Origin of the sequence: Enterococcus sp. AZ156 (assembly GCF_051714165.1) — a bacterium.
Classification (GTDB): Bacteria; Bacillota; Bacilli; order Lactobacillales; family Enterococcaceae; genus Enterococcus_B; species Enterococcus_B pernyi.
Genome location: NZ_JBIORI010000001.1, coordinates 343,298 through 400,968, shown reverse-complemented (window position 1 = coordinate 400,968; position 57,671 = coordinate 343,298). Strand labels below are relative to the sequence as shown.

The 57,671-nt window shown below is 37.3% G+C and carries 56 protein-coding genes, 3 pseudogenes and 1 CRISPR repeat array (2 of these 60 running past the window's edge); of the genes and pseudogenes, 11 read left to right on the top strand and 48 right to left on the bottom strand.

The features are described from left to right. From IGJ95_RS02045 to IGJ95_RS02025, 5 genes and pseudogenes are all read right to left on the bottom strand, one after another. Positions 1-1,184, bottom strand: a pseudogene (locus IGJ95_RS02045) (WxL domain-containing protein); it reaches 3,100 nt to the left of the window's first position. A gap of 243 nt (positions 1,185-1,427) precedes the next feature. Then, positions 1,428-2,489, bottom strand: a complete 1,062-nt coding sequence (locus tag IGJ95_RS02040) for a DUF916 and DUF3324 domain-containing protein (protein ID WP_438761373.1) — start codon at positions 2,487-2,489, stop codon at positions 1,428-1,430. An 81-nt stretch (positions 2,490-2,570) separates the two neighbouring features. Further along, entirely contained in the window at positions 2,571-3,371 is an 801-nt protein-coding gene (locus tag IGJ95_RS02035; protein WP_153829931.1) for a WxL domain-containing protein, read from the bottom strand. Next, entirely contained in the window at positions 3,372-3,728 is a 357-nt protein-coding gene (locus IGJ95_RS02030) for an LPXTG cell wall anchor domain-containing protein (protein WP_153829932.1), read from the bottom strand. A 486-nt stretch (positions 3,729-4,214) separates the two neighbouring features. Beyond that, positions 4,215-5,324, bottom strand: a complete 1,110-nt coding sequence (locus IGJ95_RS02025) for a pectate lyase family protein (protein ID WP_153829933.1) — start codon at positions 5,322-5,324, stop codon at positions 4,215-4,217. A gap of 316 nt (positions 5,325-5,640) precedes the next feature. Between IGJ95_RS02025 and IGJ95_RS02020 the strand changes: the two genes are divergently transcribed. Continuing rightward, positions 5,641-5,856 (top strand): DUF378 domain-containing protein, encoded by a 216-nt coding sequence (locus tag IGJ95_RS02020; RefSeq protein WP_066026593.1) that lies wholly within the window; start codon positions 5,641-5,643, stop codon positions 5,854-5,856. A gap of 244 nt (positions 5,857-6,100) precedes the next feature. Here the strand turns inward: IGJ95_RS02020 and IGJ95_RS02015 are convergent, their stop codons facing one another. The 9 genes from IGJ95_RS02015 to IGJ95_RS01975 form a co-directional block, all read right to left on the bottom strand. After that, entirely contained in the window at positions 6,101-6,379 is a 279-nt protein-coding gene (locus tag IGJ95_RS02015) for a type II toxin-antitoxin system RelE/ParE family toxin (RefSeq protein WP_010736447.1), read from the bottom strand. Continuing rightward, positions 6,366-6,620, bottom strand: coding sequence for a type II toxin-antitoxin system RelB/DinJ family antitoxin (locus IGJ95_RS02010; RefSeq protein ID WP_010736448.1), 255 nt, complete (start codon positions 6,618-6,620; stop codon positions 6,366-6,368). The genes IGJ95_RS02015 and IGJ95_RS02010 overlap by 14 nt, the downstream gene beginning before the upstream one ends. 202 nt (positions 6,621-6,822) lie before the next feature. Further along, positions 6,823-7,080: a hypothetical protein gene (locus IGJ95_RS02005; protein WP_016249990.1), complete on the bottom strand. Its 258-nt coding sequence runs from the start codon at positions 7,078-7,080 to the stop codon at positions 6,823-6,825. Then, positions 7,073-7,237 (bottom strand): hypothetical protein, encoded by a 165-nt coding sequence (locus IGJ95_RS02000; RefSeq protein ID WP_153829934.1) that lies wholly within the window; start codon positions 7,235-7,237, stop codon positions 7,073-7,075. The genes IGJ95_RS02005 and IGJ95_RS02000 overlap by 8 nt, the downstream gene beginning before the upstream one ends. A gap of 140 nt (positions 7,238-7,377) precedes the next feature. Next, a complete protein-coding gene (locus IGJ95_RS01995; protein ID WP_438761369.1) occupies positions 7,378-7,971 on the bottom strand; it encodes a PcfJ domain-containing protein in 594 nt (197 codons plus the stop codon). Continuing rightward, positions 7,955-8,698 carry a hypothetical protein gene (locus IGJ95_RS01990; protein WP_438761367.1) on the bottom strand — a complete coding sequence of 248 codons (744 nt, stop codon included), beginning with the start codon at positions 8,696-8,698 and terminating at the stop codon, positions 7,955-7,957. The genes IGJ95_RS01995 and IGJ95_RS01990 overlap by 17 nt, the downstream gene beginning before the upstream one ends. Then, a complete protein-coding gene (locus IGJ95_RS01985) occupies positions 8,695-9,108 on the bottom strand; it encodes a Cas9 inhibitor AcrIIA9 family protein (protein ID WP_194928322.1) in 414 nt (137 codons plus the stop codon). Before IGJ95_RS01985 ends, IGJ95_RS01990 begins: the two co-directional genes overlap by 4 nt. A 39-nt stretch (positions 9,109-9,147) precedes the next feature. Beyond that, on the bottom strand, positions 9,148-9,597 hold the full coding sequence (locus tag IGJ95_RS01980) for a JAB domain-containing protein (RefSeq protein ID WP_010736452.1): 450 nt from the start codon (positions 9,595-9,597) through the stop codon (positions 9,148-9,150). A gap of 1,196 nt (positions 9,598-10,793) precedes the next feature. Next, positions 10,794-11,387 (bottom strand): hypothetical protein, encoded by a 594-nt coding sequence (locus IGJ95_RS01975; RefSeq protein WP_228760898.1) that lies wholly within the window; start codon positions 11,385-11,387, stop codon positions 10,794-10,796. 410 nt (positions 11,388-11,797) lie between these two features. Here IGJ95_RS01975 and IGJ95_RS01970 point away from each other — a divergent pair, with 410 nt between their 5' ends. Together IGJ95_RS01970 and IGJ95_RS01965 are read left to right on the top strand one after the other, a co-directional pair. Further along, entirely contained in the window at positions 11,798-11,992 is a 195-nt protein-coding gene (locus IGJ95_RS01970) for a GntR family transcriptional regulator (protein WP_010736454.1), read from the top strand. Positions 11,993-12,119: 127 nt separating this feature from the next. Further along, complete coding sequence (locus tag IGJ95_RS01965) at positions 12,120-13,133, top strand: PLP-dependent aminotransferase family protein (RefSeq protein ID WP_438761365.1); 1,014 nt, start codon at positions 12,120-12,122, stop codon at positions 13,131-13,133. A gap of 285 nt (positions 13,134-13,418) precedes the next feature. Here the strand turns inward: IGJ95_RS01965 and IGJ95_RS01960 are convergent. The 11 genes and pseudogenes from IGJ95_RS01960 to IGJ95_RS01910 form a co-directional block, all read right to left on the bottom strand. Beyond that, positions 13,419-13,673 (bottom strand): annotated as a pseudogene (locus IGJ95_RS01960) (DUF7006 family protein); the annotation flags it as partial. A 171-nt stretch (positions 13,674-13,844) separates the two neighbouring features. Continuing rightward, complete coding sequence (locus tag IGJ95_RS01955; protein ID WP_010736456.1) at positions 13,845-14,093, bottom strand: WxL domain-containing protein; 249 nt, start codon at positions 14,091-14,093, stop codon at positions 13,845-13,847. A gap of 301 nt (positions 14,094-14,394) precedes the next feature. Then, on the bottom strand, positions 14,395-15,042 hold the full coding sequence (locus IGJ95_RS01950; RefSeq protein ID WP_244062918.1) for a P-loop NTPase fold protein: 648 nt from the start codon (positions 15,040-15,042) through the stop codon (positions 14,395-14,397). Between the two features lie 427 nt (positions 15,043-15,469). After that, positions 15,470-15,985, bottom strand: coding sequence for a hypothetical protein (locus tag IGJ95_RS01945; protein ID WP_153829938.1), 516 nt, complete (start codon positions 15,983-15,985; stop codon positions 15,470-15,472). Positions 15,986-16,959: 974 nt separating this feature from the next. After that, positions 16,960-18,270, bottom strand: a complete 1,311-nt coding sequence (locus tag IGJ95_RS01940; protein WP_010736459.1) for an NCS2 family permease — start codon at positions 18,268-18,270, stop codon at positions 16,960-16,962. Between the two features lie 226 nt (positions 18,271-18,496). After that, complete coding sequence (locus tag IGJ95_RS01935; RefSeq protein WP_019724093.1) at positions 18,497-18,757, bottom strand: hypothetical protein; 261 nt, start codon at positions 18,755-18,757, stop codon at positions 18,497-18,499. Next, positions 18,738-19,148, bottom strand: coding sequence for a glyoxalase/bleomycin resistance protein/dioxygenase (locus IGJ95_RS01930; RefSeq protein WP_023519027.1), 411 nt, complete (start codon positions 19,146-19,148; stop codon positions 18,738-18,740). Before IGJ95_RS01930 ends, IGJ95_RS01935 begins: the two co-directional genes overlap by 20 nt. A gap of 219 nt (positions 19,149-19,367) precedes the next feature. Further along, positions 19,368-20,078, bottom strand: a complete 711-nt coding sequence (locus IGJ95_RS01925; RefSeq protein WP_010736462.1) for a B3/B4 domain-containing protein — start codon at positions 20,076-20,078, stop codon at positions 19,368-19,370. Between the two features lie 3 nt (positions 20,079-20,081). Further along, positions 20,082-20,609, bottom strand: coding sequence for a GNAT family N-acetyltransferase (locus IGJ95_RS01920; RefSeq protein ID WP_194179659.1), 528 nt, complete (start codon positions 20,607-20,609; stop codon positions 20,082-20,084). Positions 20,610-20,622: 13 nt separating this feature from the next. After that, positions 20,623-21,075: a MarR family winged helix-turn-helix transcriptional regulator gene (locus tag IGJ95_RS01915; RefSeq protein ID WP_153829939.1), complete on the bottom strand. Its 453-nt coding sequence runs from the start codon at positions 21,073-21,075 to the stop codon at positions 20,623-20,625. Between the two features lie 68 nt (positions 21,076-21,143). Continuing rightward, on the bottom strand, positions 21,144-21,743 hold the full coding sequence (locus IGJ95_RS01910; RefSeq protein WP_153829940.1) for an NUDIX hydrolase N-terminal domain-containing protein: 600 nt from the start codon (positions 21,741-21,743) through the stop codon (positions 21,144-21,146). Between the two features lie 116 nt (positions 21,744-21,859). Here IGJ95_RS01910 and IGJ95_RS01905 point away from each other — a divergent pair, with 116 nt between their 5' ends. Next, entirely contained in the window at positions 21,860-23,302 is a 1,443-nt protein-coding gene (locus tag IGJ95_RS01905; protein WP_010736466.1) for a helix-turn-helix domain-containing protein, read from the top strand. 237 nt (positions 23,303-23,539) lie between these two features. Here IGJ95_RS01905 and IGJ95_RS01900 read toward each other — a convergent pair whose 3' ends face one another. The 3 genes from IGJ95_RS01900 to tdc form a co-directional block, all read right to left on the bottom strand. Further along, positions 23,540-26,089: an HAD-IC family P-type ATPase gene (locus tag IGJ95_RS01900; RefSeq protein ID WP_023519024.1), complete on the bottom strand. Its 2,550-nt coding sequence runs from the start codon at positions 26,087-26,089 to the stop codon at positions 23,540-23,542. Between the two features lie 153 nt (positions 26,090-26,242). Then, a complete protein-coding gene (locus tag IGJ95_RS01895; protein ID WP_153829941.1) occupies positions 26,243-27,697 on the bottom strand; it encodes an amino acid permease in 1,455 nt (484 codons plus the stop codon). 27 nt (positions 27,698-27,724) lie between these two features. Further along, positions 27,725-29,560, bottom strand: a complete 1,836-nt coding sequence (gene tdc, locus IGJ95_RS01890; protein WP_023519022.1) for a tyrosine decarboxylase — start codon at positions 29,558-29,560, stop codon at positions 27,725-27,727. Between the two features lie 499 nt (positions 29,561-30,059). On the opposite strand from tdc, the gene IGJ95_RS01885 reads away from it, so the two are divergent. Beyond that, positions 30,060-31,490 carry a hypothetical protein gene (locus IGJ95_RS01885; protein ID WP_023519021.1) on the top strand — a complete coding sequence of 477 codons (1,431 nt, stop codon included), beginning with the start codon at positions 30,060-30,062 and terminating at the stop codon, positions 31,488-31,490. Positions 31,491-31,717: 227 nt separating this feature from the next. Here the strand turns inward: IGJ95_RS01885 and IGJ95_RS01880 are convergent, their stop codons facing one another. From IGJ95_RS01880 to cas9, 6 genes are all read right to left on the bottom strand, one after another. Continuing rightward, entirely contained in the window at positions 31,718-32,074 is a 357-nt protein-coding gene (locus IGJ95_RS01880; RefSeq protein WP_019724648.1) for a DUF1622 domain-containing protein, read from the bottom strand. Continuing rightward, entirely contained in the window at positions 32,074-32,436 is a 363-nt protein-coding gene (locus tag IGJ95_RS01875; RefSeq protein WP_010736474.1) for a DUF1622 domain-containing protein, read from the bottom strand. The genes IGJ95_RS01880 and IGJ95_RS01875 overlap by 1 nt, the downstream gene beginning before the upstream one ends. A 226-nt stretch (positions 32,437-32,662) precedes the next feature. Beyond that, positions 32,663-33,094: direct repeats of the CRISPR family, unit length 36 nt; unit sequence GTTTTGGAAGCATTCAATTCAACATAGCTCTAAAAC. An 86-nt stretch (positions 33,095-33,180) separates the two neighbouring features. Further along, complete coding sequence (gene csn2 / locus IGJ95_RS01870) at positions 33,181-33,846, bottom strand: type II-A CRISPR-associated protein Csn2 (protein ID WP_041684361.1); 666 nt, start codon at positions 33,844-33,846, stop codon at positions 33,181-33,183. Next, positions 33,836-34,180 carry a CRISPR-associated endonuclease Cas2 gene (gene cas2 / locus IGJ95_RS01865; RefSeq protein WP_023519019.1) on the bottom strand — a complete coding sequence of 115 codons (345 nt, stop codon included), beginning with the start codon at positions 34,178-34,180 and terminating at the stop codon, positions 33,836-33,838. Before cas2 ends, csn2 begins: the two co-directional genes overlap by 11 nt. Beyond that, positions 34,177-35,043, bottom strand: a complete 867-nt coding sequence (gene cas1 / locus IGJ95_RS01860; protein ID WP_023519018.1) for a type II CRISPR-associated endonuclease Cas1 — start codon at positions 35,041-35,043, stop codon at positions 34,177-34,179. The genes cas2 and cas1 overlap by 4 nt, the downstream gene beginning before the upstream one ends. Continuing rightward, entirely contained in the window at positions 35,022-39,014 is a 3,993-nt protein-coding gene (gene cas9, locus IGJ95_RS01855) for a type II CRISPR RNA-guided endonuclease Cas9 (protein WP_438761362.1), read from the bottom strand. Before cas9 ends, cas1 begins: the two co-directional genes overlap by 22 nt. A 680-nt stretch (positions 39,015-39,694) precedes the next feature. Here cas9 and IGJ95_RS01850 point away from each other — a divergent pair. Together IGJ95_RS01850 and IGJ95_RS01845 are read left to right on the top strand one after the other, a co-directional pair. Further along, complete coding sequence (locus IGJ95_RS01850; protein WP_010736477.1) at positions 39,695-39,823, top strand: hypothetical protein; 129 nt, start codon at positions 39,695-39,697, stop codon at positions 39,821-39,823. A gap of 46 nt (positions 39,824-39,869) precedes the next feature. After that, positions 39,870-41,564: an oleate hydratase gene (locus IGJ95_RS01845; protein ID WP_062805806.1), complete on the top strand. Its 1,695-nt coding sequence runs from the start codon at positions 39,870-39,872 to the stop codon at positions 41,562-41,564. Positions 41,565-41,658: 94 nt separating this feature from the next. Here the strand turns inward: IGJ95_RS01845 and IGJ95_RS01840 are convergent, their stop codons facing one another. Further along, positions 41,659-42,462, bottom strand: coding sequence for a hypothetical protein (locus IGJ95_RS01840; protein ID WP_153829943.1), 804 nt, complete (start codon positions 42,460-42,462; stop codon positions 41,659-41,661). A 287-nt stretch (positions 42,463-42,749) separates the two neighbouring features. Between IGJ95_RS01840 and IGJ95_RS01835 the strand changes: the two genes are divergently transcribed. Together IGJ95_RS01835 and IGJ95_RS01830 are read left to right on the top strand one after the other, a co-directional pair. After that, positions 42,750-43,883 carry an alcohol dehydrogenase catalytic domain-containing protein gene (locus IGJ95_RS01835; RefSeq protein ID WP_062805808.1) on the top strand — a complete coding sequence of 378 codons (1,134 nt, stop codon included), beginning with the start codon at positions 42,750-42,752 and terminating at the stop codon, positions 43,881-43,883. A 27-nt stretch (positions 43,884-43,910) separates the two neighbouring features. Further along, positions 43,911-44,237 carry a YrhK family protein gene (locus tag IGJ95_RS01830; protein WP_010736481.1) on the top strand — a complete coding sequence of 109 codons (327 nt, stop codon included), beginning with the start codon at positions 43,911-43,913 and terminating at the stop codon, positions 44,235-44,237. 21 nt (positions 44,238-44,258) lie between these two features. On the opposite strand, the gene IGJ95_RS01825 is transcribed toward IGJ95_RS01830, so the two are convergent. Continuing rightward, complete coding sequence (locus tag IGJ95_RS01825; RefSeq protein ID WP_194928325.1) at positions 44,259-44,717, bottom strand: GNAT family N-acetyltransferase; 459 nt, start codon at positions 44,715-44,717, stop codon at positions 44,259-44,261. A gap of 202 nt (positions 44,718-44,919) precedes the next feature. On the opposite strand from IGJ95_RS01825, the gene IGJ95_RS01820 reads away from it, so the two are divergent. Continuing rightward, positions 44,920-45,648 (top strand): class I SAM-dependent methyltransferase, encoded by a 729-nt coding sequence (locus IGJ95_RS01820; RefSeq protein WP_153829945.1) that lies wholly within the window; start codon positions 44,920-44,922, stop codon positions 45,646-45,648. A 126-nt stretch (positions 45,649-45,774) separates the two neighbouring features. Here IGJ95_RS01820 and IGJ95_RS01815 read toward each other — a convergent pair whose 3' ends face one another. From IGJ95_RS01815 to IGJ95_RS01800, 4 genes are all read right to left on the bottom strand, one after another. Then, positions 45,775-46,176: an MmcQ/YjbR family DNA-binding protein gene (locus tag IGJ95_RS01815; protein ID WP_153829946.1), complete on the bottom strand. Its 402-nt coding sequence runs from the start codon at positions 46,174-46,176 to the stop codon at positions 45,775-45,777. Positions 46,177-46,300: 124 nt separating this feature from the next. Then, positions 46,301-47,554 (bottom strand): PTS sugar transporter subunit IIC, encoded by a 1,254-nt coding sequence (locus IGJ95_RS01810; RefSeq protein WP_019723248.1) that lies wholly within the window; start codon positions 47,552-47,554, stop codon positions 46,301-46,303. A 35-nt stretch (positions 47,555-47,589) separates the two neighbouring features. Next, positions 47,590-47,907, bottom strand: coding sequence for a PTS lactose/cellobiose transporter subunit IIA (locus IGJ95_RS01805; protein ID WP_010736486.1), 318 nt, complete (start codon positions 47,905-47,907; stop codon positions 47,590-47,592). A gap of 23 nt (positions 47,908-47,930) precedes the next feature. Further along, the gene (locus IGJ95_RS01800; protein WP_010736487.1) at positions 47,931-48,251 is read right to left on the bottom strand and encodes a PTS sugar transporter subunit IIB; all 321 of its coding nucleotides are present in this window, start codon (positions 48,249-48,251) and stop codon (positions 47,931-47,933) included. A gap of 758 nt (positions 48,252-49,009) precedes the next feature. Between IGJ95_RS01800 and IGJ95_RS01795 the strand changes: the two genes are divergently transcribed. After that, positions 49,010-49,261 (top strand): S26 family signal peptidase, encoded by a 252-nt coding sequence (locus IGJ95_RS01795; RefSeq protein WP_080674302.1) that lies wholly within the window; start codon positions 49,010-49,012, stop codon positions 49,259-49,261. Positions 49,262-49,770: 509 nt separating this feature from the next. Here IGJ95_RS01795 and IGJ95_RS01790 read toward each other — a convergent pair. From IGJ95_RS01790 to IGJ95_RS01755, 8 genes and pseudogenes are all read right to left on the bottom strand, one after another. Next, positions 49,771-50,766 carry an aldo/keto reductase gene (locus tag IGJ95_RS01790; RefSeq protein ID WP_438761359.1) on the bottom strand — a complete coding sequence of 332 codons (996 nt, stop codon included), beginning with the start codon at positions 50,764-50,766 and terminating at the stop codon, positions 49,771-49,773. 209 nt (positions 50,767-50,975) lie between these two features. Then, positions 50,976-51,794 (bottom strand): annotated as a pseudogene (gene msrA / locus IGJ95_RS01785) (peptide-methionine (S)-S-oxide reductase MsrA). A gap of 98 nt (positions 51,795-51,892) precedes the next feature. After that, positions 51,893-52,630, bottom strand: coding sequence for a tRNA pseudouridine(38-40) synthase TruA (gene truA / locus IGJ95_RS01780; protein WP_062805815.1), 738 nt, complete (start codon positions 52,628-52,630; stop codon positions 51,893-51,895). Between the two features lie 137 nt (positions 52,631-52,767). Continuing rightward, entirely contained in the window at positions 52,768-53,820 is a 1,053-nt protein-coding gene (locus IGJ95_RS01775; protein WP_010736492.1) for a PTS transporter subunit IIC, read from the bottom strand. A gap of 13 nt (positions 53,821-53,833) precedes the next feature. Continuing rightward, the gene (locus tag IGJ95_RS01770; RefSeq protein WP_010736493.1) at positions 53,834-54,772 is read right to left on the bottom strand and encodes a 2-dehydropantoate 2-reductase; all 939 of its coding nucleotides are present in this window, start codon (positions 54,770-54,772) and stop codon (positions 53,834-53,836) included. Positions 54,773-55,278: 506 nt separating this feature from the next. After that, a complete protein-coding gene (locus tag IGJ95_RS01765) occupies positions 55,279-56,118 on the bottom strand; it encodes a PRD domain-containing protein (protein ID WP_010736494.1) in 840 nt (279 codons plus the stop codon). A gap of 50 nt (positions 56,119-56,168) precedes the next feature. Beyond that, positions 56,169-57,629: a glycoside hydrolase family 1 protein gene (locus IGJ95_RS01760; protein ID WP_034691653.1), complete on the bottom strand. Its 1,461-nt coding sequence runs from the start codon at positions 57,627-57,629 to the stop codon at positions 56,169-56,171. A gap of 31 nt (positions 57,630-57,660) precedes the next feature. Beyond that, positions 57,661-57,671: the end of a beta-glucoside-specific PTS transporter subunit IIABC gene (locus IGJ95_RS01755; protein ID WP_153829948.1), read on the bottom strand. The gene runs 1,831 nt beyond the window's last position; 11 of the gene's 1,842 nt are visible here — the last part of the coding sequence; its start codon lies off the right edge, out of view; its stop codon occupies positions 57,661-57,663.

The window sequence follows — 57,671 nt, the reverse complement described above, 5'->3', positions numbered from 1 at the left end:
GAAAGGACGATCGTATTATTAGTTGTATTTGTTGGTGTAGTTGCAGTAGCTGGCCCTATTGTACCTACTGACAAATGTCCATTTTGAACGGCTATTTCTGGATTTTCTCCTCTTAGATCAATCGTATTGGCATTCCCAGCAGTAGTTGTGATCGTAACTGTGGCACCTTGTTCTACCGTCATCTTTGGATCCGCTACTGCAGCAGAAGAAAACAAGACCGTCGCATTCCCTCGACTAATAGTTACCTCTGCTTGATTTGTTGCTAAGACTTCTTTTGCTACGATGAAAGTTTGTGCAGAAGTTGTGCGTGTGAAGTTTGATACGCCACCTGTAAAATGAATATTTCCTTCAGGAAGAGAAGCTAATCGCATGGTATTCGCATTCATCTCGGTAATATTTTCTAATTCAACAGTCCAATTTTTACTGCTTTCTACCGTTGCGTTGATCAATGGTGTTATTCCAACTTTTGTAAGTCTTGTATTTTCAATTCGAAAAGCACTTGGTTCCACTACTTCTGCTAGTTGAAAATAAAAGCCATTTATGCCAAATGTTAAGGTATAGCCGTTTCCTTGGATAAGTAACGGACGATCCACAGTTAGTACATTTGCTGTAGCTTCCGTCAGATTGGCTTGAACGGAAATGATCCCAATATCAGGATTGGCAACGGCTGCTCTGAATTGTGCCATCGTAGTGACTTCTTCCGTCTTTCCATCAAAGACTGTCGGTTCAATCACCTCTGACTCCGCATCTATTTGTTGCTCCTGCGGGGCTTCTACCACAGGCTCACGAACTTCTTCTGTCGGTTGTTCATTAACTTGCCCTCCTTCTATTCCATTTTCTTCTTTCAGCTCCTCTTGTCCTACAAAATTCTCATCGGACGGTTCTGTTTCTTCGACCGGGACTTCCCCACTCGTCTCTTCTTGTTCTTGCACCTCAATAGTCGCGGCCACATTTTCCACCGCGACTTCATAGTTTCCTATTGAGTCAAATACTACTGGAAGGACAAAGGTATTTCGTACACGCCCGGTCTGGATTATCCATTCATGAGAGTGCGCTCCTTGTTTTGCAGTAAGCCCCGCTGGCAACTGCTCTTTTAGTAGTTTCGCTTCGTTAGGTAAGGTGACTCGCGCTTCTGACACTTCTTGGTCAGAAAAGAAAGTCACTTTGATTGGTTCTTCTATCATTCCTTGCATACGCGATTGTGTAAAGAAAAAGCGAGGTTCCCTTATTTCTCCCTCTTCTAAAAAATTTTTTATTCTCGGAAGTTCCAATGGTTCAAGATCTTCTTCTGTCTCATGTGTAGGTGCCTCAACCGTTTCTGCATAAATCATGCTTACCGGCAAGAAGAGTACGTGCAGAACTACTAAAGTCACACTTAGAAGCACCTTCGTTTTTCTCCAGGTCATCGTCATCAAACGCACTCCTTTCTACTTCTCTGATTCATTTTCACGCACCTTCTTCTTCTGAACCATCAGATAAATAACTAAGGCTAGTAAAAGCAGAATTAGAATCATCGTCCCAATCATCCACCAGTTGATGCTCGTATCAATCGTGACGTCTTCTCGGTTAAATCTGCGGGCTTCATCGGCTTCAATCGTAAACTCCCGTTCCCACGACCATTCTTCTTCTCCTGAAGTGGCTTTTAGTTTTAACACATAGTCACCGGCTTGGAAACGATCCCCTTCTAACGAGATTGGAAAATTAAAATTTGAGTTTGGTGCCATCTGCATCATTTCTTCATTCGCTGTGTAGAGAATCTCGTCTTCTCCTGCACGTTGAACCGTCGCTTCGACAGCCAGTTGATTCACAAAAGCAGGTGTAAAGTTTTGTAGGTTCACACTGATCACATTACGATAGTTCAATTGATCCGCAAACACATCATGCAATTCTAAATCCGGCTGAACCGAATTGCGCGTATTACTGACCACGAGGCCCACGACGTAAGCAAACTCATTTTGGATCGCCACACCCTCTTCTTCACTTGTGGCTGTTTCTTGTTCATCTTTGACTTCTGCGATGCGTAGACCGCCGGCTAGAAATCCCTCAAGAGAATCCGCCGGCATACGTAATGCCACCTCAACTGTTTTAGTCTCATTGCCTGCTAAGTCAATCACTTCAGAAGTCTCAATCAACGCATCCACTGAGTAAGATAACGTTGGATCAGGTTCCTCTGCATCTTTGCCATATTCAACCACCCCATGGACATTCGTATAGGCTGTGTGGGGAGTAATCTGAACTTGTATGGGTTCGCTACTGGCGTTTTGTAGTTTTAATGACAACCTTTCGGTTTCCCCAGCAGCCAGATTCAAGTCAAAATAACTACTCGATCCCTCGACCTGGCTCTCTGGAAATTCTGGCGTCACATAAAAATTTAATGTACCTTCTTCGGCATGGCCGATCACGGGAACGAAAAGTATGACTAGTGCCAAGAGCATCAATAGCCAGCCAATCCCGTTGTTCAATAGCTTCAATCGTACTTGTTTATTCATCGCATGCTTCCTTCCTTTTAAAAAAACAGCGCTACAAATAGCTGCAACGCTGTTGAGAGTCAATTCATCTAGTTAGAAGGCTTATACACCTACTGGTGGATTTTCTGGAGTAATAGTCAATTCCCATGTCAGAGTTGACTTATAGGTTGTCGCATCTTTGGCAGTTGAGCCTGGGATCGATAAGCGAATCGCGTTGTTTTCGACTACCTCTTTTGTAGGATCCAAAAATTGAGCATTCAATTCCGCTTGATTTCCCCAAACAACGGAAGAAGCACCCGCACCTTTGCCTTTTTCTGCGGTCATCACAGATTGCGCCGCATCGTTAGGGATCAGTTTCAATCCGGCCGCATGTGCCACTGGAGCATTGACAGCATTTGACCCTTCGTATTGAATACGTGAACCTACCAATTCGATTTCTGCTCCCGTCAATGTTTTATTTTGGGTGCCGGATTCAAATGCACTTAAACTTAGTTTTAGATCCCAGCCATCATTGTTTCCTCGTAAGTCTTGGACCTGTGCGAAGCTGACATAAGGAACATGTGTTGGCCCATCTGTGACTGGATTTGTTAGTTTCTGCATTTCAGCCACCATACTGTATGTTTGATCTTGATTCGAAATAATTTGTGTCCCAAAATTCATTGTCGCAGCTTTCACAATGGACAATGGGCCGGTCGTTCCTGGTACCTCTGGTTCGATTTCGACATCTGGACCGGGTTCAGGATTGATGACTTCTAGGTCCCCATCCTCTTCACCAGCGGGGCGAAATTCGATCTGACCTTCGGTTGTCACTTTCTGAACTTCATCGGCAAAAACAGTAGAAGCCCCTCCTGCTAATGCAGTGGTTGATAGTACAGCAATTGTAGCTAAACGGATTAATTTCATTTAATAAGTCCTACTTTCATTTTTTAGTTTTATTTTCTGTATATGATTGTTTCTTTTTTTCCAGATAAAGAAAACCAAACTAAGAATTATGAATCCTAGCCCGATCAACCAATGATTGGTGGTCGTATTGGTCTTGGGCAATGCGCTTTCTGGTTTGGCAGTTTCAGTGATTGGTGGTTCTTTGATGCTTTCAGGTGGTGTAGGATCTGGTGTCCCGATTGGCACGTAAGTGCCAGTAAAACTAATTGATCCTTCGGTTTCTACTTGTTGAACTTCTTTCGCACTCACTGAAGGCAGTGAAAAGAAAAAGAGGAACAGCAGTATGCCCGTCAAAATGAGTTGTTTCTTCCTAATCATGTCCCTCCTCCTTGATTTTTCTCGAAACTCTTCGTTTTTAAGGAGACGAAAAAAAAGACATCCGATTGCATCAGATGTCTTGAAAAAGTGATTAAATTAGGTTTCATATTAAAGAAGATAAATAACATATTACCATTATTAAAAACGAAGGTTTTCGAGAATTAATACGCAAAGATTAAAGTTTTTATAAATATCTTACTTCAGTAATAATAACAGAATATATATTTTAAAAAAAACAATTTTTTCATAGGGAAGCGAAAAAATTGTTTTTCCTTTTTACCATCATGGTTAAAACGCAAAATAATATTTTTGATAAAGGCCTATTTTACATTCAAAAGTAAATTCAACTAGACTCATTGGATGATTATTAGAAGTTCTATAGGCTATACCCTGTTGGACTACTGTTAAACATCTAAATCTTACTAATTATGTGAACTTTTAACTAACTCGAAATAATAACACATCTTAAGGTATGTTATACATGACTTACTCAGTATATTGTCCAGCATTCGCCTTCACATATACTTCAACTTCATTTACAGGAATTGAGGGTAGCCTATAGTAGTCGGACGGATTCCAATTGATACCATATGAAGGTACTTCTTGGTATTTTCCAGTTTGATCTTGATCATAACTACTATTGATCAAAAGATTATTTTTATTCAATAGGTATCCCATTGGTGAAGGAGGGCCATCTGGGTGCCCCCAAGATCGGCGCGTATTAATAAAGGTGTTCTCTTCAGCAATGACTTGTGCGCTGACACCAACACCGATTCCATAGCTGGAAATATCCGTATAAAGGTTATTTAGAACGTGAACTTCCCCAAAACGAACCCGAGGATTTCTTTGTTCAGTTCCCTTGAACCAATTATAAGCAAATGTAACTTTTAATTTATCCATATCTTGCGCTCCATTTGAATCAGAATGACCCACCAAAATCGTTTTATTGTGATTGGTAAAAATATTATTTGAAACGGTGATCCAATTCGAACCTCGTTTGATGTCGATTAATCCATCATGTCTATTGCTCCCAGTTGGTACCTCAGTTGCAGTCCAAGGTTCATCTGAAAAATAATTATGATCAATCCAAATATACTGACTATTCTCAATAGTAATTGCATCGATTTCAGTAAAATCACCAGGATTCAAACGACTTTGCACGTTTGTTTGTATACCTCCACTACCATCCGGATACTCACCTTCATCAAAAGATAGCGCATTGGTTAATTTCAAATTTCTAATAATCACTTGCTCTTGCCCACGAACTCTTAAACCACCACCAGTAATTTCTGCATGATGGCTGGTACCAATAATTGATTTATTTGAACCCACATCCACTATTACTCCTGGAGAAGAGACAAATAAATCTGTTAAATCAATTTTGCTTTTCACATAAATCGTCGCTGGTTGATTGCCGCGTACAGCTTCCCGAAAATCATGTGCCGTATCAACAAAAATTTGACGACCATCTTGTCCACCTACTGTTCCTGTACTATAGCCAGCAAACCCAAAGCTATTTGTAGGGATTTCTGCTGCTTCAGTACTCGAAGCTATACCACCAAAAAACAACAAGCACAATATAATTAGTTTTCGCATACTATTCTCCTTTTTTTATTTTTTAGAACTCAATCGATATTCTAACTACAATTATACATGTTATTGCTTTATATTGATAATCCATCATCTAAAAAAACACATTGTATTATATTTTTAGATTGTCAGCTGATTTTACTCTTAAAATTTGTAATCTAACGTTTTATAAGTTTGATAGTATTTTTAAATACATTATCTGTGATACATTTCCTTGTTTTCATCTTTTTGCGTAGTTTACTAAAATTACTGAGCGTTATATAAGCAATGTTTCTTTTTTTAGTACATAATTATTATAACAAATTAAGAAAGGAGAATTCTAGTGAAAACTTTAGATGCTATTGCATTAACTTTATTGATTGTGGGAGGGCTGAACTGGCTGTTAGTCGGCTTGTTCGAGCTTGATTTAGTTGCTATGATTGCTGGTGGTTCAACAACTATCTTTGCAAAAATCATTTATATCGTCGTAGGCATTTGTGCAATCTACTGCATGAAATTCTTCCCAATGATTACTAAAAAAATTGACGAAACATATTAAAAAGCTGTTATTTTCATGATCCTTCCCGTTACTGGGAAGTTTTTTTCGTTTGTGACCATCTGTTTTACATATTGAAATAAAAAAAAGGATCAAACATCTTAAGTTTTTGATCCTTTTTACTTGCTTATTTCATAGTTCATTCAGCTGGTTACTTATATATTTAGGTGAGTTACTGAAGTACCAGTAAATAGAAACAATAATTAAAGGTCAAAAACTTTAAGTTTCTGACCTTTTCTTCATTTATTTATAAAATTTTATCATGGCTACCTGTTCTAATCAATGTAAGTATTAGTTTTTTATTATCTACTTTGTAAACAAGTAGCCAATCTGGCTGTATATGCAGTTCTCTATAGCCTTTCCAATTCCCTTGCAGTGCATGGTCTCTATATTTGGTTCTCAGTATCTCTTGTTCCATGTTAACCAACAATTCAATTACTTTTTTATATTCTATTTCAGAATAATGTTTTTTCATCATTCTTTTATAATCTCGTTTAAAGCTTGGTGTAAATTCAATCGTCAGCATGCAATTTCTCCATCATGTCATCTATGGACGCTGCTCTAGTAGTAATACCGTTTTCTGCTTCATATCGGGCTATTATATCTTCCCTAGGTTCGTTACCAGGCTGAAAAGGTATTTTACGCTCACGCACACTTTGTTTCAAAAAAACAATGACTGCAGTTGATAAGTCCATGCCGATTTCTTCATAAACTTCTTTTGCTTGCTCTTTTAGCTCATCATCAATTCTTATACTTAATCTGGACATATTTAACCCCTCCTTTAGTTATTATTATAACACATCGTACGCACAAAGTGCACACAAAGGGTGTTTTTGTGGTTGGTTATCTTAAATATTAATAAACGTCAAATCTAGCTAAGTAGCAGTTGGGGCTAATAATCGTTTTCTGCTGAAGATTACAGAAATTATTGTAATAATCATTTTATAACTTTTCGGAATATATATAAATCTACTCTAACCAGTAGATAGTATTGTCTTTACTCGGATATACTTTTAGTTTTCGTCCAGTCAGTTTTACCAAATCAAATAATAAGCTGGTAGGTAGTCCTTCTTCTTCCAAGGCATTTGATCGATAGCTATGATTAGTCATCAATTCACGAGCAACTTCCTTATCTAAGACGCGTTGCTTTACCAATAAATCGACTAATTGACTCAAAGATAAATATTTCTGCTTGTTAGAGTGAATCCCACCTATAGTTTTAGTCATAAAGAATACTCTCCTTTGGTTCACAACTAATTTTTTCAGAATAGGCAGTCAACGTATCTAAATAACTTTCCGTTTCTTTTCGTGTTAGAAACTCCGCAATCTTCTTTTCATTTTTAAATACAAGATACTTTTCTTTTGCAGATTTGATCGTATACATTTATTCTCCTCCATTTCGGTTTTCTTCAAGCTTTACAAGCTGATTCTTGCATTGACTATCCTCTCAGTGATATATTGAACTTATACAAATCAGAAACGTTATGGGACTATCTTAATTCGTACTTAAGATAGTCCTTGTTTCTATGCTACATACTTCTTTTTTCTAAGTTCTTTTTCCCAAATACTTATTGCCTCCCTCAGTTCTTCTGGAACAGGTACTCTATTCCTAGTACTTTGAACTTGTACAATTTTTCCGTCCTTAAATTCTAATGTAAAGTATGGTTTGCTTGGATTATCAATCTTTCTTGCAAATAAAATGGTGGTTTCTCCCTTTGCGTGCCTGTCAATGTAACTAGCTACACAATGCTTTAGCTCTTTTCCTTCTTGTCTTATATCTTCTACAGATTTAGGTAGTATGAACAAGATATTGCCGACTTGTCGCTCCATATAAGCTAAATTTTGGGCTCGTGTTACAAACTTCTTTTTTTCATTTTCTGTTTTTCTACCATTGATAATATCTACTAATTTATCATGTGCTTCTTCTAAATCATCAGGGTACTTGTTTTTATTATTCACCTTGATTCCTTCGTCGTTCAACATATTCAGATAATCTCGATACATACTAAAACGTACCTCTTGCTTTAATAAATACTTTTGTAACTTCATTAAGTGATTATTTTCAAAAAAGTCATTGATATCATATCTGGATACATATTTTTCAATACCTAAAATCATTTGAATGCCTCGTGTTTCCATTTCTTTTTTTTAACAAGAAGTCACTATATCCACGAGAGGATTTTTGAAAAAACTTTTTGAACTTTCTTAGCCAATTTTTTGTCATTACACGCATATCTATCAGGTATATTTTGTTCATAATATCTTGTGCAAGCTGTTTTGCCCCTATTTTTTGAGCAAATTCAATTCTTTCTCTATATTTGTAAATGTGGGGTAATTGTTCTGGTTGCACGCCTCTCAAGTCAAGATATTTTAGCTCTGAACTTCTACCTAGTTTCTCTATCCAACCATTAGGATAAACCTCTGGAACATAATAATTAAATATGCCAGTGACCGCTTTCTTACCAAAACGGTAATTCTCGTTTGATTCTCTGCATACCTTCAAGTGCTTGTTTTCTACTAACCTCTCTAAGTTAAAAAGGTGATATTTAAACATTTGCTTCCCTTCTTCAAAAAAAGAGTAAACTTCATATGTTTGTATCTCAATTTTTTTGGTCGATGACAAGATAATTATGAAATATTGGCACTTATCAAAAAATGTCAATCTTGAATTTTTCGCCAGTCGTTTCTCGTACGTGTTACTTTGTTTTCTAGTCGAAGCGACAATCGTTTCTCGTTTGTTTTTCCATACGTACGTTGGAAATTGTTGATAACACCATTCAAAGAATCCTTTTGGCGGTTTCAGACAATCTTTAGCATAGTCATTCGCATTTTTTATTTTTTTCATAGAAAATCTAGCAAACTTAATTGCTCTCCTTCCGGTAATTTTGTTTCTTTTTTAGGAACATGGTTTTCTTTTTCGGATTGCTTACTTACTGTTACTAATGGATTCGTTACGCTCATATTAGGTTGCTTTATTTCAGTTTCTTCACTCTTAAAGTAATCTGTCACCCATTGAAAAACATCATCATGGATAATTAGTGCGCAACCTCCAATTGCTTGCTTCATTGCATGCGAGTAACAGTACTGCATTGCCTTTCTAATACTTTTCCCTTCCTTTAGAATCCCCTCTAAAAGCTCATTATCTACTTGTACCTGTTGGCACAACCAATTGTGTAGGATATCTTCCGACCTTGGACGTTCCTCACTCATTTCTTCCATCATCTTGGCATGTGTCTTTTCCATTAATTCATTCATTTCTATTCTCATTTCTTATTGTGTGGTGCTTTCTATCAGCTAGAAAGCACCTATCCGATTATTTTCTCGATATGAGTAATAAGTATTTTGTCCAACAATGATATGGTCTAAAAGCTCGATATTTAACATTTTCCCGCACGATTCAATATTTTCGGTCACTATGTCATCTTCTTTGCTTGGATTTGGCTTGTTCGAGGGGTGGTTATGAGCGATTAAAATTCGACAAGCATTTGATAATAACGCTCGTTGAAAGATATCTCTTGGGTGACAAGTAGTATAGTTTAACGTTCCCTTATGCACGATTGAATAACTGTTAATATTATTCTTTGTGTCCAGACATAACAGCACTAAATTTTCTTGTGTGTCATAGCCAATTTCATCTTGTAACCACTTTGCAATTGAGTAAGACGAGGTAATCTTTAATGGTGGAAACTCTTCATAAACACGACATTCTTGCTTAATTTTGACGATTTCGTAGACTTTTTCCATAAATTCAGCTCATTTCTTTTAAGGTTTTGGGTTTTCAACATACATTTTTTTTTAACGTTTTTCTGAGGCAAAAAGGTTTTAAAAAATTTCAATTTTCAGATCGTTAGATTTCGCTCCTTTCTTTGATTAAACTTCGTTCCATTTCTTCACAACTGTTATCCTCGGCGTGCTTATGCCCTACACCTGTAGCAGGCAGAAAAAAAGGGAGTGCTGTAGGGAAAAGTTTTAAGTGGGCTTCTTAAAAGTTTTTCCGCCCCTTTTTTTCTGAATGCGGAAGGTGTATAAGCACTCTCGCCAATCCGATAGCAGCGGCTTCAGATCGACATGAGACAAAACAACAGCGAGAAGGTGAAATAAAGGCCCATCGCCCTGACATTTTTAAAAATCTAAAAAAGATTCCGCATGCGGAATCTTACTTCTTGCGGAAATCATTGCTTGCAATGAGGTTCCGCTTCTCTTTTCTTTTGAACTTTCGCTTTCTTCTTTTGACTTTCTAGCGAACATAAACGCCTTCTTCCGTAGCGAGGACAGACAGAGCGAAGGAAGATACTTGGAAAATGACAAAGAAAAAACCAGTTCATCAGCCTGACGTGAGAAAGGTTTTGAACTTGTTTTGTCTTTTGAATTTCTGAAGCAAACACATGGCTTCTTCCGTAGCGGCGGTGGCGGTTGGAGCGAAGGAAGAAATACCTCTAACGAACAAACAAAAAACCAGCATGAATGCCTTAGAATTAAGCATTTAGACTGGTTTTTATGGTATAATAGTTTATGCAGTAAGGTTTGTGACGGTGGCTAGTCCCAATAGAAATGGGGTGACGCCTATGTTGATTTGTGGCTTTATCCTTAGAAAGGAATAAGCTTGTCTGTTTACGAAGCTCTAATGTTTGCGTTAGCATTCGCTACATTAGTTCTGACGATCAGCAATAACAAAGACAACAAAAAATAACCGTCCGCTTTAGCCGGTAGACGATTATTTTTCTTTGAAATATATTTAAATCGGTCACCGTCTTAAACGGTGCTGCTAAGGGGAGTTGTTAGCGCAACTCCTCTTTACATACTGATTATACCATGATACTGCTAAAAAAACTAGATAAATGCCAAAACCGGAAAGCTTGCTTTCCTTTTTTTGTTGCCCCGTAAACGGTGGTGGTGGTCGGAGTGTCGGGGCAACAAAAAAACTTATCCTTTAAATTAGTTTAACGCTCATTTATAAAATCATTTTCTTCTAACATTTTTTTCAATACTCCATTGAACTCTTTACTCGATACAATATGAAGACGATCAAAAGCAGAAGCATCGATTGATTTCAGCTCTTCGTCTTGTTTCTTGAGCATAAAATATTCTTTAAACATATCTAAGGAGTTATAAATTATATTGCTTGGTGTGACATAAATCAATTGGGCATTTCTTTTTTGTGTAAGCAACCGAAGATACTTTGGAAAAATTGCTTTCGTATATCGATTCTGTGATTTAAGTGTTAGCTCAATTTCAAAATGCCAGTTACTAACTTCTGCCATCTGGTTTTCGAATCGTAAAACATAATCTGAAACATGAAACAGTGTTCCTTTTTTTGCTTTAGACATATCCTTCTTCTCATACATCTGCCTACGTTCCGATTGAGCCAGTATAAACGTTGACTTTTTCTTTGCCAAGTCCATGGATTCAATGAGATAGTTAGTAACTTCAATATGGTGGTTCAAATTGTATTCAGGTACTTTGGGAAAACTATAAATTCCACCTATCGAGTTATGACCCTTTTTTGTCAGAAAAAAGTAACGTAAATACCCCAAGTATTCCCCATAAAGTATAAGCTAGAATTCCAGCTATGCTTCCGTTTCGTAACAATTTGATCATAATCCTCTCGTTTCACGGTATTATTTTCTCATATAATCTTTGTAATAATTAATGAACTGTAAATATTATCAACTTTATATAAATTCCTTAGCTTAAATTATAAATTGCAAATAAAGCAATCTATAATTTAGTATTACAAATAGAAAAAGCATAAATTATGCTACAATAAAAAATATTTTGATCTCCTCTCTCTTTTATTTGTTAAATATTTAAATTTACTGAATACTAAACTAACCTATTATAAATTTGAATTATTTTACGTTATGTACAAATAATATGTCAGTGTTCTTTTTTGGTAAATGCCTATTTTTATTAACTGTACCCATACAGAGTGGAGGAATTAGCCATGCTATATAAAAAATTAGAAAAAAAAATACAAATAAACATAGAACAAAATAATATGCAACCTGGAGAAAAACTACTTTCTATTAGAAATTTAGCTTCTCTCTATTCTTGTAGCAAAAACACAATTATCAAAGTACTAGAAGAACTGGAAAAAAAGAAATTATCTACTCAATTCCGAAAAAAGGATATTTTTTAGCTAAGCCAACAAATAAATATAAAAATACTACAGAGATAATTGATTTTTTATCTGCAGAACCAGAAAATTCTATATTATCTTCCAAAAATTTTATCTTTCTATAAAGGAAATTGATCTATCCTCATATGTGAATAAGAATACGACAGACAGACTAAAACGATATGTATTAGATGATTTATCTAACCATCAAGTTTTCACAACTAAAGATCGGCTAATATTTACGACTGGATCACAGCAAGCAATTGATATTTTGATCAATATGCCTTTTCCGAACAAAAAAACAAAAATTTTAGTTGAACAACCTTCCTACTATGGAGCCTTATGCTCCGCTAAACTTTCAAATAGTGATGTTATTGGTATTTCTGTAAAAAACTATAATATTGATCTAGATGAATTAGAAGATATCTTTAAGAATAATGACATTAAATTATTCTATATTATGTCTAGATTTCATAATCCTTTAGGACATTCTTATTCTAATAAAACAAAACAAAAAATTGCAGAATTATCTGATAAATATGATGTTTATATCTTAGAGGATGACTTTCTTGGTGACTTAGATCTTAACAGTAAATCTGATCCAATATTTACTTTTAATCCCAATGGAAAAATTATTTACGTAAAAAGTTTTTCAAAAATTTTATTTCCTGGATTACGTGTTGCTACAGTTATTTTGCCAAAGGATCTAATCAAAGATTTTCGATACTATAAATTTTGTAGAGATTTTTCTACGCCCTCTTTATCTCTTGAAATCATTGCTAATCAGTTTGAAGATGGGATATTAGTACAACATCTAACTAAAATGAAAAAATTATATTATTTAAAAATGAAAGAAGTGAAAAGGTGCTGTTATAAGTATTTGCCTCCTAATATGTATCCCTACATTCCAGATACTGGTTTTTATTTCTCTTTAAAATTACCAGATAATATCTCCTCTAGAGAACTGGCTGATGTTCTGAAACAAAATAAAATCTTAGTTAATAGTTTAGATAATTGCTTTATACCAAAATTTCAAGAAACTAATTTAATTCGCTTAAGTATTTCAAAAGTTACCTTCAGTGACATAGATTATGGTATAAAAAAACTGGGCAAAATAGTAGTAGAGCTACAAAAAAACAAAAATTCTATATTTAACAGGTAACTTATATATACAATAAGGTATCGTTTATAATCAAAAATAAAATATGCTTTAATTAGTGTTCGTTTCTATAAACTATAGTTTGGTTAGTAACAAATAAATTTTAATTAAACACTATAGAATCTTTATTAATATCTATACTAAAAAATAAGAAATTATCTTTTCACATACTGTAGACAAAAGAAACACCTAAATAGTTCTTAAGTGTTTCCTTTTCTTAGAAATTTATACTATATTAAATACCATCGAATATTTATTGTTTGCACTCAGATCATTGCCACAAAGTTCCTAAAAATACGTACGGTAGTCCGTTTCCACAAGCCGCAGAATCTCTTTTATTGGCAATTTACTATAGTCGTAACAAATTATTTCTGCCATTAGTGTTAGTTTCGCATCAATCCCTATAATTTTAGGGAGATTTTCCCAAAAATTGTCTGGTGAAATCGTGCTTATCAATTGATTGAGTTCCTCGAACTGTTGTGTTAAATACGTATTCAGTTCTTCGTTTTCTTTTTTATCATGTGACATTCTTTCTTGAAACTGGCGTAGATATTCATCCTTTGTTAGAGTGGTTTCATCTTACATTCTCCTTTCCCTTTGTCTTTATTTTTATGGATCTAGCTGCAGTATTTAGATCATCATTCTGGATAGCAATTTTTTGATTTATCAAAGTGTGTAAATTTATAGTAAGAGGAGAGAAAATGGAATGCTTTTCTAATTGTCAGGCACACTACTTAATTCCCACGTCAACTTGGTCGAATAAGTAGTTGCTTCTGGATTCGCTCCTTTTGGTACATTGAGTGCTACACTTTCTTTTGCTGTTTCTGCATCACCAAACCGATAGATCCACGTCCCTGTCCCAGATTCTCCTTCTGCTTGTAGTAATATTTTTCTTGTATTTGGTAAGATTCTTTGTACAGGTTCTGATATAAAATATATCTCTCTACTTTTAGCAAATGACACGGGAGAGTCATCATTATCTTGTAGCAGTTCACTAAAAAACTCTTTCGAGATAATCTTTTTTAGGCGAAAGCTGCCTATTCCTTAATAACAAAGAATATTTGCTATAATGAAATAAATACATGTATATTACCACTAATTGTTGGGCACATTGCACACGATCTTTTTTAGCGTTTAATAATAACTCCTGATTTAGATAATCATTGAATTGTAACCTATCGCGTAGGTTTCTATTTTCGTGAACGAATAATTCTATTAACCCCTCTGGTAAACTAAGATTAAATTTTTCTTCTATCCTACCAAATTAATTGGCCCATATATCTCGAGAATGTAATACATATGGTAAATCGATTCTTTTATCAATAATTTTTTGCAAATAATTGTCTCCATTCATAGCTATTTTATTAATATCACCCACAAAAATTATTGGCAATCGATTATGCAATATATTGAATAATTTATATGTTTCTTTTTGTGTATCTACAGACACACGATCAAAATCATCTACAACTAATACTTTATCTTGAAGAAATATATCTATTCTATGAAATTTTAATATGGAATAAAATAATTGATCTGATTTGACTTTTAAGAACTGGCCAACTGCTACTACTAAAGCTATACTTCCGGCTATTTTTATAATAAAGCCCAGGAATACTTCTTCTAATCCTAATTTAATAGCTGGAGTTGCTAAAATTGATATAGCTACACTCAGTATAAAAAGAAATCTAGTAAATATATAACAACCAGAAAATAATTGGCTAAATCCTATATGAATGACCGTTCTCTCATCCTTTAACTCCCATAAATTCAAGTATATAAATTTTTTTCCGGTTGCTTCACTTCCCACTTTATTTAGAAATTCGGTCTTTCCAGATCCCCATGGTCCATTTAAAAATAATGTTTTTTTCTCTTTAGTTAATTCGGAAAACTTCTTTGCTGATTCTGTGATATCAATTGTTTCTAACTCGATTTTTTCTATGTCCCTTACCTCCCTTCCTTTTCATGTTATATTCCAACAAACATTTTATCAAAATTAACAGCAATTCTAACTGATACTTTAGTTTCTATAGCCCAACATAGTTTGTATTTTATAATTCAAATATATCAAGAAATCTAAAAAGCCCAACAAAGTATACCCTGTTGGACTAAACGATTAATTAATAATTTTGGGTTTTACAGTACTCATTTTTTTCTGGACTTAAATTTTACTGAAGATAATCCAATTACATAATAAAATATTAGACTATAAATTCCACTAGGTCTGAAATCTCGATTAACGATATATTCAACAGTAATCCCAAATGCACTTCCAATTAATCCCGAATAGATTACGGTTAAATATGGGTGGTCTTCAGTAAATTTTTTGAATTTCATATTTAAAGTGTACTATACCTAGTAGCCACTTCTTTGCCAGCAGCATCGTAACCTCTTTGGAAATAGAACCCAATCCACCCATTTTTATTCTTATCCCAAAGTTTAGCGACCGACGCACCAGGTTTAGATCCCATTTGAGTCCAACCAACCGCATTTAATAGTCCTTGTAAAGCCCACAGAGGTACTACCCCAAAAATTCCCAATACTGAACCAATTCCTGAATAAAATGCTGTATTAATTGCATTAGTTGCTACACCAGTAGAAACTGCAACGTTCGTGTAGATTGAACTACCCCATCGAGATACATTAGCTTTGAGCATTGGGTCTGTCTTTACAACAGAAATACTTCCATCTTCATGTACTTCAGCGTAAACCCCAGGGGGCATCTCTGGAGTATGTACAGTCTCCACTACAGTTGACTCATCAATAAATTCTTCTGCACATGCAACACTACTTGGAACCAACGTGGATAATAACATGCAACGACTAAGAACTAAAACAGTAATTTTCTTTTTCATTTTTCCACTCCTCAAATTGTATTTGTTACAATCGTTACAATAACATACTTATATAGCGGAAAAATATATTAATCAAAACATGCTGTTTTAATGAAATTTTCGCTTAATAGGGTTATTTAAAGATATTATTTTTATAAAATAACTGAAAAAATACATTAAAATAACTCGGCAAGCAAATATTACCTATCGAGTTAGCTTAATTATAATATTAAAAATATTTATCATCTTTGTATCTATTAAATATCGTCACTTTATTTACTACCTCTTCTTGCATTATTTAGCAATCAAGCTAGGACGAATTTTTTCTAACCTATTTTGATCAGGTACATAGTTAAGGAAATTGCCGATTGTCGTTAGAACTATCTCTTCAACTAATCGTATAAACTTGAACTGTGGGGTTGCTGCTACGTAATTAACAAAGTTTTTATCCGTGTATTCAAAAAACCACATATATTTCAAACGATTATTATCGTAAAGATCGATTCATTTCATGTCGTCATATTCTAGTCCTTATTTTTCAACGGTTCGATTTGTGGGTGGGACAAAAAATAAAATTCATTTTTTGTTGCATACCTTAAAACCGAATAAACGGTGTTTGCAAACCGGCTCCTTCAACATTAAGCTAAAAAATTGTCAAATATAAAAAGTAATTTTTCAATTTTCTATCTTACTGCTCAGGTCAAAACACTTCTGTCACAAACTCGTCAAACCAGTGACCGGTCATCTAAAGGCTCACTTGGGGTGCTAAATTTTTCACTAACGTGGGCGAGTGATATCAGATTGACGCTCATGGCACTAGATCTAAGGAAATTAGGGCAACACATGGATAAAAAGTGTGTATATGACTAAAAACGAGTCCAATTTTGACAAAAAAACATCAAGATCAGACTCGTTTTTTATTTTTGAGAAAGGGCAACTGGACTGTCCCACACTCTTTTAAAAGCGAATGAACACTCAAGTTCTACCTAAATCAATCAAACATTCAAGATCCACATGAATCCTATAAAGACAAAGAATAGCGCGTACATGATTGGTGAGACTTCTTTGCCACGTTTTGCTGCTAGCATGGTGATTGGATAAAAGATGAATCCTAATGCAATCCCATCTGAGATACTATAAGTCAACGGCATACCGATCAAGATCAAGAAAGCAGGAATCGCAATCTCCATTTTTCCCCATTCGATCTGACGTAATGATTGGGCCATCAACACACCAACTAAAATCAGCGCAGGTGCAGTCACTTGAGAAGTCACGACTGATAATAATGGTGAGAAAAACAACCCGAACAAGAATAAAATCCCTGTTGTGATTGCAGTTAGTCCAGATCGTCCACCAACGGCGATCCCTGCGGATGACTCAACAAAAGCCCCAACTGGCGATGTTCCTAACAATGAACCAGCTAACATCGCAGTAGAATCCGAAGCCAATGCTTTCCCAACACGTGGCATTTTGTTATCTTGCATGAAACCGGCTTGGTTTGCTAGGCCAACCAATGTTCCAGCTGTATCAAAGAATGTCACTAACAAGAACGTCAAAACGACTACCCACATTTGTAAGCTATTGATATCACCAACGTGTTTCAATGCAACTAAGAAAGTAGGTTTCAAGCTAGGTGCTGCCGCAACAAGTTGTGAAGGCATAGGAATCAGTCCAGTGACTAGTCCTAGAAGCGTGGTAGCTACCATTCCGATAAAAATCCCTCCTGGTACGCGACGAACTAACAATACCGCAGTAACGATCAAACCAAAAATCGTCAACCAAGTGGAACCGACACTCAATGAACCTAAGCCAACAAGAGTTGATTCATTTGCCACGATCAAGCCACCTTCACTCAAGCCTAGAAAGGCAATAAACAAACCAATCCCGCCAGAAATCGCAAACTTCAAGTCTGTTGGAATCGCATCAATGATCATTTCACGTAATTTAAAAATGGTGATCAAAATAAAAATCAACGAAGCGACAAACACCCCTGCCAATGCTGTTTCCCATGGAATCCCCATACCTAAACAGACTGAGTAAGCAAAAAAGGCATTGATTCCTAGCGCAGGTGCTGTTCCAATCGGGTAGCGTGCAACGACCCCCATCAAAATACAGCCAATGGCACTGGCTAATGCTGTCGCAGTAAACACTGCCCCTTCATCCATCCCCGAAGCACCAAGTACTGTTGGATTGACAAATAAGATATATGCCATAGAGATAAATGTCGTAAACCCAGCCAGTATCTCACGTTTCACCGTCGTATTCAGTGCGTCAATCTCGAAGTAGGAAAGTATCTTTTCCTTCATCGTTCATCCCCCTAAAACCGAACATTTATAAAAAAGTTCTTACTATATTAGATTTATTAATAAAACAACGTGTTTAATATTATCCCAAATATAGAAATAAGTAAACAAAAAATTCGGATTTAATCAAAAATCCGAACATTACTATTTACCTATTCCGCTTTCATTTAGAGAAAAGTATGTCGATTACTAATAAATAAAACTAAGTACACAATAGTTGAAGAAGCTTCTATCTATGGGTTTCTTTACCGATTCGCTTTTGTTCTTCCGCACGAAATTGCTGATTGTCGATTTGGCTGATCGGTAAATTACTCCCTTTCCCACGATAATCTAAAGAATTTAAACCACCGAAGCCTGTATCGACCATTTTATTCCATCCTTTGGCAGGATTTTTCCCAGATTTCAAATTCTTCATTCTCAATTTATCACTCTTTTTCATCCGTTGCTTTTTGAAATAATCTTCAAGTGTTTCAGTGATCGAGATTTTCATCTTCTGTCTCCCTTTCATCTACTTTTTCTGTCGATTCTAATTTTGCAATCACAAAAAAATTTCCTTCAGGATCGGAAAAGTTAAACGTCAACAAGCCATTATTCTCCAAAATTTCACCAGCTGTTTCGATTTGTTCGTAAAGTTCATCAAACTTATCTGTAAAGAAAATCATAGACGGTGGTGGACCTAACACTTCTGGTGAAAATCGTTCAACGAATGTCCGAGGAAAAATAGCCAACTCCAATTCTTGCGACATACGTAAGACAATGCTTTGATATTCCTCTGGCAATTCCAACGTTTCAACGATTTCTGCCTTCAATTGCTCAACGAAAAACCGACTGACTAACGCGACATCTTCAACATATAGCATGACACGAGATTTATGGATCATTTGACAACGCCTCCTCTAAATAAAAGCTTGTTTTCATTATAGCACGAAAGCGGAAACACACTTAGTGGAAGTCACTGCTATTAAGCACAAGATGATCGAGCAAACGTTGCTTATTTTCGTGTTAAGCTATCAAAAGACAAATCACCCGCAATCTTCAAGTTTGCTTTGTTTGAAGATTACGAGTGACTCCATCGTTTTGGTTATTTACTACGTGTCCGGTCACAAAGTGATTTCTGGTTGTTCTTTCGTCACTGTTTGTCTAGTACTCGTTACACCAAATGTTCGTTCAATGTCTTCTTGTAAAGCAGTCATTGCTTTTCCGGCAACTTCTGCTTGTTGTGCGTTGACTGCCTCGATCACCAACACAGCGTTCGTCGTTTTTTTCGTTAACATGGTCCGTTGCGCTTCACGCCAGTTAAAGCAGCGACAAACTGCGCCTTCTTTATCATAATAAATGATTTCTTCTGGTAATGCGGGCGCATCTGCTTCTGCGCCTAATGGCAAGAAATTTTCTCCACCTTGAGCTTTACCCAAATGAAGATCCCCAACGATTGTGTCAAGATCTTCTCCGCCACAGGGTACGCCAAAGCGCAAAGAGATACTATTATAGATATCCACTAACGGACTGATCGGGACAAATTCGCGACCTTGACTGGCTCTTTTTAGCAGTGCCTCGATCGATGAACGTGCGCCTTTTTTTGTCTTGAACTGGGTAAACGCTTGACGCCATTGTGCAATCACTTCATTTTGACTAAAAGGTTCTTCTGTTAAATAATTTCTTGCTTCTTTAGCAGCACGATTCAATTTGTCATAATAATCTGCTTTGTTTTCTTCAACGACTTCGTTATTGATCCCTTCTACCGTTAGGATCTCGATTTTTGCTTCTGGGAACACTTCCCAAAATGATGGATCTGCTACAAATTTTTTCATTCGTTACACCTCATTGATTTTTTTGACTAAGATATGATCGATCTGTGCATCGTCGCCCATATAAAACACATGTTGTCCTTGGTGTATGAAACCATGCTTACGGTAAAAAGCTTGGGCTGGATCATTATGTTCCCACACACCTAACCACACAGCTGTTTTTCCCTGTGCTTTCGCTTGAGCCAACGCCCAGTTCATCAAGTGAGTGCCGATCCCTTTTTTCTTATAGGGTGGTCGAATATAGATCCGTTCGATTTCTAGATGATCCTCAGACATTTCCTCGGATTGTGCTTTTCCTATGTTCAGTTTTAGATAACCTGCAATTTCGCCATGATCTAGCGCCCAGAAAAAAGCTGAGTCTGGCTGGATCAGTTCTTTTGTCAATCGCTGCAAATCATACGCTTGCGAAAGATATGCATCCATATCTGCCTGCGTGTTATATTCGCCAAAAGTATCTGTGTACGTTTCAATGCTGATTGCTTGAAGGCGTTCCACTTCACTTCCCACAATCGGTCTGATTTCTACCTTCCCCACTCCAACATCCCTTTCAATACAGGCGTTTATTGCCCTTTTTTACAAAATTCCAGTCTTCGCTGATATTTTTCCTTACGTATGTCAATAATCTTTCCAACTGTTGGATTTCTTCTTCAGACAAGCCAGCTAAAGCGACTTTCGTAGAATGATGGTGTTCTCGGATGATCATCGGATAAAGTGCTTCTCCTTGGGCTGTCGGATAACACCTTTTATTTTTCTTGTTCTGTTCGTCCGTTACTCGTCGAATCAAGCCATTACTTTCCAGCTTTTTCAGCGCACGGGCAGTTGTCGTTCGATCGACTTTAAGCATTTCGGCTATTTTTTCTTGAATGATACCTGGATTTTCACAAATGCGAACGAGATACAGGTATTGCCCCCTCGTCAAAGCGACTTCTTTAAACTCAATATTACTGATCGAATCTAACGCTCGTGCTATCGCGCCGATTTCTCTTATGATCTCAGCCATCTCTTCTCTCCTTTAGTTGTACTTTTATTGTACTGATTTTTGTTGCAAATGCAACAAAAATATATTGATCAGTCAAAATAAGGCAAATGACTTTTCGCTAAGATCGCAAGCTGTTCTTCTGTCGTCCGTTTTTGGGAAAGAGTAGGTAAATCATCCAATGCAAAAAAGGCGCTGTTTGAAGTTTCAATATTCGTGATAAAAGAACCTCCGATGATTGAACATCCAAAAATGACTTTATAGTATTGAAAGGCTTGTGGAATATCTTTTCGGGTATTGGTATCAAAAATTGCCAGTAGTTGATCCACCGTCACCGTTAGCCCGGTTTCTTCTTTCACCTCTTTTCCAATATTTTCCTTTGGTGAATAGCCGATTTCTGCAAAACCACCTGGCAATGCCCATTCTTTTGTATGACTATCTTCCACTAGCAGTATCTTATTCTCTTGTTTGATGAAGGCACGCACATCGACTTTTGGTGTGGGATATCCTTCATTTTGGTCTAAAATAAAAGCAAGCTGTTCTTCGATTTCCTTTTCGCCATTACTCAATAAAGATAAAGCAATCGATTTCAATTCTTGGTAACGTTCTTCGTCAAATGGATCTTTGCCATAGAAGAGACCGGCTTCTGCTATCGCTAATAAGCGTTTGTATTGTTCGATTTTTGTTGCCATTTTGATTCATTCCTTTCGATAAATCCGCGTTGCTATCTCTTACTCCAAAACTACAAGAAACCGCTTATGTAAGTCAAGGATTGTGTTATAATTTGTTTTAAAAGGAGGGGTGTTGGATGTACTCGCTCATGCACCAAATCATCACTGAAAAAGATTTACAACGACAAGTCACGCTGATTGAACTACTTTTGAACCATCCCAAAATCACTGTCAATGAGCTTGCTGAAGAAACCAATACAACGGAACGTACGATTTTTTCCGACTTACAAGTCATCCGCTCACAATTACCTGATGGCTGGTTGATCGATAGTGATCAGTCAGGGATTCGTTTACTCAATCAAAAAAATCTACTTGCCAATGATCTGTGGGAATTGTTTCTAAAACAATCCGTTAGTGTACAATTGATCAAAGAACTATTGTTTACAAAAGAATGTTCCACAACCAATTTTTTAGCAGTCAATGGACTTTCTTACGAAACGCTGAAACGTCATACAAGAAAAGTCAATCGCCAACTCCTTCGTTATGGGTTACAGATCAAGCTGACAAAATATACAAGTACGATGAGTGGTTCTGAGAATGCGATCCGCTTGTTTTATCATCGTCTTTTGATGCCATTTACTCATAATAATTATTTTTTTGAAGATTATTCCATCCATGAATCCCATTACTTTCGTTTTTTGAAACGCTTGAAGCAAACCCCTTTTTCTGTTGAAACAGAAGAGATCTTTGGAATTTGCTGGTTTTTCATCAACACGATACGTGTCAAGGCAAATTGCCGTATCAAGGACTCTTTCTTTAAACCTGAAGATACTCTTTACTCCACGTATGCTACTGAATTAACCGAACTTTATGAATTAGAAGGCGTGTATTTACAAAAAGATGAATTGATTTTTGCTTTCTTTTGCTTTTTAGAAAGTTGGAATTACAACAATCAATACCAAGAACCCGTGGCAGATATCTTGCAAAGTTATCCTTTTTCAGGCAAGATCAAACAATTCGTTCAGGATTTAGCTGATACCTTGCACTTAGAAAAACTAAACGAAACAAAACTTGCTGATAACCTGATTTTGTTACTGTTGAAATACCATGAATCACCTATCTTGATCGAGCAGCTGAATTTGCAATATCACTATTTTTTGGAAGAATATGAGCAACAATATCCGCAGTTGTACCCATTCAAACAAGAATTACTTGAGCAACTGAAACAAGAGTTGCCTATTCAAGAAGACGAATACTTTCTACGCCTACTATCCTTCTTGATCCAACAAGCAATCTTATCCGTTCGTCCAAATAAATTGAACCTGTATTTCTTCTTTCAAGGCGAACCCTCTTGGAAAGCCTTTTTGCAACAAGAATTAAATGATTACTTTGGGAAACGAGTTCAATTGATTCCAGTAGAATTATCTCAACTTTCTGACATCACGTTCCATAAAAACGACTTGTTCGTCTCAAACACCCCCCTCGACCAAGTCCCGATACCAATCATCTACATCTCTACCATACCAACAAAAAATGAGCTCGACCAATTGACCGAACTCACATTTAGAAGTTATTTGTAAGGTTGTGAGAAAAGCGCTTTGACCTGAGCAGTAAGATAGAAAATCAGAAAATAGCTCCCCATATTTTTTGATTTTTTAGCTTAATGTTGAAGGTCAGCTTTTCGAACACCGTTTATCAGGTTTTAAAAGAAGCGTTCAGCTCCAAGTATTAAACCATAAAAAGCGACAGCCTTCCTCTACAGTAACCTAGGGGGAAGACTGTCGCTTTGACTTTATCTCTTAAACGATCGACGATTCTCAGTTACCGGCAAATGCTTCTCTTTCTTTTCTTTTAATCCATGTTTTACTGATTCGTTTCTCGACTTCTACGATTGTAAATAATAGAAGTACATTTACAAGGATTGGTAAATGTTGAGCAAAGCTCAAACTTGTTGTTTCAATGACTTGTTGCGCAAAGGGTAGATAAATGACTCCAGTTTGGAGGACAAATAAAATACCTAATGAAATAAATAAGAATTTATTTTGGAAGAAGCCTTTATTCAATGAAGCATCGACTTGCTCACGGCAATTGATCATATAGACGGCTTGGGCAGCAACAATATTTTGTAAAAGAACAGTTTGTTGTAAGGCTTGACCTTCAAACTGCATTGCCAACCAATAAGCTGGGATAATGATCAAGAGGGACACATAGAAAATCCGGAAAACATTGTACTTCGTCAAAATCCCTTGGTTAGGATCTCTTGGTGGCCGACTCATCGTGTCTTTACTTGCTTGTTCAAAACCTAAAGCATAGGATAACGTGATTGTTGTCACCATATTGACCCATAAGATTTGAATCGGTGTCAAAGGCAATGGCTGATTCGCAAGTAATGCCCAGATGATCACCAAGCCTTGTGCTAAAGATGTAGGTAAGAAGAAGCTGATCGTTTTTTGTAAATTATCTAAAATCCGCCGTCCTTCTTTGACTGCTTTAGCGATCGTATGGAAGTTGTCATCGCCTAATACCATATCTGCGGCTTGTTTACTGACTTCACTTCCTTTGATCCCCATAGCGATTCCCACATCTGCTCGCTTCAATGCGGGCGCGTCATTGACACCATCACCGGTCATCCCAACGATTTCACCATTCTTCTGCAAAGCTTCTACGATCCTCAATTTATGCTCCGGAGTCGTTCGAGCAAAGACATCGACTTTGCTCACTTTCTTCGCTAAATCTTGATCAGAGAGTCGATCGATATCGATTCCTTCAAGGACATTACTCGTATGCTTCAATCCGATTTGATCCGCAATTGCTTGGGCTGTGTCTTTGTGGTCACCAGTAATCATTTTCACTGAGATCCCTGCTTGCTGACATTCTCTTACCGCTTGGATCGCACTCTCTTTTGGTGGATCAATGATTCCTGCAATCCCAACAAATGTCAGTTGTTGCAACTGTGCATGGTCTAACTCTTGCTCAATAGGCATTTGCTTGTAGGCGAACCCTAATACACGTTGGCCTTTTTTCGCTAGCTGTGATGCTTGGTTGATCCATTGTTGCTGTTCTGATTGTGACAAAGAAGATCTCGATAATAAAACTTCTGGCGCTCCTTTGACAAACACTACTGCATGGTCCTGTTCTTCATGCAATGTTGCCATATATTTATAACTTGAGCTAAATGGCAATTTAGCAAGCGACGTTTTTAGGGGAAGATTCTGTTCAGCTGTGTATCGTAATAAAGCTAGCTCAGTTGGATTGCCACTCAACGTTTCCACTACTTGATCCTCTTTCGTTTGCACTTCTTGACAATTTTTCATGATTTCAAGTAAGCGTGTCTCATCTTCTGTCATTGTTTCCACAACAGTCATTTCATTTTTGGTCAACGTACCCGTTTTATCTGAACAGATCACCGTCATTGAACCAAGTGTTTCAACAGAAGGTAATCCTTTGATAATCGCTTGTTCTTGTGCCATTTCATTGACCCCAAGTGAGAGGATCATCGTCAATACCGCTGGCAAGCCTTCTGGGATCATAGAAACGATCAACGCAATGATTGTTGAGAATAAAAAGTTCCACTCTAAGCCATACCTAAATGAGGTAAAGAAAATCAAGAATAAACTTAGAAAAACGATTCCTCTGAAGATTTGCTTGTTTAACTGATGGATCTTGCGAACCAAAGGGGTTGTTTGTTGTTGGACTGATTGTAATGCTTGATTGATTTTTCCAATCTCCGTCGTATTCCCTGTTTCAACGACGACACCAAGTGCCGATCCAGCTTGGACAAGTGTACCTGAAAAAGCCATATTGAGTTGATCTCCTGCGCCTAATTCGTCGACTAACGGCTCACTTATTTTCTCGACCGCATCGGATTCACCGGTCAACGCAGCTTCTTCGATCATCAAACCATATGTTTCGACTAAACGAATATCGGCAGGCACGACATCTCCAGCTGTTAAACTAACTATATCCCCTTGCACGATCTCAGTGGCAGGAATACTTTTCTTGACGCCTTCAGAAAGAACCACTGCGTCTTGACTCATTAAACTTTTTAGCCCATTGAGTGACTCTTCTGCTTTTCTTTCTTGCCAATAACCAACAAAACTATTGATGATCACTACAAGTAAAATAATACTACCTTCAATATAATCACCCGTTAAAAACTTCAAGACAGAAGCCACCATAAGGATGATCATCAACAAATCCGTAAAATGCTTCAAAAATTTCCGAAGCGGACTGACTTTCTTTTTTACCTCTATTTCATTTCTTCCTTGTATTTCTAAACGACTGGTACGTTCTTGATTTGAAAGACCATCTTTGGTCGTCTTTAATTTATTCATTGTTTCTTCAGCAGTTTCTTTGTACCATGTCATCGGCAATCCCTCCTATATTTCATTTGATAATACTTATTATACGTAAAAAGGAGGGTTTCTTATGTCGATTATTTCAGGCAAACATGAAATAATTAGTGTGATTTAATATGAGCCAGGTTTCTAGGTTTGCTTTTCAAACGAAAATTTTTGCCTTTACTCCGATTGCTTCGTTGATTTTTGTTCACTCAATTTGTTCTTTATTTCTTGTTCCCAAGAAGGTTTTCTAATTTTTTCGATACATAATGGGGCAACAAAAAGAATGCCGCTGATCAATGCGACAGCCACAAAGTTGATCCATGTACCAGCTTTTAATGTAAGTCCGACAGAAAAAACGATTGCTGCAAATAAGACTAACACAACAAGCCATGCACCGAGATTCCCATTTCCCTCTTTTTTACCGATGCGAAATGGACGAGGGATAGTTGGATTTGTTTTTCTAAAACGTAAGAATGCGACACCCATGATAAGATAGACGATACAATAAATCACTGTCGTTGCATTTACTAACATCAAAAATGCTTGATTGACTCCGGGAATCAATAAATAGAATAGTGCAAATACAGAAATGATAATGGATTGTGTCAAGATCACCGCTTTTGACACATCAAATTCATTGGTTTTCCAAAAATTGAAACGAGGAGGATACGCGCCTTTTCTTGCACTTTCTGTAACAGTTTTGGCTGGACCAGAAGCCCAAGCAGACAATTGTACAGCGACACCGACAAATACAAGTAAGCTGAATAGGTTCACAATCATATGTGGCAAGCCAAGAATTTGGCAATCGATCGAAATGGATTGAGCAATATTATTCAACTCCATTTGACCCTTTGGTACCACATTGGCAACGACTAACGCATTCAGCGTATTTACCACAAATAAAAAGACTAACGCAGCGAAAATACCGCGTATATAAGTTTTAACTGGATGTGCCAATCGAGTGATATAAACAGAAGACATTTCGATTCCAGTAAAAATGAACATGATCGGTGCAAAATAAACGAATGATTTTGCAGTACTTGGATCGGGAACTAAAAGATCCCAAGAAAATTTCCCTAATGTTCCATTTGGCATAATACCGATCTTGATCCATGCTGCGGCACCTAATAGGAGCATCAATGCCAACGGGACATACAACCCCAACCAGACACCGATTTTCCCGCCAATTTTTGCCATGTCGAATTTTAAGTTCAATAGTGTGATGATCCAATAAACGACTAAAATCACGAGCAATGTGAATTTACTATTCAAGCCCAATGGGACGTTATTGACCATGTTGCCAAACAATGGGGCAAGTGCTGAGGCAACCATGACCATCCCTGGAAACATTTGAACCCATAAAAGCCAAGAGACGACAAATCCCCATTTTCTACCGAGGGATTGAGAGACCCACAGTTCTGGCCCTCCCTTTTGAGGAAACATCCCTGCAAACTCTCCTGAGATCAGAGAGATCGGAAACGCATAAAAGAGTACAGCAACTAACATATAAAACAACATCGTCCAACCAGTGGCAGCGACATCAGGAATATTGCGGACGCTTGCGACTAAAGCGCAAGTCATCCCAATAAACGTTAACGTTGACAGTTGTTTGGTAGATTTTGAGTCTGTCATGATTGATCCTTCTTTCTATCACTAAAACTACGCAAGAACTTCTCTTAGTTTTTCTTCCATTGCGTGTTTGATGGCTTCGGTATAATAAGCAAAGATGTTGTCATCGGTTAAATACGGAGTCATGATCGCAGCTCGCAACAAAGTAACTTGTTGTTCTTTTTGCCATTCCTCTTTTGGAACACCCATGCTTTCAACAAATGCTACTGGAGAATCGCCATAATCCGCTTGCGTGAAGGTCGTATGAGAAGTGATAAAGCGTTCTGCGTACACATCACCTTCCATATAAGAGGACACATCAAACATTTCTTCATTCAAACGGTTGATTTCTTTTAAATCTGTACAACCTTGGACTTTGAATGCCCAATCGACCATATTGAAATCTGGATGATTCAATGGATAGACTTCGATTGTTTTCCCATTGACAGTAAAGCTTAATTGATCAAGAAATTCTCGGAAACGTTGAGCGGCTTCGATCGATGCACCAATCAATTGACCATAGCCAGTGACATTCAAAGGCAGAACTCGGTGTGCCGTCCAAACTGCCGCAGCCGTTGCCCCAGCTTTTGAACCTTCTAAAATATAAGCACCTAACATATCTGGTGCTTTAACGGATTTTTCAAACACATAAGGTGCAAAATAAGAGATGATATTCCGCATACTTTTATGTTTGATCGTGATTCCTCCTGCCGCATAAGGTACATAGCCCATTTTATGGGGATCAACAGTCACTGATTCGGCTTCACTGATTGCCTTGAATCCTTCATAAACACTTCGTTCGATTTTCACTTCATGATGGAAAACATGATGTTCTTCATAAAATTCTGCTAATGATGCGTAAGGTACAAATTCATACGCTTCATTCATGAACAAGCAACGGGCATAGCCACCATAAGCTGCATCCACGTGAAGGTAGAAATAAATGCCTTCATCTTTCAATTTTTCTCTAAGTTCAACGATTTGATCGACACGATCGACTTGTCCTTCTTCTGTTGTACCTACAACAGCGACCACACCTAGGATGGGGATATGTTGGATAGCTAGTTCACGAATCGTCTTTTCCAATACTTGGACATCCATTCGGTAGCAGTCATCAACGGGGATCGCGATCATTTGATCCAACCCGACACCACAAATATCTAATGCTTTCATCCATGAATAGTGTTTGGTTTGAGGAACAAGCCATTTGCCCAATTCTTGGATGTGTTTCCCACTTCGTGAAGATGCAGCTTTGACTCGATCTAATTCTTCATCAGTAAATGTTTCGATCATTTCTAAGATTTCTTCTACAGATAGATTAAGTAATTCCCAATCCGATAGGTCTTTCACTTTTTCAGGGTAAGTTTCTTTGACCGCTAAAGGAATCGATTTGATACAACGGGCATACCATAGACCTTCTAAATTCGCAATTGAACCATCCGCTGTCAGATGGCCCCAACCATTCGGCATACTGAACAGCTTCGCAAAGTCTTCTCCGATTTCTGCTTCCATTTGTGACGTGGCCATTGAGGATTCCAATGCCACGTTATTAGGATTCCAAAGCATCGCAAAGTGATAAGCCAACAAAGCTGGCATCAATGTTTCTGCATTCATTTGTCCCCAATAACGTCCGGCTGAATGCCAAGGAATTGAACCGGCACGCATTCGTTCACTGACTTCATCTAAGACCTCCATCATATGTTGTCGAGTCGCAAGATAAGATGTTGTTGATTTGTCTGCTTCACTGATTGCGGGAAGGTCAGCTGGCAAATAATTTTCACGCCAACCTAAATGTTCATCCACCATCTTATTCAATAACATTTTATACACTTGGCCATTTTCTGCTTTGTCGCCAATAAAGACGGCTTTGATGTCCATATCTTTCATGATTCATTTCTCCTCTCTTGTTACCTGATCACAGGAAATAATCAGCCGGCTGTTGTTGCTTGATCAGTTTACGTGTTTGACTATACGCTCAAATTTTAAAAAAATTTTTTTAATAACATATCTTTATATTTCTTACTTTGAAGACAAAAAAAATAAAGTCTGATTATTCTGTATTTTTAGCTCAAAAAAACGAACGATGTGACTAAACTCCCTATCTAAGAATGGTTCAAATTATTGATTATAACGTTTAAGTCACGAACAAAAAAAAAGAAATCAAATGTACTTATTCGTTGAAAAATATTCATATTTGTTTTTTCTATTTGGTTCTTTTTATCAATCAGTTCCCAATTTTTTTAATTAAAACAGATACAATAACAAAAATAAGTAAATTTAGCATCTTGTTTGCTAAGAAAGATTGGGTGATAGATGCGTATCTACAAAAAACATGGCATAATAGCTAAGTGCTTGTGCATGACTATACAAATAAGGAGGATTCCCCATGATTGAACATTATCTTGAGAAAAATCTCTTACGCCAACTCTTTCTTTGTGGACAGTTTTATGTAAATAAGGAAGTCCATCTTCCAACGACAGCTACTTTGTTACATGTTTGTCAAACCACTCTGTTGAATGATATCAAATCATTAAGTAGAGAATTGAGCGACCAAATCATTTATCAATCAAAAGAAAAAGAAACCTATTCTTTATACTTCGCACCAACAACTTCTCGCTTCCAATTGATGCAACGACTCTCTCGGCCGTCTTTATTTTTAAAAACTTGCCTTCTTTACTTAGAAGATGAACCAGATTATATCCAATTGACCGAACTCGAATTTGTTTCAGTCAGCAAAGCTTACGCATTGAAGAAACAAGTGTTAGACTACTTTCAAGCATGCGATATCGCCATTGAACATCATTCCCCTCACTTTACTGACATCGAAAGACGCTTGGTTTTGCTAAATGTGAGCTATCGGACAGGCACATTGCCTGACCTCTCTCTTCCTTGCTCCTTTGATGTCCAAGCGCAAGAGTTTATTCAAGCAGTCACGAAAAAAAGTGGGCGGATCTATGATCGGGATACCCAAGAGATTTTGCAAACAGGCTTTCTGATCAGTCTGTTCTATCAAAAAGACGCCCCGCTATCAATCGATCAATCCTTCATCGATGAAATCAAAAAGAGACCGATTTATCATTTCGTTCTTGCAGCTTGGGAAGAAAGTCCGTTTAAGCAATTTTTTCAACCAAATGAATTTTATTTTATTCTGATACTCTTCAATTTATGTGATTATGGATTTGATTCTTATGAAGCAATCGAGCAGGATTTTGCCCAACTGCATCAGGTCTTTATTGAAAATAATCCAGAGACAAAACAATTGATCCAACAATTTGAACAACATTTTGATCATGCTTTTCTTGGAAACAAAGCTTTTGAACGTGCTTTGATACGTATTTTGCGTTCTGCTTGGAAAAACTATCAATTGTTCTTACCTGAAAAATTTCATTTATTGACCGATGAACAACGAGAGTTATTTGAAGAAGTAAAACGGATCGTTAGCGATTGGAGCCATGCACTTCCTTATCAATTAAAGATCAATCCAAATTGTCTGCGGTCATTCGTTATTGAATTGACTGGCATTTTACGCTTAGATAAACAAAAATTAACTGTGCGGATCGTGACCAACTCAGATATCAAATACCTGATTTATCGCGAAGCTTTAGAGGCTGTTACGACATGTGACATTTCCGTCGAGCCAATGATTTATAAACAATTAAGTAAAGAAGCTATCGATTTTGTGGCAGCCTCATCTAACCGGCTGTTGTGTGAACGTACACTCTACACACCTGTGGCCTTGTCCATGGAACAAATTATTCCAATCTCAGTCGAAACAGTGGAACAAGCAATTATACTGCTTGTAAAAAGTAGTTCATGAGGAAGGCATACTTTCGTAATAGTAACTCTTGCACACATTTATTCTGTCGTATAAAGTGTGTGAAAAGCTAGACAGTTCCATAAAAAAAGCTAGAAAACCAAAAATTCATCCTACAAGATTTTAGCTTTTCTAGCTTTTTTATAATCGTTACTTTCTGAAAAACTATTCAATTTTAAGAGACGTGATCACTAATATCATTTACCCATTCTGCCTATGATGATGCAAACTTAGACATCTGCTGGGCCGATTTCTTTATTCAAGAAGTAAGAGATGATCGTACGAATCACAACTAATGCGGCCAACTGAAAAATATCTTGTAATGTCGGTTTGATGATCGACTCGATGATCCCAGCAGAAATCAATATCTCTAAACTCAACAAGATATACCCACCCAGCATTTTTTTGATGCCATTATTTTGATGAATCCGTTCATTTTGTTTGAATGACGGATTCAAGGAATCTTTCAAAAAATCTTTGATTGAAAGAAAGCCTCCCCATAATAAGACCACAATGGCAAAAATATCTAAAATCAAGACCAACCATTCAAGATATGGATAAAGCAGTGTCATCCAACTGATCTCCATCAAACTTCCCTTCTTTCATGCGATACATGACTCGCAATTTCTAAATTTAAGAAATAAGAGATGATCGTGCGAATGATAATGATCAATGCTAATTTTAAAATGTCTGTCCAAGTTGGTTTAATGACAGATTCGATGAGATCTGCCACGATCAGTACTTCTAAACTCAACAAAATGTAACTAGCTAGTAGTTTTCGAATATCCGCATTGCGCCGATTACGTGTCGCATAATCTTTAATCAATGGACGTTCCAACATCAAATTTTTTAAAACTAAAAAAATTCCAACCAACAAGACTAAAATCGAGAAAATATTCAAAATCGCAGTCACCCATTCCAACAAATGGACCAACGTTTCACTAAACATCTTTACACCCCACTTTTTCTTCTACTCCTATCCTACTAAGAGTAAAGAGTTTCGTCCAGTTTGAGCAAAAAAAGAAAACACAAGTGTCTGTGTTTTCTTCTGACTCTGTACTTTTTATTAGTGAATCCCACTATCATCTTTTTACTGAGATCCAGTATAGCTAGTAATGGCAGACAATTCAACATAGCTCTAAAACGACTTTTTAGGATCATTAATGAAGTATGTTGTTTTGGAAGCATTCAATTCAACCTAGCTCTAAAACTCTCTAAGGATTATTATTCGTCCATTTATTGTTTTGGAAGCATTCAATTCAACATAGCTCTAAAACTCAATATCTAGATACATGTGTTCAATTCTAGTTTTGGAAGCATTCAATTCAACATAGCTCTAAAACTCCGTTGTGGTGATAAACATTCGGGCGTCTGTTTTGGAAGCATTCAATTCAACATAGCTCTAAAACTCCGCTCATTTACATTACTATAAGCGTGTGGTTTTGGAAGCATTCAATTCAACATAGCTCTAAAACGATCAAATAGTTATTCCAACCATAGAGGAGGTTTTGGAAGCATTCAATTCAACATAGCTCTAAAACTTTGTGTTCAGGGCAGTAGCGTTCAGGCAGGTTTTGGAAGCATTCAATTCAACATAGCTCTAAAACCTCGTAGAAAAAATTTTTTCTGACAAAGTTTCGTAATCGCGCGATTCGTTCATAGCAAAACTTCAGAATTGAATACTTATTTTCTTTTATTCTACCATACTACCATCTATTAAAAAATAATCATTATCTAAGATTGTTTGTGTGATTCCTGCAATTTTTCTTGGTTCGATAAAAAGAACATCCATGTTACATAAAGAAATATAAGATCGTATTTCTTCTATTTCTTTCAACGTTAAATACGAACAAACATTGATAAAGATTAATAGTTTCTTTTTTGTCAGATACTTAAATACTTGTAAAATCTCGATTATTTTTTCATAAATCGTATCACTCGTCGTTTCTATTTTGACTCCTAACGCCTTGAATAATTCTAAAATCGTGATCTCATCACTTTCCAAGTCCATCTCATGGTCTAATAATTCATACTCAATCAGTTCACTGATCGTATCTGTCAATTTAGTGATCATCGACTTCACTTCTGGCTTTTCGTTCAATTGTCTTTCTAAATCTGAATAAATCAATTTCAGTGTCGCGGCTGAATTGATGTCAAAGCCCAAAATATCTGTTATCATCATCAATTCGCTTTCTTTAATCGTTTCATGCCGTTCATTGAATAACTTCACTTCACCATTTTCTTTATAGGTGTACAGCTGTTGGATCATTTTAGCAAACACCGTCACGTCTTCTATGATAAAAAAATTCGCATGCTCAAATTTCATTGGCTGATCAAGTAATGAAAAATTAAGATTCATCATTGAACTCCTCTCCTAAAAAGATCACTCGGTCATCTAGATTCCCGATACTTTGATCTTTTTCACCAGTCAAATAAATCATTCGACCAAATTGCTTTTCTGTTACTGTAAGGATCGTGATCAACCCTTTCTTAGGATTATTCCCTTTTAAACGACCGATCATTACCTGATTGGCGGTATTGTTAAGCAGGAGTTTACTATAGACGGAAAACTGATGCATGATGAAGCCTTCACTGATCAAAAATTTTCGAAAACGACGATAAGCTTTGCGGTCATCGACGGTTTCAGTTGGCATATCGAACATTAATATCATTCTCATATAGCGATAACTCATATTCCGAAGTGTGGAACTCCTTTCGCTTCTTTATTTAATGCTTTGATTACTTTCTTTGTATAATCTGCAACGATATTTGTCAGGAACATCTCTTTTTTCTCATAAGAATAATTCGTTAAGAACAGATCGAATAATCTGCGTTTGATTATTGGAAATTCTTTCTCACGTACCTCGTACACGATTTGATCGACTAATGGGCGAAACGGCTCCATTAAATCACTGGCTAAGTTAAAGTCATTAAACTGATTGGCATGTTTCAACCCAAATTGAGTCATGCAACCATTCTTGACGATTTCTCGAGCAAATAGACTCATCAATAAAGTATATCCATAATCTAATCCAGCATTGATTGCATTGTCTGCTTCTCTAGTGAATTTATTTCCAAACAATGTTTGGAAATAAATTCTGGCTGCATGGCCTTCTCGATTGGTTGGATCTAGTAATTGTAAACTGGCAGTCAACTGAGCAATTGCTTCTGCTTTTTCAGTAAATAAACGCTTTTCTAAAAAACGTTGCTGATTGTTGATTTTCTGTGTGATGATCTCAGTCCAAACACTCGCTTTGTCATCTTTCTTCCATTCGATTTGCCGAGTCAATTGTAAACTGCTATCATGCCGACTATAAAATGGCTGCAATTTTGCAGTAGGTAATCGTTTGTCATCACAGAACAAGACAAGGACTTTTTCATCCACTAAACGCTTGAGCAACATTGTAGTAATCGTGATATCCGTAGTTTCTAATAATAGAACATCGATTTCTGACAAGTGGATTTTTTCTGTTCTTTCTGCGTTCCTAAAAATCAAATGATTGTTTGTATAGGTCAATTTTGAATGTGTATTGATTACAAGCGTTCTCCATCCCATAACTTCCTTACCTCCACTCGCCTTTCATATAATCCAGTAACCGATTGGTAGATAATGGTTGCTTCCCAAATGTCGGTCAAACTCTTATATCTTTTTAATATCTTAATATCAAAAAACTTAAACTCAACAGAAGCACCAAATAACGTAAATTTCAATAAAGATAAAATAGCATCTATCATTTCTTTCAGATCTACCTCTTTATTTTTTTCATAGGCAACTTTTATTTTTTCAAGATGTTGAGGAGCCAAAATATAACGCACCCCAAAGTCAGAGATAAAATCAAAAATGTCATTAAACCCTTCTTTATGCGCATTGACATAATCAAAACTCACTTTATGATTGATTTCATCGTAATGTCTTGCATGATAAAGCAATGTAACTAGATTTTCAGGTAAAATCAATGAGTTAGCTTTTTGCGTTTCTTGATGACTCGCAATCATTCTCCGATATCCACCTTGTGCTTCGAATAATATATATTTAGGCAATATCAGCCATTGTTTTACGCCCTCATAGCCTTTTGTTTTTAGAAACTCTCGTGGGTCTTGTTCGAATCTCAATTGTTCCATAACGGTAATTCCTTCGATTCCTTTGGTTACCTTCTTCTGTTTTCCTTTTTCAAAGATAAAAATCACCGTATATGCCACAAGTGGGCTACCATAGCCACCATATTTCAAAGGATCTAATGATGCTTTTCTTGGAATTAGTTTTTCTGGATTCGCTTTTGAATTAATTGTTTCCTTATAGAATCCACCTTTTTGTTTTTCTACTTTCTTAACGATATTCACTTGGTGTGCGCCAATCGTCTTCTTGATTGTTGAGAGATCACGTTTTTTATTCCAAATCACTTCACCTTGCTCATCACAAATGATTTCTTCACTTTCAAAAAATTTCATGATATTAGAATAGAATTCTTTTTTTGCAGTTGCTTTATTGATCTGGTTGATATCCCCTTTGATATAACTTCCGTAGACAAATTCTGGTGCCAACTTAGGATATTTTTTTAGTAAAGTCATTGCGACTACTCCGTTTAAATAAGCGTCGTGGGCATGGTGGTGATGATTGATCTCTCTCACCTTATAAATATCGAACATCTGACGGAATTGGCTTGTCAACGTTGATTTCAAGGTAATGATACTTGTTTTCTCAGTCGCACTTACTTCTTCTGGTAAATTAAAATGCTGATGTAACAGATTGGCAACATGTTTCGTTATCTGTCTTGTTTCGACTAACTGGCGTTGGATAAATCTTGCCTTGTCTGCCTCGGTCAGATTTTGTTTTGTAAGATTGGCTAGTTTTTTGTCACTGATCAATTTTGCTTGATGTAGCTTTTCCCAATGTGATCGCATTCTTTTGACAACAAGTGGGTCCGGGGCATTATCTAACTTTCCACGATTGACTTTTGATGAAACTAGGACCTTATTATCTAAAGAATTATCAACAATAAAACTTCTAGGAATAATATGGTCAATATCATATTCTGATAAACGATGAATCTCTAGTGGTTCACCTGTATACATATCTTTTCCATTTTGCAAATAATATAAATACAGTCGATCTTTTTGTAGCGCTTGATTATCTGGTGGATAGTCTTTCAACAATGGACTGTCGATATTCTTCAATGCTTCTTCTAAGGCTTTTAAGCGGGGTCTTGAACGGCTTGTTCTTTGATTCTCACGTGCCATTTCAATCACTATGTTCTTAGGTGCCTTACCGATGATACCAATGATTTCTTCGACGATTTTGATACTTTGCCAAATCCCTTTTTTGACCGCAGGACTTCCTGGGATAGCCTTCACTTGATCAAGCAATACGTTTGAGTCGCTCATGATCAATTCATTAGCAATCGTTTCTTTAAACGAAAGATGATCATCATTGATTAGTTGCATGAAATTTCGATTACGATTGCAAGGAAAATCATCATCATCGATCAAATAATCAAGAATGGTTTTCCGGGACTGCTTCTCTCGCATTCCTTGGATCATTTTTTCCGATAGCCGTCCCCAACCAGTATAATGTTTTTTTGCTAATTTCTTGATAGCTGGAAGACCTAAGACAGTTTCGTACGGTTTCAGTTGTTCCCTAATCATTTCTCTGTCTTCAAAAATCGTCAAAATTTTGATAATTTCTTCAAACATCGTTGTCATATCGGGATCATCTAATAATGTATCCATCTGATCTGATAATTTCAACAAATCATGATAGGTGCTATAAGAAGCATTGAATGACGTTTCAATTCCTTTGATTTCAGTTGAATCGATCTGCTCGTTCAACTCTAAAAATTTCCTCAATTGTTTTTCTGTTACTCTTGGATGTTGCTTGAACAACTCGTTAAAAATCTTGCGTTTTTGTTCACTTGAAAAATAGTGAGATTTGCCACGTTCATCCGTATAACTGACTTTTGTCAATTCATTGAAGATCATGAATCTTTGATAAATCAAACTTTGTTTTGGTAAAACTTTTTCCTTTGGTAAATACGTATCTTGATTTGTCATTCGCTCAATAAATTCAATGGCTGAATTTTCTTTATCAACCACTTCTGCAAAATTCCATGGAGTGATTTGGCTCGGACTCTTACGTTTGATCCAAGCGAAAGGACTTTGACCTTCTTGTGCCAACGGTCCTACGTAATATGGGATTCGAAACGTCAGTAGTTTCTCGATTTTTCCTTGTGCCCCTTTTAGAAAAGGATAAAAACGTTTCTGCCGATCCATAATTTCTCTCATTTCAACTAAATGGATTTGATGAGGAATCACCCCATTTGCAAAGGTACGTTGTTTCAATAGATAGATCTCTAGATCAATTTTTTCCATGATTGATTGGCTTTCCTCTAATCCAGCTAGTTCTGTTCTTAGAAATTTATAAAAATCTTCTTGTGTCGCTTTCCCCTTGACATACCCAGCGTATCCATTCTTACTGCGATTCTTAAAGAAATCATCGTACTTTTTAGGTAAGTCTCTACGGACTAGTTCTTTTAATTGTTTAAGGTCTCGTTGGTGCTCTTCAAAGCGCAACTTCATATTCGCAGACAACTTAGCTTTCGTTTCATCATCTGACTTAGAAAGGATTTGCGAAAGTAAAATCGCATCATACACACCCTTCGCTTTTAAAAATAATTCTGCATAATCGTCACTTGTTTTTTCTAGCAGTTCATTTAAATCCTCTTCATAACAATCACGAGTAAAATTCAACTTCATTTCTTCTTCTAAATCAAACGTCTTTTTAAAATTTGCTTGATTTCCGACCATTAGTTTAAGGAATTGAGCAAAATTTCCAGTACTTTTTTCAGATGGATAATAAGCTAATACTTTTTCCACTCGTTTTGCCTTAGATAGCCGCTCTGTCAAAATAGGGACAGCATCATCCAAATCTCCTATAGGTTCTGGAAAGAACTGTTGGTATGCTTGTAAAAATTGCTGATAATTTTCGGTTACCGAGGTATTTTCAGTATCTAATTCTCCTTCAAACAAAAAGTGCCCTCTGTACTTCAAGCAATGGGCAATCGCTAAGTACACTAAACGAATATCTGCTTGTTCTTTTGAGTTTGCTAGATCATGCCTCAAATGGTAGATGGTCGGATATTGACGATGATAATTTTTTTCCTCCGACAATGTAGCAAAAACAGGAAACTTAGCAAATCGTTTGTCTGCTTCCACACGATCTCCTTCTTCTAGCCGAGCAAAAAAATTGGGATCTTTTTTATGTATCTCTTCTGCAAAAATATCTTGTAATGCTAAAACTCTTTGACGTCTTCGTGCGATCCTACGACGGTTCGTTCGTTTGATCCGTCGAAATTGTGCAGTTTTACCTTCTTCGAATAAACGTGCACCCCAAAAATTCTTTTTTATTTTCTTTCTATTCGAGTCTCCTTGAATACTCATTTTTCTTGCGACTAATCGATAATCATCCGTCAACACTGCCCATCCAACCGAATTTGTCCCAATATCTAATCCAATCGTATACTCTTTTTCCATACTTAAATCCTCACCTCTCAACATGATAAAAAAACAAAATCAAAAATATTGTTGTAAGTCTGACAATCTATGCTATAATAAAACCATTGGTAGCATTCAATTCAATATAGCAAGTTAAAATAAGGCTTTGTCCGTCATCAGCTTCTAGGAGCAAGCGCTGTCTCGGCGCTTTTTTTGACTTCATCCGTCTAAAAACTATACAAAAACAACTATGATACCCTTTTCATTCATCCTATCACACTCTTTTCTCAAAATCATCATAATAATAAAAAAAACCAAAATGACTGATCCTAGTTGATTATCCACTGGAAGAATATTTTAAATAATCAAACCACCTTTTTTTAAATAACAAAAATGAGATTCAATTACTTGTATCTATTAGTCGATGAAACATATTCTTTCTCTCTAAACCAGAAACTACGAAGTTTTTTCAAGAAATCAGCAAATGTTGGTTCTATTTTTTTCAGCCATTATCTCTTTCCCCTTTTTTGCCTCAGTGATCGTCACTAATTCTTCTTTGATTCATTTAACATTTTCTTACACTTTATTGTGAAAAACAGACACTTCCTCTAAACTGTCAAAAATCCAGGTTGCTTCCTTACCCTATCATTTGGCTTATTTTTCTAAACGCTTTATGCTTTGAAGTAGAAACAGTTCACAAACCAAAAGGAGGTTTTTTTATGAGCAAGAAATGGTTGAAAGTAGGCATTGGCTTAGGACTAGTCGCTATAGGTGCTGTTTATCTTGGCAAAAAAACAGGCTTACTAGAAGATGATCGTCACCTTTATGATGAATTTGAATCCATCTAGAAAAATCGCTGTGAAAATGAATTGGTAAATATTGGAGGAACGCATGATGCAAAAAAAGAAAGCAATTATGATTGGTGCAGGAATCGCGAATATGGCAGCTGCTGTTTATTTGATCCAAGAAGGCAAATGGCGTGGAGATCAAATCACTTTCTACTCCTTAGATGACCATGGATCAAATGATGGCGCTCCTGTGGACACAGTGACTGATGAATATTGGAACAAAAATCACCCATTAGAAAATCAAAAAGGCTACGTTGCACGTGGTGGACGTATGCTGAATTACCGTACGTATGTCGATTTGATGGATCTACTCAGTCGTATCCCTTCTGCCACAGAACCGGGCATGACAGCCGAAGAAGATACACGAGATTTCGATGCCAAACATCCGACATTTGATAAAGCTCGCTTATTGGAAGGTGGCAAGGGAATCGTTGATGGCGGTAAATTAGGCTTCAATAATAAAGATCGCGTATTATTAACGAAACTAATCGCCATGCCTGATTCAGAAGAAGAAAAATTAGATAATGTGACGATTGCTGAGTATTTCAAAGATGATCCCCATTTCTTTGAAACAAACTTCTGGTTTATGTGGGAAACGACTTTTGCTTTTCGAACACGTAGTTCTGCACAAGAATTACGTCGCTATATGCACCAAATGATTTATGAGTTTACTCAAATCGAGCATTTAGTTGGGGTCAATCGAACACGCTATAATCAATACGAAAGTATTATGTTGCCACTGATCAATTATTTGAAAGAACAAGGTTGTAAAATCATTTTGAATCGTCGTGTCGTTGACTGGGAATTCAAAGAAACAGCGATGCAAGATGAAATCACTGTGACTGGCTTGAAGATGATCAATACAAAAACACAAGAAGAAGAACATGTCGTTGTTGATGGAGATACTGGCGTATTATTTACAAATGGTTCGATCACTGATTCGGCAACACTTGGCGACTACGAAACACCCGCAGAGGAAAATATGGATTACGGTGCTGCTTCGAGTTTGTGGAAAAAAGCCAGTGAAAAATTCTACAATTTAGGCAATCCAGATAAATTTTTCGCAGATCGTGATGCAAGTGAATGGGTCAGCTTTACGTTGACAACGAAAAATCATGTGTTGCTAAATGAGATCACACGTATCACGACACAAGAACCAGGTAATGCGTTGAATTCATTTATTTCAACAACACCGATTACCCCACTTGGTCAAAAAGATGTCAATATGTCTATCGTCGTGCATCACCAACCGCATTTCACTTCACAAAAACCGAATGAAACAGTGATTTGGGGCTACTTCTTGTATCCAAGACGTCGTGGTGAATTTGTCGACAAAGAGTATATTAAAATGAACGGAAAAGAAATGTTAGAAGAATTACTTGGTCAGCTTTCAAAAGTTGATCCTGGTCCAGTAAACATTCGCGAAAAAGAAACCGAAATCTACGATAGTGTCATCAATAATATTCCAGTTTACATGCCATATGCTTCTGCCTTATTTAACAATCGTGCGAAAAGTGATCGACCAAAAGTCATTCCTAAACATTCAACAAACCTTGCCTTTACTGGTGAGTTCGTTGAACAGCCTTATCAAATGATCTTTACCGAACAAAGTGCTGTTCGTTCAGGAGAAATTGCGGCATTCCATTTTGCAGGTATTCCAATGTCACGTTTGGTGAAAACACCACGTTATGACAAAGATATCCCTACGTTGATGCGTGCAGCGAAAAAAATGTTTGATTGAGGTTCACTAAAGGAATTCACTTTCCTGTGCTACTTCAGTCCTAAAACAAAAGTCCTCCACCTATGGAAATAGGCGGAAGACTTTTGTTTTTTCGCTATTTTTGATTTTGTCCGACAGTTCTTTTTTTGTTTTCTCTTTTTGCAAGGAGCCATGCGAAGCCGCCCACAACAATCTCACTTCCTCCGATCAATAAAACAATCAGGGTAAAGTTAGTGAGATATATTCGCATCAAGCCTTGAAGTGACTCCATTTGCTCCTCCGTCTGCAAAATCTGCGCATAGTATAAAGTTGCAGCAAATGCTAGACTTATCAGTCCAGCGCCCATCAGACTACACGCAAATTTTTTGATACGCGAACGGATAGAGCCTGGATTGAAATAAATGAACCCTGCTAAGATCAATAAGCTCACACTCACAATGCCCCAAGCATAGTGAAGTACCTGGTGGCTCAGGTCATTGATTCCTCGAATAAAAAGATGCAGATAACTTGGTTGGACACTTCGTTCAAAGATCCCGCCGATCATATGTAAAGCGAGTTCTTCTCCCGCAATCCCTTCTTCAATATTGATCTCATGTTCTGTTTTATATGTATGGATCGTCTCTTTGATATGTTCTTCCAGCTCCGTTTCTTGGATCAAGCTTGGTTGCTTGTCACGATAAGTTTCTTTGACAAAATGCTCGATATTCTTTTTGACTAATTCCTCAGATATACTGTCGGCAAGCACCTCTGGAGTGACTCTTGCTTCTTGGTGATAGCTCTGGACACGACCATTGATCTCTTTCGTTACCTTTTGTATGTAGTTTGCTTGTTTGATTTGTTCATTCATAAATCCTTCATTTGCTAAAGACGTATAAAAAAGTCCGCCAATCGACAAAAAAAAGAGCCAGACTGTACACACAACTCCTATAATTATTTTGATTAATCGACTATTTCTCATTTCTCTCCTTTCCTAGGTCAGCACAAAAAATTGTTCTTTTACGTTTTATTTTGTTGAAAATCAACTACTATAATTATAACTTTCAGTCAATAAAACTACAACTTCCTTTTTTCGTCAAAAGTTATTTTATTGTTTTAAACTAAAACTAAAAGCGCGTTTCATTGTGAAAAAAAGTAACATTCCCTTAGAATGAGTTTATAAATAACTATCGTTAGTTTTATTAACGAAAACAGGAGAGGAGCACTACGATGAAAGCAGTCACTTGGCAAGGAAAGCAAAAAATGGAAATTAGAAATGTTGATGATCCAAAAATTTTAGCACCAACCGATGCAATCATCCGTATCACTGCGACAGCGATTTGTGGATCTGATCTCCATCTTTATCACCATGGGGAATCCGTTATGGAAAAAGGCTATGTCGTTGGACATGAACCTATGGGGATTGTTGAAGAAGTTGGTTCTGAAGTGAAAAAGTTAAAAAAAGGACAACGTGTAGTTATTCCTTTTAATATTAGTTGTGGTCATTGCCATTTTTGTACAAACCATATGGAAAGTCAGTGTGATAATTCCAATCAGGAAGAATTATACGGCGGATTATTCGGTTTTGGTAAATTGAACGGAAATCACTGGGGTGGGCAAGCAGAGTATCTTCGGGTACCTTTCGCCGACTCTACGTCATTTATCGTTCCAGATAATGATTTACCTGATGAAAAAGTTTTATTTTTATCTGATATTTTACCCACCGCTTATTGGAGCGTTGCAAATGCAGGGGTTAAAAAAGATGATACAGTCGTCGTCTTAGGTTCAGGTCCTGTTGGTTTATTTGCACAAAAATTTGCTGTGATGGCAGGAGCAAAACGTGTCATTGCGGTCGATCCAGTCAAACACCGATTAGACAAAGCAGTCCGCTATAATCAAATCGAAACCTATCTATTAGACGATGTGAACCAAGCCGGAGATGATTTATATGAGTTAGCTCGTGGCGGTGCAGATGTCATCATTGATTGTGTCGGAATGGATGGTTTAGAGCCAACAAAAGAAAAAGCTAAAAATTTAGTTAGCTTACAAAGTGGAACGATCTCACCTATCCAAATGGCTGCTAAAGCGGTCAAAAAATTTGGTACAGTGCAAATCACTGGTGTTTATATGACACCTGCTTCTTCCTATCCACTTCAAGAATTCTTTATGCGCAATATTGACGTCAAACATGGGCAAGCACCAGTTGTCCATTTGATGCCAAAAATTTATGACATGATTGCAGAAGGACTGTTTGATCCAACTCAAATCATCACTCATTCGATGCCGTTAGAAGAAGCGGCTCGAGCATACGAGATTTTTGATAAAAAAGAAGATAAAAATATCAAAGTTGTCTTGAAACCGTAGAAATAAAAACTAGTTAGGTGATTTTATATGCCAAGAATCAAACGAAATACCCATGATGTCGAGATTGGCAAAGAAGAAGATATTGAGATCCGCGGACGGCGTTTTCGCTTGTATTTCCAAAATCGTTACACATTGATTTCTTTAGCGGTTGATTTACTCACAGGGATTTTTTATGTCTTAGGGAGTATTGCTTTGCTCACGAAAATCCCTGATTATTACAGCAATTACTTATATTTAGCAGGCGCCATCTTCTTGACCACTCGCCCCATCTTACGTATCGTGCGAAATGTCTTTATTTACGATGAAAAGAAACAACGAAGAGAACAAGCGAAAAAAGAGAAGCATGAGATTTGATACAACATCTCATGCTTCTCTTTATGTTGTTGTAGTGATTTGATACAACCGGGTAGTTGTTCCACTTTCTTCCTTGACCATAGTTAAAAATGACCAATCATATCGTTCATAAAAGGAGGTGTGGTCTGTCATCAAATAAAGTTTCTTGAACCCTAATCGATGCATCTCTTCTCTGGTTTGTTCTAATATCCATTTTGCTAATCCCTGATTCCGATGCTCCGGTTCAACATATAAAGCACAAAGATTAGGTGCTAAATCTGGGCGGTCGTGGAAGTCATTTTCGATGACACCTGCTCCTCCAACGATTGCACCTTTTTCATCGAGAATGACATACCATTGAGGAATACTTTCCTTCTCGATGATTGCAGTACGTATACTTTCCGCATAAACCTCAGCAGGGATGCCCCACTTTGAGGAAAACCAACTTGCGGTTTCTTCCAGTAAATCTGGGTGTTCATTTAATTTGATCCATTGATACATATTCAACTTTTAAATCTCCATTCATTATTCATGCGTCGTGTAAAATAGATGCCTAAGCATGTTTATCTATGTTTGAATTTTTGCTTCTTCTTCCGACCTAAGCTAGAATAGATGTCAAAGGAGTGAGCGAGATGATTGCACACAAAAGAGACGGACTCCATGTAGTTTAAGCAAATAAAAAAATTACATGGAGGAATCAAACATGACAAATATTTACGATGATCAACAATTTTTTGACCGATACAAAGAAATGCCTCGTAGCAAAAATGGCTTACAAGGTGCTGGAGAATGGCCAACGCTTGCATCTATCTTACCCAATCTCCATGGTCAAACAGTCCTTGATCTTGGATGTGGCTATGGGTGGCACTGTCGTTACGCTGCTTCGCAAGGGGCAAAAAAAATCATTGGTGTCGACTTGTCTGAGAAGATGCTAGCAGAAGCTAGAGCTCGAACAAACGATACCACGATCAGTTATATGCAAGACGATATTTCAACGATCCGGTTTGCGAAAGACTCATTTGATTTCGTGTTCAGTTCTTTAGCTATCCATTATGTAGAAAATTGGGAACAACTCGTCCAGCATGTCCATCACTTCCTAAAACCGAATGGGCAATTTCTTTTTTCAGTTGAACATCCTATTTTCACAGCAGATGGTCGGCAAGACTGGATTTATACAGAAAACGGTCAGATCATGCACTTTCCAGTTAATCATTATTTTGACGACGGGGAGCGTGACACAAACTTCCTAGGATCTTCTGTAAAAAAATATCATCGAACGATTACAACTTATCTTGAGACATTATTGTCTAATGGCTTTCAAATCAACCATGTGCTTGAACCAATACCACCGTCACATATGTTAGATATGCCTGGTATGAAAGACGAATTAGGACGTCCGATGATGTTGATTATTTCTGTGACAAAAATGTAGCGGCGAATCATCGATCCAAACATTCTTAGTCCATCTGCACAAATTTTATTGAGCGTCTGGAAATAGGTTGTCCCTATTTCCAGACCTTTTTCATCGACTAGAAAATGATTTATGCCCTTCAAGCTTTCAATCACTTTCTATCACTGAGTTTTTGATTTCTTCTTGTTTCTTTTTAGCGAATTTAGCTAGTACCAATTTATAAGAAATCAAAATCATTTTCTCGATTTCCTCGTCTGACAATTCATCTTTGCCTAACATGATCGAATTCCAATGTTTCCTATCGGCATAGTAACCAGGTATAATGATCCCAGGGTACATCGTTCGTAATTCCTCATTTTTTTCTGGGAAATGTTTTAACGTGATCAATGCTTTTTCATTCGCTTCTGGACTCATCATCCCAAACTGTTTACCATCTAAATCAAAATAAAGCGCTTTCCAATCTTCGCGAAAATATACCCTAGCTCCTGGAAGGTTGTTCCCATATACTTGGAATCGTTCGATCCTTTTTTGAATATCTGTTGTATTCATATGCTATCCTCCTATTCAAAAAAAATACTTACAAAAACTATACGTTGCTTTCTGAAAAATAGCAATGATAACAGTAGTAACACAAAAAACGGAAAGCAATCACTTGCTCTCCGTTTATTATTTCTTACGCGTTCAATGCGTCTTTTTTCATTTCTTGGATCGTTGCTACTTTAACGAATGGTAGATAGATCAGAATTGAAATCAGTAAGTTGACCGCAGATAACACTGCGCCTGAAAGACTGTTTGTTGCTAAAAATCCGCCGATCACTGGTGGTGTTACCCATGGTGGCATTACTGTAGCTGCTGGTACAAGTCCTGTTGATGTCGCAAAGTACGCAACAGTTACTAAAACCATTGGTGTTAAAATAAATGGAATAAACATCACTGGATTCAAAACGATTGGTAGACCAAACATTGTTGGTTCGTTGATATTGAATACTCCTGGTGCAATCGATAAGTTCGTTACGACCATATAAGGTTTGTTTCTACGTCCTACTAAATAGATCGCAATCAGTAATCCTAGTGTCGCACCTGTACCACCTAAATTGACAAAGCTGTCAAAAAAAGGTTTATTGACGATAAATGGTGCACTTTGACCGTTGGCAATCGCTTCGACGTTTGCTTGGATCGCTGGCGCATTGATGGTTTGCATCAATGGATCGACCATGTTTGCTCCATGTAATCCGAAGAACCAAAGGAACGGTGTAATAAATGCAAGCAATAATGCAGATGGGTAAGAGTTAGCAAGCCCCATAAATGGTTCTTGAACCACCGTGTAGAATGCGCCAACAATATCAGCAACACCGAATGCTGCAAAAATCGCAGCGATTAGTGCGAAAAATGAGATCGTGATCATTGCTGGTAATAATGACGCAAATGCTTTTGCTACTGCTGGTGGCACTCCGTCTGGCATTTTTATGATCAATTTTTCATTTCCACTTAAACGAACAAAAATCTCTGTTGAAATAATTCCGACAATAATTGCAATAAATAATCCGTTTGAACTCATACCTAAAGCGCCGCCTAGTGCGAAGAATGAACCTAATGAAATCACTCCAGCAGATACGCCATCTTTACGGTAACCGTTTGCTAAATGATAAGCTAATAAGAACGCAATCAAAACAGAAAGAATCGCAAACGTTCCGTTCCAAGCAGCCGCACCGAATCCTTTCCATGCTTCACCACCAAAAATCGAATTCATCAATTCTTGGAATCCAGGGATCGGTAAGTTATTGATCATTACAGCTAAAGCGCCTAAGATCATTAATGGCATACTGACCATAAAAGCGTCACGAATGGCCACTAAATGGCGTTGTGCACCGATTTTTGATGCGACTGGTATAAAGTGTTTCTCCATAAATGCTACAAAGCTATCCATATCTTTTCCTCTTTTCTCCTTTAAAAAACTTTTATTTAAGCATCTATACGACGGTATAGATCAATGATTTCTTTTGCTAAATCTGTAAACGCGATCGATGTCATCAAATGATCTTGACTATGAACGGTTAACAAAGTAACTTCCATGTGTTCCCCTTGTGCTTCTTGTGTTAATAACCCTGTTTGCGAATGATGCGCTTGAACCAATGATTCTTCTGCATCTTTGATTTTTGCATCTGCTAATTCAAAGTCACCTTTTTTCGCAGCAGCAATCGCTTCCATTGCATCGCTTTTTGCGTTGCCACCGAACATGATCAAACCCATGATCGCTTCTAAATTTTTTTGATCTTCCATTTTCTTTCCTCTTTTTCTTGTTTTTATTTATTGATCAATGATTCTGCTTGTTCCAATACTTTTGCCCCGTTCATCATGCCATAGTCTTGCATGTTGATAACATCTAACGGAATCCCTTTTGGTGCTAGTTTTTCAGCAAATTGACTTTGCATGAAACGTACTTGTGGTCCTAATAATAAAACGTCTACATTTTTTGATTCTAGTTGGCTATCAGCTTCTGATGCTGAAACTGCAAAGATGTCCGCTTCTACACCTTTTTCTTCTGCTGCTTTTTGCATTTTTGTCACTAATAAACTTGTACTCATTCCTGCAGAGCAGACAAGCATGATTGTTCTTTTCTCCATTTTGAACACTTCCTTTTCTTCTTCTTACATTTTTATATAATGCAAGTATCGTGCCAACTTTGAAATCGCTTTACCACTTTGATATAAAAGGGTTTTCATGTTGTTTTTTATCAAACACACTCTAATTTTTCTATCGCACACTATTTTTAGTGTGCAAAAAAAAGAATGGAACACCAGAAACTACCAAGTAAAAAGTAAGTCTGCTCCTCACTTGGTAGATTTCAATGATTGCTTGCTAGAATTAATCAACAAGTAGTTACTTCGTTGATTGATTTTTTGATTCAATCGCATCGATTCTTCTCATAAATTTCAATTCTTGTAACACTTCTATAGAAGTAACACGTTTTTTTGCCAAGACTTCAAATTTTTGTCGTTTGTAAGCCCATACGATTTTATCTAAAAAATCAGTATTTATAAACTGAAATTATTGAAAAAACCATTTTTTTAACTTTTAATCATCAACAGTTTGCTAACTATTGCATTGACCTTTTGCGTCTACATACTATTTGAACTAGAAAATGCGCGAATAAATGCCCATCAGACCATTCTCGAGTTTGTTGAACAGGTCAAAGAACCAAAAAATCGTTTGGAATAACTAACAGGACCATTCAAGTAAAAAAAGGGGATTGTTTTCTTGTATACCTGGGAAATGGTCAACTTCAAAAAAAGAAAGGGCCATATATCTTAATATGGCTGCTTTTATGTGTCGTTTTTACTTATTCACTTCATCGCTATCACTTTCGTCAAGTTACTAGAACATCAATTTAGCCAACGGCAATATTGTGATCGTAGACAAGTTTTCGGCACTCACACGTTATATCATCATCGCTATTCAGCGATCCTCTACGGATGAAATCATTAAAAGAATCATCGGAATCCCAGGAGATTCTATAAAAGTACATAACAATGAACTGACCTTGCATTTGGGAAACGAGCCACATTCTCCTACAGAGATTTTTTGGCTGAGTCCAGAAGTAGTTGCGCAAATGAACCATTCACAAAAAAAATAAGTGAGCTAACGCTAGAAACAGCGATAGTGTCAGAAAACAAAACAGGAACCGATAGCTACTCGTCCCCCGAATCTTTAATACAAACCGGAGAGGATAGACGTATTTTGTATGTTAAGGCTCTTTCTGCTGCGTCGGAAACGAATTTGAAACAAATAGAAAAGGAACAAAAAAGCAAGACGATAAAACCTTCACTTTAGAAGAACAAGAAGGTAAGCTATTGTACCAAGTAAAAATGAAGAAAAACAAGCTACGCCGTCTGTCTCTACATCACCTCTCAAACACAAGATATGATAGCATAAGCAAGAGGAGGTCGGAACAGAAGTATTCAGCCTCGATAAATAAGGCGCCAGCCACGAAAATTGTTCTACAAATTTTCGTGGCTGGCGCCTTATTTCCGAAGAGGTTACTTCTGTCCCTGCCGTTTATTCGGTTTTAGAATATGCATGAGGACTAATCCCCCAGACACGCTTGCTTTTGTTGTATCCACTTCAACGTGATTTTCTCACACGTTAATTTTCTGCCAAAATCGTTTCGATCGTTGCTAGTTCTTCTGGTGCAAAGACGAGATTATCTTTCATTTTGACACTTTCCTGCAACTGACTCAAACGGCTAGCACCGACTAAAACACTTGTCACTGATGGTTGTCGCACATTCCACACCAATGCCATCTGAGCCAATGTTTGTCCTCTCGCTTCCGCCACTTCCTGTAACTGTGTAATTTTACGTAGTGTCGGTGCAATCTGTTCTTCTGAAAGAAAAGGGATTTCTTTTCGATGCGCACGTGATTCTTCAGGAATACCATGTAAGTAGCGATTCGTTAACAAGCCTTGTGCTAATGGACTAAACGTGATTGCACCTAGTCCATTTTCAGCAAGGACAGGTGCTAAGTCCGTCTCAAGCAATTCTCTTGAGAACAGATTGTAACGCATTTGATGGATCACGAAGGGCGCATCTTTTTTGCGTAAAATTTCCGCCATTTTCTGCGTGTCCGCCCCATTGTAGTTAGAGATACCGATATAAAGGGCCTTTCCTTGTCGAACTAATTGCATCAATGCCTCTGCGGTTTCTTCCAAAGGCGTTTCAGGATCTGGACGATGATGATAGAAAATATCCACATAGTCCAAACCCATACGTTGCAAACTCTGGTCACAACTGGCAATGATCGACTTACGAGACCCCCAATTGCCGTAAGGCCCATCCCACATATAATAGCCTGCTTTACTAGAGATAATCAGTTCATCTCGATAGGGTTTGAGATCCTCTTTAAAAAGTCGTCCAAAGTTTGTTTCAGCTGCTCCAGCAGGTCCACCATAATTATTGGCTAGATCAAAATGGGTGATGCCTAAATCAAAAGCCCCCTTTAAAATTTCCCGCTGATTACTGATGGGATCATATTCCCCAAAATTTTGCCATAATCCTAAGGAAAGTAAAGGCAGTTTTAATCCAGATTGACCGCTTTTACGATACTCCATGTTTTCATAACGCGTTTTATCAGCTACATACATTTCATTCACTCCTTATTTTATGATTATCACAGAAGTCTTCCACTCCAAAAAAATAAAGAGTTACTTCTGGAATGCCGTTTTTCATTTTCAAGGATAGCAGATGACTACTGACCAAGATTTTTTAGCCATCTCTATTTCAAGTCCCCATAGATTACTTTCAAATTTATATCTCTTCAATAGAAAACGCTACCAAAATTATGTTGCTTGTTTTAGTTCTTCGCTTTTTTTCCCCAATTGGTAGTCATTTTTTGCAAAAATGCTAATTGACGACGAGTTTGTTTTATTTTTTTGTAACGTTTTGGTTGCTTCCGATAAAATTGCTGATGGTAATTTTCTGCCGGCCAAAAAGCTGTCGCTGGTAAAATAGCCGTAACTATCGGTTTTCTGTAGCGACCTGATGCGCTTAATGCTCGTTTCGACGCTTCAGCAGTTTTTTGTTGCTCTTCATTTTGAACAAAAATGATTGGACGTTATTGTTCTCCGCGGTCTTGGAATTGTCCAAATTCATCCGTCGGGTCCGTTACTTGCCAGTAAATCTCGACTAGCTCTTGATAACTGATCAATCGCTTATCAAATATGATCTCCACTGCTTCCACATGACCGGTATAGCCGCCACTGACTTGGTCATAATTAGGGGAATCAAACTGCCCGCCTGTGTATCCAGACATCACAGAAATAATTCCTGCTTTTTTCTCAAAAGGCTCTACCATACACCAAAAACAACCGCCAGCAAACACTGCTCGTTCTTGAACTGTCGGATCTGTCAGTTCGTGTTTAGAAAAATCATACCGCGCTTCCCCTAACGGATCGCCGACCATTTGCAAATAGAAATCCATGACATCTGGAGTTAGATTTTGTCGTAAAGCCAATGGTCGCAAAGAAACTTCCAACTTTTCAAGTACCTCTTTTAGAGAAACAGAAGTTGCTAACTCTTCTTTCGCTGTCATTAGTTGTTGTCGCTCCCAGTCTCGCGTGTTTGGGTTTAAAATCAAATTGTAGAGAGTGGTGATTTCTTCCTCTTTCTTCATCGGGTCTCCCCCTCCCAAAGTGTCCACTGCCGATCCAAGGAAACAGGAAAAAGCTGAGATTGCTTTTCCCCTATTTTCTTTGAATCATTTAACGTCTCTTAATAATACACTTCATCTAGAAAAAGCGCATGTGCGGGAACTGTCTCGCCTGCTTGCTGTCTGACTTTCGTTTCAAAAATCGTATCGATCAAAGATAATTCAGCTTTACCTGAACCAATATCTAAAATCGTTCCCATTAAGATCCGTACCATTTTATACAAAAAACCATCCCCTACAAATGTAAAATGAAGCATATTACCTTCTTGTTGGACCGATAATTTTTCAATTGTACGTACTGTTGATTTTTTTGTTTTTTTCAATGCTGAAAATCCAATAAAATCATGTTTTCCTTCTAGTTTCCGACAAGCTTCTTCCATTTTCTCCAAATCAAGTGCCTTCGGATAATCAAAACTATGGTTTCTTTCAAACACTGTTGGAATTGGAGCATTCCAAACGTAGTAACTATATTTTTTCCCTTTTGCATTATATCTAGCATGAAAACGTTCAGGTACTTCTTCCACTTTTTTTACCACAATATCTCTTGGCAAATAACGATTAAGAAAATCCAGCATCTCCATTCGACTCATTGTACTAGCTGTTTTGAAATTAGCTACTTGACCTCTGGCGTGTGTTCCAGCGTCTGTTCGGCCAGAACCGATAATCTCAATCGTTTCCCCGGTCATTTGCGAAATGATCGCTTCGATTTTTCCTTGGATCGTTTTTTCATCATTACCAAGTCGCTGCCAACCAGAATATCTTTTTCCATCATATTCGATCGTTAATTTTATATTTCTCATGTATTCTCCTTCTATTGGATCAAATGATCCATTGTTTTCATTTAGTGTCAGTATAGCAGATAACACCATCTTCTTCTCAAAAAAAAACGCAATCCAGAGATTTCTCTGTTTTGCGTTTTTTTCTTTTATAATTTTGATCAACCTAAGAATTTGAAGACTTCTTCCCGGTCGTAAAGTTTCAAGACTTTTTCAAATACCAATTGCGTAAATAAAGCAGCCGCGACTGGTACGACGAACCAACAAATCAACACCATCACGATATTTAGTCCAGCATCTAATGAAGCAAGAGGGCCAACTAAACCTACGATCCCAAAGCCCGCAGAAGCTGGTGTTCCTGATACAGAGAAAAGTGCGACAGGTATCGCTGTGATAACCGCACTTACTAAACATGGAAGCAAGATGATCGGTTTACGGAATAAGTTCGGCATCATCATCTTCATCGCACCTAACGCAATCGCGATCGTGACACCTGATTTATTGACACGCCAAGAATTGACGATCAACACAAATGTTGTGGCTGCAACACCCATAGCAGCAGCTCCTGCAGAAACTCCATCCAATTGGATCGCTAAACCAATCGCAACTGTTGAAATCGGTGAAATGATCAAAAAGGCAAATGAACAACCGATCAAAATAGACATCAAAATAGGTTGCAATGTCGTAAAGTTATTGATACCTTCACCAATTGCAGAGGTGATCGCTGTCACATAAGGGAATAAATAAAACCCAATAAGACCTGCGCCCACACCGACTACGATTGGTGTCAATACGATTGCGACTGAGCCAAAGCGGTCACCGATCAATAGGATCAGACCAACAGCAATCGCTGCAGTGATCATCGTATTGATGATATCTCCTGTACCTGCCCCTACATATACTCCTGCTTCACCAAGGTCTGGCATAAAGCGGACAACACCAGAGCCGACAAATGCAGCACCAGCTACTACCATCATTTGCATCGGATTAAACCCAAATTGTAACCCGATCAAACCACCAATGATCAACGGTGTCGCTAATTGGAAGATCACAGCTAGTTGTGCGATCGTCACAGCAACAGGATATTCACTGAAATACTTTAAAATAGCTCCTAAAACAGCATTTGGAATCAGTCCTACGATGATCCCTGTTGCTGTTCCAGCTAATACTTTGTTCAAAAAAATTCTTGGCGTTAATTTATTCGTCGTATCCATTTATTTGTTCCTCCTATTTCGCCTCTAAAATCTGTTCTTTTGCATGCACGAGCGCTGTCAAAAAGTCACAGTAAGGCGTAGCGATCCCGTATTTCTTTCCTTTACGTGAAATCGCACCGTTGATATAGTCGATTTCTGTCAAACGGTTGTTTTTGATCAAATCTTGATGCATTGATGGGAAGTGCATACCGATCGTTTCAGGATCAAAGCAAGTTTCACAGTGGGCGACTGCTTCTTCCACATCTAAATCAATATTTTCGGCTTTTGCTACTTGACCAAATTCATTTACGATAGCAACAACCATATCATGAGCTGTAGAAGTACGACCAAGTCCTGCCATATTCACGTCTAAAATCGTACATAAGCCGTTCATCGTGCCATTGACACAAGCTTTACGATAGATCGAGTAATGGATATTACTTGAATACTTCGCATTCAAACCAGAGTCAGCTAAAGTTTCTGCCAATTCTTTCGCAGCTTCTTCTTGACCGTCTCCTAAGTTTTGTAGTTCTACTGAACCACTACCGAATAATTTCACACGTCCAGGACCTTCTAAGCCTGCCGTCCACATTGTATTACCAATAAAAATATTTTTCATTGGTACAAATTTTTCAATAATATCTTCATGGCCGATTCCATTCAATAAACAAAGAACTTTTGTCTCATCTTTGATCATTGGACGGATATCTTCCAACATTTTTTCTAGTTGCATTGCTTTCGTGAATAAGACGATCAAATCAACTTTTTCTACGTCATTGATCTCTGATTGAAGAACGACTGGGATATCGACAACGATGTCCTCACCGTTAAAGTTAGCTTTCAATCCGTTTTCTTTGATCGCTTCTACATGGTCTTTCCAACCATCGATCAATGTCACGTCATTTCCACCTTTTTGCAACATGAGTCCAAACCGACTCCCCATTGCACCTGCACCAGCAATTGCTATCTTCATTTCTTTGTTCTCCCCCTTTAATTTGGTTATACGACGAATAAGCAAATAATTCCTCTCACGATCATTCAATCATTCACAATGTCCACTAGTTATGACTGATCATTCGCTTGAAAAACTATTTTACTTGACTCATTTTCCCATTTCATTTGATTTATTTCAAATAGCCTGATTGATTACTCACAAACGTAAGCGTTATCTATCCATTTTAAGCCCTAGTAGATGGGTTGTCGTACGACACTAAGGAGTATTATACACTAAAAACAACCCGTTTTTTTAATATAACCTCGATTATTTTTGTTAATTTTCAAATCAACTACGTTATATAACTAATCAGATACAATTGTGAACTACCACACGATCCGATCCAAAAAACAGGTTATCTGGTACTTTATAAACATATATTTCGCTAAAAAATCCTATTCCTCCTATTTGTTTTAAAAAAAAAGCAGCTACCAGAAAGGATCACTGGCTTGCTGCTATTCATTACGCAATCTTGTCTATTTTTTTCAATCAGGGTGCCGCATCAATCGATTGATATGCACACCTAGATAGGTAACTTCCTCTTTCGTGATTTCCTGTTGGATCATTTTCTGGATATACTGCCTTACTTTGTCTGCATTTTCCATCGCCAATGGATACAAGGTACACATTTGCTGATATAGCCCATCATCTTGTCCATCCAGCATTTTATTCGCAAACAACCGTTCAACGAAAAAACGAACATGAGTAATAAAACGACTATAATGGATCGAGTCTGGAGCAATGTCGATTCGAATCGAATATTTTACTAAGTTGACGATGCCACCAATCATTTTCGCTTGCTTCATACTATCGGTTCCCTGACTTTCTTGAGACAATGAATTAATGACATGAAAGGCGATATTTGCCGCTTCTTCAATGGGTAACTCGACATCGGATTTTTCATTGAAGATCATTAGCGCTTGCTCCGCTGCTTGATATTCTTCCGGATAGTAATTCTTGATCTCCCAATATAACCGATTGGTGATGATGATTCCTTTGGCCATACGTTCAACTGAAAAATGTAAATGATCAGGTAATGTTAAATAAATACTAGAGTTTAACCGTTTCCCTAGTCGTTTCTCCATACTGGAGACCATTGCTTTCGTTAATTCAAAATAGGTCAAAGGAACCTCTTTGATCAAATCCAATAATTGCATGGCTTTGCCTTCATCATAGGGCAGATAGATCTCATCAATCGAATCATCCGAGATGATCTCACCGGGCTTTTTGCCAAAACCGATCCCTTTTCCTAAAGCAATCATTTTTTGCTGATTGCTGTCGATCAATACCACACTGGAGTTAAGCACCTTTAGTATTTTCCTCATGATATCCTCCTTCGCTCATGGTTACTCCTTGAGCGCATCGAACAGTTCCTTCACTCGATGGATCGACCGTTCGTTCCAATAACTTCTTTATACCAGTAAAATGAATCTTTACGCAAGCGATCATAACTTCCATTTCCTTCATCATCTGCATCTACATAAATGAATCCGTAACGTTTTGACATTTGAGAGGTTCCGGCACTGACTAAATCAATAGGTCCCCAACTTGTATACCCAATCAAATCAACCCCTTCATCGATGGCTGCTTTCATTGCTTTGAAATGTGCAGTAAAATAGGCGATTCGATAGGGATCATGGATTTCATCGTCAATCACTTCATCAAAAGCCCCCATGCCATTTTCAACGATCATCAAGGGTACTTGATAACGGTCATATAATTCTAGTAAAGAAATTTTCAAGCCTAAAGGATCAATTTGCCAGCCCCAATCTGTCGCTTCTAAATAAGGATTTTTAACACCCAAAACGGTATTCCCCGGTGTCCGCTCTGCCTTTGGATCTGCGGATTCACACATAGACATATAATAACTAAACGATAGGAAGTCTGCCGTATGTTCTTTCAATAATTCTTTATCACCAGGTAACATGTCGATCGTGATATGACGGTTGGCTAAGTCTTTCAAAACGAGTGGCGGATACGTACCTTTGACTTGAACATCCGCATAAAAATGATTGTTCATATTCTTTTTCAATGTTCGTTCCACATCTTCTGGTCGACTCGTCAACGGATAGGTCATCAATTTGGTCAACATACAACCAACTTGGCTACCAGGGATCTTTTCATGGCAATGTTTCGTTGCTAAAGCCCCTGCCACAAATTGATGATGTAACGCTTGATAGATAACCGCTTCGATTTTGTCTGGTTCGATCGTATCAGTCAAAATCCCGGCAGTCGTAAATGGATGTCTAAAAATACTATCCACTTCATTGAACGTCAACCAGTAATGAACGTACTCCCCAAATTCGTCAAAACAAGTATCTACAAATCGAACAAAGTCATCCACCACACTTCGTTGAATCCAACCGTTGCCTTTCATCGCTAATGCTAATGGCATCTCATAATGAGACAAGGTCACAATCGGTTCGATTCCTAAGCGCTTCATTTCTTTAAAAACTTCTTTATAAAATGAGACACCTTCAGGATTAGCTGTCTTTTCATCCCCGTTTGGAAAGAGTCGGGACCACGCAATCGACAAACGTAATGTAGTAAACCCCATTTCTGCAAATAAAGCTAAATCCTCTTTGTAACGATGATAGAAATCGACCCCTCGTCGTTTAGGGAACCACTTGTCTGTAGGGTCGGCTATTGCTTCTTCTACTTTTTCGATTGTCACCCCTACATGGGCTGCGTAATCTTTGTTGTCTACATTAGGTTTATAAGTTGCAACATCTGCCACAGATAGCCCTTTTCCACCAATATCCCATGCTCCTTCTACTTGGTTTGCTGCAATTGCACCTCCCCATAGAAATCCTTCGGGAAAACCTGTTTGTGTCATATCCATTTTTCTATTCCTCACTTTCATTTCTTCATTTTACTA

What these genes read in the sequence shown, in the direction of transcription:
- IGJ95_RS02040 (WP_438761373.1), bottom strand. Translation starts at nt 2,489, where the DNA reads ATGAATAAACAAGTACGATTGAAGCTATTGAACAACGGGATTGGCTGG.
- IGJ95_RS02035 (WP_153829931.1), bottom strand. Translation starts at nt 3,371, where the DNA reads ATGAAATTAATCCGTTTAGCTACAATTGCTGTACTATCAACCACTGCA.
- IGJ95_RS02030 (WP_153829932.1), bottom strand. Translation starts at nt 3,728, where the DNA reads ATGATTAGGAAGAAACAACTCATTTTGACGGGCATACTGCTGTTCCTC.
- IGJ95_RS02025 (WP_153829933.1), bottom strand. Translation starts at nt 5,324, where the DNA reads ATGCGAAAACTAATTATATTGTGCTTGTTGTTTTTTGGTGGTATAGCT.
- IGJ95_RS02015 (WP_010736447.1), bottom strand. Translation starts at nt 6,379, where the DNA reads ATGCTGACGATTGAATTTACACCAAGCTTTAAACGAGATTATAAAAGA.
- IGJ95_RS02010 (WP_010736448.1), bottom strand. Translation starts at nt 6,620, where the DNA reads ATGTCCAGATTAAGTATAAGAATTGATGATGAGCTAAAAGAGCAAGCA.
- IGJ95_RS02005 (WP_016249990.1), bottom strand. Translation starts at nt 7,080, where the DNA reads ATGACTAAAACTATAGGTGGGATTCACTCTAACAAGCAGAAATATTTA.
- IGJ95_RS02000 (WP_153829934.1), bottom strand. Translation starts at nt 7,237, where the DNA reads ATGTATACGATCAAATCTGCAAAAGAAAAGTATCTTGTATTTAAAAAT.
- IGJ95_RS01995 (WP_438761369.1), bottom strand. Translation starts at nt 7,971, where the DNA reads ATGATTTTAGGTATTGAAAAATATGTATCCAGATATGATATCAATGAC.
- IGJ95_RS01990 (WP_438761367.1), bottom strand. Translation starts at nt 8,698, where the DNA reads ATGAAAAAAATAAAAAATGCGAATGACTATGCTAAAGATTGTCTGAAA.
- IGJ95_RS01985 (WP_194928322.1), bottom strand. Translation starts at nt 9,108, where the DNA reads ATGAATGAATTAATGGAAAAGACACATGCCAAGATGATGGAAGAAATG.
- IGJ95_RS01980 (WP_010736452.1), bottom strand. Translation starts at nt 9,597, where the DNA reads ATGGAAAAAGTCTACGAAATCGTCAAAATTAAGCAAGAATGTCGTGTT.
- IGJ95_RS01970 (WP_010736454.1), top strand. Translation starts at nt 11,798, where the DNA reads ATGCTATATAAAAAATTAGAAAAAAAAATACAAATAAACATAGAACAA.
- IGJ95_RS01945 (WP_153829938.1), bottom strand. Translation starts at nt 15,985, where the DNA reads ATGAAAAAGAAAATTACTGTTTTAGTTCTTAGTCGTTGCATGTTATTA.
- IGJ95_RS01940 (WP_010736459.1), bottom strand. Translation starts at nt 18,270, where the DNA reads ATGAAGGAAAAGATACTTTCCTACTTCGAGATTGACGCACTGAATACG.
- IGJ95_RS01935 (WP_019724093.1), bottom strand. Translation starts at nt 18,757, where the DNA reads ATGAAAATCTCGATCACTGAAACACTTGAAGATTATTTCAAAAAGCAA.
- IGJ95_RS01930 (WP_023519027.1), bottom strand. Translation starts at nt 19,148, where the DNA reads ATGATCCATAAATCTCGTGTCATGCTATATGTTGAAGATGTCGCGTTA.
- IGJ95_RS01925 (WP_010736462.1), bottom strand. Translation starts at nt 20,078, where the DNA reads ATGAAAAAATTTGTAGCAGATCCATCATTTTGGGAAGTGTTCCCAGAA.
- IGJ95_RS01915 (WP_153829939.1), bottom strand. Translation starts at nt 21,075, where the DNA reads ATGGCTGAGATCATAAGAGAAATCGGCGCGATAGCACGAGCGTTAGAT.
- IGJ95_RS01910 (WP_153829940.1), bottom strand. Translation starts at nt 21,743, where the DNA reads ATGGCAACAAAAATCGAACAATACAAACGCTTATTAGCGATAGCAGAA.
- IGJ95_RS01905 (WP_010736466.1), top strand. Translation starts at nt 21,860, where the DNA reads ATGTACTCGCTCATGCACCAAATCATCACTGAAAAAGATTTACAACGA.
- IGJ95_RS01900 (WP_023519024.1), bottom strand. Translation starts at nt 26,089, where the DNA reads ATGACATGGTACAAAGAAACTGCTGAAGAAACAATGAATAAATTAAAG.
- IGJ95_RS01895 (WP_153829941.1), bottom strand. Translation starts at nt 27,697, where the DNA reads ATGACAGACTCAAAATCTACCAAACAACTGTCAACGTTAACGTTTATT.
- tdc (WP_023519022.1), bottom strand. Translation starts at nt 29,560, where the DNA reads ATGAAAGATATGGACATCAAAGCCGTCTTTATTGGCGACAAAGCAGAA.
- IGJ95_RS01885 (WP_023519021.1), top strand. Translation starts at nt 30,060, where the DNA reads ATGATTGAACATTATCTTGAGAAAAATCTCTTACGCCAACTCTTTCTT.
- IGJ95_RS01880 (WP_019724648.1), bottom strand. Translation starts at nt 32,074, where the DNA reads ATGGAGATCAGTTGGATGACACTGCTTTATCCATATCTTGAATGGTTG.
- IGJ95_RS01875 (WP_010736474.1), bottom strand. Translation starts at nt 32,436, where the DNA reads ATGTTTAGTGAAACGTTGGTCCATTTGTTGGAATGGGTGACTGCGATT.
- csn2 (WP_041684361.1), bottom strand. Translation starts at nt 33,846, where the DNA reads ATGAATCTTAATTTTTCATTACTTGATCAGCCAATGAAATTTGAGCAT.
- cas2 (WP_023519019.1), bottom strand. Translation starts at nt 34,180, where the DNA reads ATGAGTTATCGCTATATGAGAATGATATTAATGTTCGATATGCCAACT.
- cas1 (WP_023519018.1), bottom strand. Translation starts at nt 35,043, where the DNA reads ATGGGATGGAGAACGCTTGTAATCAATACACATTCAAAATTGACCTAT.
- cas9 (WP_438761362.1), bottom strand. Translation starts at nt 39,014, where the DNA reads ATGGAAAAAGAGTATACGATTGGATTAGATATTGGGACAAATTCGGTT.
- IGJ95_RS01850 (WP_010736477.1), top strand. Translation starts at nt 39,695, where the DNA reads ATGAGCAAGAAATGGTTGAAAGTAGGCATTGGCTTAGGACTAGTCGCT.
- IGJ95_RS01845 (WP_062805806.1), top strand. Translation starts at nt 39,870, where the DNA reads ATGCAAAAAAAGAAAGCAATTATGATTGGTGCAGGAATCGCGAATATG.
- IGJ95_RS01835 (WP_062805808.1), top strand. Translation starts at nt 42,750, where the DNA reads ATGAAAGCAGTCACTTGGCAAGGAAAGCAAAAAATGGAAATTAGAAAT.
- IGJ95_RS01830 (WP_010736481.1), top strand. Translation starts at nt 43,911, where the DNA reads ATGCCAAGAATCAAACGAAATACCCATGATGTCGAGATTGGCAAAGAA.
- IGJ95_RS01825 (WP_194928325.1), bottom strand. Translation starts at nt 44,717, where the DNA reads ATGTATCAATGGATCAAATTAAATGAACACCCAGATTTACTGGAAGAA.
- IGJ95_RS01820 (WP_153829945.1), top strand. Translation starts at nt 44,920, where the DNA reads ATGACAAATATTTACGATGATCAACAATTTTTTGACCGATACAAAGAA.
- IGJ95_RS01815 (WP_153829946.1), bottom strand. Translation starts at nt 46,176, where the DNA reads ATGAATACAACAGATATTCAAAAAAGGATCGAACGATTCCAAGTATAT.
- IGJ95_RS01810 (WP_019723248.1), bottom strand. Translation starts at nt 47,554, where the DNA reads ATGGATAGCTTTGTAGCATTTATGGAGAAACACTTTATACCAGTCGCA.
- IGJ95_RS01805 (WP_010736486.1), bottom strand. Translation starts at nt 47,907, where the DNA reads ATGGAAGATCAAAAAAATTTAGAAGCGATCATGGGTTTGATCATGTTC.
- IGJ95_RS01800 (WP_010736487.1), bottom strand. Translation starts at nt 48,251, where the DNA reads ATGGAGAAAAGAACAATCATGCTTGTCTGCTCTGCAGGAATGAGTACA.
- IGJ95_RS01790 (WP_438761359.1), bottom strand. Translation starts at nt 50,766, where the DNA reads ATGTATGTAGCTGATAAAACGCGTTATGAAAACATGGAGTATCGTAAA.
- truA (WP_062805815.1), bottom strand. Translation starts at nt 52,630, where the DNA reads ATGAGAAATATAAAATTAACGATCGAATATGATGGAAAAAGATATTCT.
- IGJ95_RS01775 (WP_010736492.1), bottom strand. Translation starts at nt 53,820, where the DNA reads ATGGATACGACGAATAAATTAACGCCAAGAATTTTTTTGAACAAAGTA.
- IGJ95_RS01770 (WP_010736493.1), bottom strand. Translation starts at nt 54,772, where the DNA reads ATGAAGATAGCAATTGCTGGTGCAGGTGCAATGGGGAGTCGGTTTGGA.
- IGJ95_RS01765 (WP_010736494.1), bottom strand. Translation starts at nt 56,118, where the DNA reads ATGAGGAAAATACTAAAGGTGCTTAACTCCAGTGTGGTATTGATCGAC.
- IGJ95_RS01760 (WP_034691653.1), bottom strand. Translation starts at nt 57,629, where the DNA reads ATGACACAAACAGGTTTTCCCGAAGGATTTCTATGGGGAGGTGCAATT.